Raw genomic sequence first — 57,103 nt, 5'->3', positions numbered from 1 at the left:
CGTCACGCCGGACGGCTGGCTGGTCACCAGCGACCTGGGCAGGCTCGACGACGAGGGCAACCTGGCGATCGTGGGCCGGGCGGACGATGCCTACATCCGGGGTGGGTACAACGTGTACCCGTCCGAGGTGGAGGCCGTGCTCGCCGCTCATCCGCGGGTGGTCAGGACGGCGGTCGTCGGCGCTCCGGCACCGGTGATCGGTGAGATCGGGGTGGCCTTCGTGGTGACCGACGGCAGGGCCGGCGACGCGGACGGCGCCGTCACCGCGGCGGAGCTGCGGGCGTGGTGCCGGGCGCGGATCGCCGACTACAAGGTGCCGGACACGGTGGTGTTCGTGGCCGACCTGCCGGTCAACGCCACGTTCAAGATCGACGTCGCGGAGCTGCGCCGGACGGCGGCGGCGCTGCCGACCCGGTCATGAATCGGCCATCGCGGTCGCCAGCCGCAACGCGTGCTCGTCGGCGGCGCCGAAGCACGTCTCCAGCAGCCAGGCGCGCTTGAGGTAGAGGTGGGCGAGGACCTCCCAGGTGAAGCCCATCCCGCCGTGCACCTGGACACAGCAGCGGCCGCCCTGGGTGGCCGCGTCGTCGGCCAGCACCTTGGCGGCGCAGAGGTGCTCGTCGGCGTCCTTCGCGCCTGGATCGTCGGCCAGCAGCGCCGCGACCAGCACCGCCGCCCGCGCCAGGTCGACCCTGACCAGTGCGTCGGCGAGGAGGTGCTTGACCGCCTGGAACGACCCGACCACGCGGTCGAACTGGACGCGCTCGGTGGCGTACCGGACGGCCAGGTCGAGCCCGCCCTGCGCGACCCCGACCTGCAGCGCGGCGGTGAGCAGCGCACCGTGCGCCCGCCAGCGCGCCGCGTCGGCCGCCGACCCGATCCGCTCGCCGTCGCCGGCACGCACGGTCACCTGCGAGACAGGCGTCAGCGGGTCCAGCGGAGTCCTGATCGGACTGGTCACGAAGTCCCGCACCAGGAACAGCCCGTCGTCGTCGATGACGACGAGATGGGTCGCGGACTCGACGTGCTCGGCGAGCAGCACCGGTGCCCCGGTGTCGACCATGGTGACCACCGCGTCGGCGGGCACCAGGCCGGCGGCCAGGAACGTGGCCGTCAGCGGTCCGGGGACCAGCGCCCTGCCGAGTTCCTCGAACAGGATCACCGCGTCCGCCAAGCCGAGTCCCATGTCCGGCGACGTCAACGTGAAGACGCCCAGCTCGGCCAGCGCGGCCCAGCGAGTGCGGTCGATGGCGGGTGCGTCGGCGGCCGCTCGCAGGCGGTCGGGTGTCCACACGTCCCGCAGGTGGTCACGCAGGGCGGCCCGCAGGTCCCGTTGGTCGGCGTTCAGCGTGAGGTCCACCTGGGCTCCTTCGGCAGTCCCAGCACGCGTTCGGCCAGGATGTTCTTCTGGATCTGCGAGGTTCCCGCGGCGATCGTGAACGACAACGTGTTCACCCGGTCGGTCACGATCCGGCTGCCGGCCACGTCGCTCATGGCGATGGACGCGCGGCCGAGAACGTGTGCGGCGAGGTCCGCGATGCGCTGCCGGCTCTCGGTGAACCGAAGCTTGAACACCGACGCGCCACGGGTCGGGACCAGTCCCGCGGCGGCCTCCGACACGTTCATCCTGATCAACGACCACAGGCCGCTCGTCTCGGCGACGAGCCGGCCGACGTCGCGGCGCAGTGCGGTGTCCTGCCAGAGGCCGCCCGCCTCCGCGATGGCCACGATCTCGGCGAGCAGGGTGCGCGACTCGATGACGTCGCGGATGAACGCGGTCCCCCGCTCGAAGGAGAAGGTCACCATGGCCACCCGCCAGCCGTCGTTCTCGGCACCGACCCGGTTGCCGACCGGTATCCGGACGTCGTCCAGGACCAGCTCGCTGAACTCGTCGCTGCCGACAACGGTCCGCAACGGCCGCACCTGGACGCCGGGCGTGTCCATCGGCAGGATCAGCCAGCTGATCCCCTTGTGCCGCGGGGCGTCCGGGTCGGTGCGCACGAGCAGCTCGCAGTAGTCGGCCACGGTGGCGTAGGACGTCCACAACTTCCGGCCGTTGACCACGTAGTGGTCGCCGTCGCGCACCGCCGTGGTGCGCAGCGCGGCGAGGTCCGAGCCGGCGTCGGGCTCCGAGAAGCCCTGGCACCAGACCTCGTCCCCGCGCAGGATCCGGGGCAGGTGCTCGGCGCGCTGCTCCTCGGAACCCTCGACGATCAGCGTGGGACCCGCGTGCAGCAGTCCGACGAAGTTGACGCCGACCGGCGGCGCACCGGCCAGCGCCGTCTCCTCGAGAAAGATCAACTGCTCGGTCGGCGACGCACCGAGCCCGCCGTACTCGGCCGGCCAGTCGACACCGGCGTAGCCGGCGTCGAACAGCGACCGCTGCCAGTCGGCGTCGTAGGCCCGCCTGGCCGGCCAGTCGTCCCGGTCCGGCTCGGCGGGCATCGACGGGAGGGCTTCGGCCAGCCAGTCCCGCAGCCGGCTCCGGAAGGCCAGCTCCCGCTCGGTGAGGCTCAGGTCCATGACGACTCCCTGGTGGCGGACGGCTGCGGTAGAGGATCACCTACCACGGAACACCGGCGGGCGCCGCTCGGCGAAGGCCCGCAGACCCTCCTGGCCGTCGGCGCTGGTCATGTTGAGCTCCGCGGCCATCGCCTCCTCCGCGAACGAGGTGGCCCGGTCGCCGTCGAGCGCGCGGTTGACCAGGCGCTTGCCCAGGCTCAGCGCGACGGTCGGGCCGGCGGCCAGCCGGGCGGCCCAGTCCGCCGCGGTCTCCGCCACCTTCCCGTCCGCGACGACCCGGTTGACGAGCCCGAGACGCAGTGCGTCCGCGGCCGGCAGGTCGTCGCCGAAGAAGATCAGCTCCTTGGCCCGCTGCGGGCCGACGAGCCTGGTGAGCAGGTACGCCCCAGCACCGTCGACCACCAGCCCCCGGCGAACGAACACCTCGACGAACTTCGCCGACTCCGCGGCGAGCACCAGGTCGCAGGCGAAGGCGAGATGGCAGCCGATGCCGGCCGCCGTCCCGTTGACCGCCGCGATGACCGGCTTCTCGCAGTCGAGCACGGCCGAGATCAACCGTTGGGAGCCGTTGGCGACGGCCCTGGCGACCGAACCAGGTGGTGCTCCGGCGGAACCGCCGGGTGATCCGCTCAGGTCGGCGCCGGTGCAGAAGTGCCGCTGCCCGGCCGCGGTCAGCACGACCACCCGGATGTCCTGGTCCGCGCTCGCCTCGCCGAGCAGCGCGATCAGCGTCTCCCGCTGGTCGCCGGTGATGGCGTTGCCGGCCGCGGGCCGGTTCAGCGTCAGCCACGCCACGCCGTCGGCACCGACCTCCCACCCCAGCTCGGTCGCGATCTGATCAGGCAACGGCCACACCATCCCTCGTCCGTCCTTCGTATAATTTATACATAATACGAACCGTGGGACCAGAGAGGTCGACGTGAACGACAAGGTCTACATCCACGAGCTCATCTCCATCACCAAGCAGAACCGGGCGCGCTACATGCACCACATGGCGGCCAACTGGAGCCCGATCGGCCAGGAGCAGCGCCACCAGCTCTGCTACGGCGTGTGGGGTGTCGTCGGCTCGACCGGCCGGTGGCCGCAGGTCGTGAACATCTGGGAGGAGGACGGGTTCGACGGCCTGGCCACGTCCTTCCGGCTCGAGTTCGGCAACGCCAACCTCCAGGACCCCGCGCTGGCGAAGTGGTGGTCGGCCGCGGCCGACCTGCGCTCCGGCGGCTTCGACCGGCTGCTGGTGCCTCATCCGGACACCCTGCCCATCGAGGCGCTGTGCGCGGCCGGGACCTCGGGCGAGGTGTACGCGCACGAGCTCGTCACGGTCGAGCCCGGCGCGGCGCGGCGGTTCCTGGACGACGCGCTGACCGAGGCGCCGAAGACCGGCGACCGGTACGGCTGGCAGCTGACCGGGGCCTGGTGGACCGCCATGCACAACCAGGACGAGTGCGTTCTGCTGTGGACCATTCCCAGCTGGGAGTCGTGGGCGGCCGTCGAGCGGGACCACTCGCGGGAACGTGACGTGCTGCTGCCCGAGAGCGGCGCCGCCATCCGTGGTCGCGAGCGGATACTGCTCGTCGACGCGCCGCTGTCGCCGTTGCGGACCGGTCGGCAACCTTCCAGGGACGACCGGACCGACTGGGCGGACTGAGCCGGGGGCCGGTCGGCTCACGGCGTGCCGAGAATGGAGACGAAGCTGACCATCTCTCCCGGGTAGCCGCCGAGATTCTGGGTCAGGGCGAGCGAACGTGACCCGAGGGTGGCGATCCGGCGATCGGGCGGCGCGTCGCCACGGAGCTGCAGCCACGCCTCGAACATCATCCGCAGACCGGTCGCCCCGACCGGGTGACCGAAGGACTTCAGGCCACCGTCGGGGTTGACCGGAAGGTCGCCGTCGAGGTCGAAGGCGCCCTCCAGGATGCGCTTCCACGCCGACCCCCGATCCGCCAGCCCGAGATCCTCCATCAGCACCAGCTCGGTCGGGGTGAAGCAGTCGTGGACCTCGGCCATCGCCAGCTCGTCCCGAGGCGAGACGACACCCGCCTGGGCGTAGGCCTGCGCCGCGGAGGCGGCCACCTCCGGGAACGTGGTGTAGTCGTATCCCGGATCCATCAGCCCCGAGCCGTCACCGGAGACCAGCGCCAGCGCCTTGATCAATACCGGACGGTCGGTGTAGCGGTGCGCCTCCTCGGCGGGGACCACGATGGCTGCGGCCGCGCCGTCGGCGACGCCCGCGCAGTCGAACACCGACAACCCACCGGCGACCGCGGGCATCGCGCACAGCTTCTCGACGGACATCTCCCGGCGGAACTGAGCCCTCGGGTTGCGGGCCCCGTTGGCGTGGTTCTTCGCGGCGACCCGTGCCAGCACCGTGCGCATGTCGGCGTCGCTCACCCCGTACGCACGCGCGTAGGCGGGCGCGACCATGGAGAACATGGCGGCGGCGGTGAGCGTGCGCTGGGTCCCGTCGCCGGGTACCGGAAAGGCGTTGAGCCCTTGGTAGCCGCCGTCCTTGACCTTCTCCACGCCGACCGCCATGGCCACGTCGCAGGCACCGGCGGCCACCGCGTACGCGGCCTGGCGCAGCGCCTCGGACCCCGTCGCGCAGTAGTTCTCCACCCGGGTGACCGGCTTGTCCTTCAGCCGGAGCGGGCGGGACAGCGTCATGCCGCTCATCCCGGACTGTGCCGTGCCGAGCCAGTAGGCGTCGACGTCGTCCTTGGCCACACCGGCGGACTGGAACGCCTCATCGGTCGCGGCGAGCAGCAGCTCGTCCACGCCCAGGTCCCAGTGCTCGCCGAACCGCGTGCAGCCCATGCCGACGATGGCGACCCGATCCCTGATCCCGTGTGCGGCCACGTCAGCGTTCCCCCGTCTCGGCCCGGAGCGGCCGTGCCTTCCAGAAGTAGTTGTGCACGCCGTCGGCGGTGAACAGCCTGCGGAAGGTCATCTCGACCCGGCCGCCGATCCGGAGCTCGTGCTCGTCGACGTCGGTGAGCTCCACCGGCAGCCGGCCGCCGCCGTCGAAGTCCACGACCGCGAACACCACCGGTGGGCTCGGCGAGTAGGCCAGCCGGTCCACGGTGAACGTCACGATGGTGCCCGCCGCCGCGGCCATGGGGCTGCGCGCCTGGTCGAGAGAGGACGGCGGCAGCCGGATCATGCCGTCCTCCCCCGCCGAGCCGACGAAGCCGAACTTCCAGTCGCGGTTGCGCCAGGCCGCCGGGGCCGACGGTCGCGCCGGCTCGGGGCGGCGGGGAGGTTCCACCGGAAGCATCCCGCGCCAGGCGAGGTAGGTGCCGTAGCCGACCGGCGCGCCCGCGGCGAGCTGCCCGGCCACCGGCCGAACCGGTTGGTACCGCGGCAAAGCCGAGGTCGTCCGCAGTACCGCGACGTCGACGCCGTCGGAGAGCGTCACCAGCAGGATGATCTGGTCGGGCCGCGCGCTCTCCAGCTCGGCGGCCAACAACAGTGCCGGCTGCGCGGCGCCGACGTTGCCGACTCGATCCGCCAACCGGTCGCGAACCTGTCCGGCGGCGACTCCCGACGCGCCCGCGACCGCCTTGGCCGCGCGGTCGGGCAGGCCGGCCACGATGAGGGCGGACACCTGGCCGGGTCCGAGCGCGGCGTCCTGGAGCGCCAGCTTGACCGCCTCGGTGCCCAGCTCGGCGTAGCGGGTCGCACCGAATCGCTCCTCCCACAGCTTGGCGGCCGGATCCCCCGGGGTACGCCAGCGGTCGAGGAACTCCTCGGTCACCGAGGTCCACGCGACCAGTTCGGCGAGCACCGGCCCGTCCGCGTCGGAACCGACGAGCAGAGCCGCCGCGCCGTCGCCGCCGGCGGCCTCGTCCGGACCGCCGGGCAGACCGGTGCGAAGGTCGGCGGCGACCACGACGGAGGGACCGTCGCCGTCGAGGGCGGCCCGCAGCGCACCCATCGCGGACCGCACCGATCCGACCGTGTCGTACGCCGCGGCGGTGCGGTCCAGCCCGAGCGCCGCGTGCACGGCCGTGGCGTTGGTCTTGTCCAGATAGGCGGGTTCGGTGGTGGTGAACCACAGCGTCCGGGGCGCCACGTCGGACCGGCGCAGTGCGAGCCGCGCCGCCTCGACGCCCATCGTCGTGCTGTTCTCGTCGTATCCGGCGACCGTTCGGGTGCCGGTGCCACCGCCGCTTCCGGCCACCGGTGGGATGGTCGCCCGATCCAGCCGCCGGTAGGGCAGGTAGGCGCCCCAGCCCAGGATTCCACGCATGACGCGATCCTACCGCCGACTTTTATAATGTATCTAATTTACAACCTGTAGGCTCGCTCACGTGACCACGAGCAAACCCCTGGACGGCGTGCGAATCCTTGCCCTGGAACAGATGCAGGCGCTTCCGTACGCGACGCAACTGCTCGCCCGGCTCGGCGCCGACATCGTCAAGGTCGAGCCGCCGGGCGGCGACTCCGGTCGTGGCTCGCTGCCGGCGATGACCGATCCGGCTGGACGGCCGGTCGGTGCCACGTTCCTGCGCAACAACTTCGGCAAACGCAGCGTCTGTGTCGACCTGAAGGATCCGCGGGGCCGTGACCTGATCCTGCGGCTGGCGCCCCGGTTCGACGTGATCGCCGAGAACTCCAAGCCGGGCGCCATGGATCGCCTCGGGGTCGGCTACCGCGACATCGCGTCGGCACATCCGGCCGGCATCTACGTGTCGGTGTCCGGCTTCGGCAACACCGTTGCCACGCCCTACCGTGACTGGCCGGCCTTCGCCCCCGTCGTCGAGGCGATGTCCGGGATCTACGAGATGAAACGCGCCGACGGCCAACCACCGCTCGTCGCCCCGGTCGGCGCGCTCGGCGACATCGGCGCGGCACTGTTCGCGACCGTCGGCATCCTCGCGGCGCTGCGGCACCGCGAGGCGACGGGCAGTGGGCAGTACGTGGACATCGCGATGTTCGACGCGGTGCTCGCCATGACCGACATCGTCACGAACTTCTGGTCGATGGGCCTGCGCGGCGGCGACCTCGGCCCCGTCATCATGCACGGGTTCCGCGCCCGCGACGGCTGGTTCGTGCTCCAGGTCGGGCGCGAGGCGCACTTCGCCAAGCTGGTCGCGCTCGTCGGTCACCCGGAGTGGACGACCGACCCGATGTTCGCCACGCGCCAAGGCTGGCTCGACCACCTGGAGGACGTCCTGCGGCCCGCGGTGGAGAGCTGGGCCTCGGACCTGACCAAGGTGGAGGCATGCCAGGCCCTCGGCGCGGCCGGACTCGCAGCCGGACCGTGCCTCACCGACGAGGAGGTCGTCGCCGACGAACACGTCGCCGCGCGGAACATGCTGGCGGCGCTACCGCGCACCGACGGCGTACGGCAGCCGGTCCTCGTGCCGGGCAACCCCGTCCGGCTGAGCGCGGTCACCGCCGAACCGGAGCGCCGGCCCCCGTGGCTCGGCGAGCACACCGACGCGGTCCTCGGCGAGGAGCTCGGCCTCACCCCCGCCGAGCTGCGGCTCCTGCGCGCGGAAGGTGTGATCGCATAAGTTAGAAAATATACTTAATACTTCATCTTGTGTGCTCGTCGAGTCTGCTGTTCACTCGTTACGAAGGAGTTGTGAGGAGCATCATGAACGCCGAAGACATGATCATGATCAGCGTCGATGACCACGTCGTGGAACCGCCCGACATGTTCGACGGCCACATCCCGGACAAGTACCGGGACCAAGCGCCCAAGGTCATCAAGCTGGACGACGGTTCCGACGTGTGGACGTTCAACGACGCGATCATCCCCAACATCGGTCTGAACGCGGTCGCCGGCCGTCCCAAGGAGGAGTACGGCATCGAGCCGACCGCCTTCGACGAGATCCGCCCCGGCACCTACGACATCCACGAACGCATCAAGGACATGAACGCGGGCGGCATCCTCGCGTCGATGAACTTCCCCTCGTTCCCGGGCTTCAGCGGCCGCCAGTTCGCCTCCGCGAAGGACAAGGACCTCGCGCTCGCCGTGCTGCGTGCCTACAACGACTGGCACATCGACGACTGGGCCGGCACCTACCCCGGCCGGATGATCCCGATGGCACTGCCGATCCTGTGGGACGCCGACCTCTGCGCCGACGAGGTCCGCAGGGTGGCGAAGAAGGGCTGCCACTCGCTCACGTTCACCGAGAACCCCGCGACACTCGGGTACCCGAGCTTCCACGACGAATACTGGGATCCTCTGTGGACAGCGGTGTGCGACGAGCAGGTCGTGGTGTCCATCCACCTCGGGTCGTCCGGTCAGCTCACCATGACCGCGCCGAACGCACCCATCGACGTGATGATCACCCTGCAGCCCATGAACATCTGCCAGGCCGCCGCCGACCTGCTCTGGTCCCGAGTGATCAAGAAGTTCCCGGGCATCAAGTTCGCGCTGTCCGAGGGCGGTACCGGCTGGATACCGTACTTCCTGGACCGGGTCGACCGGACCTATGACATGCACCATCTGTGGACCGGTCAGGACTTCGGCGGCAAGCTGCCCAGCGAGGTGTTCCGCGAACACTTCCTCACCTGCTTCATCTCCGATCCGGTCGGCGTCAGCCTCCGAAACCTGATCGGCATCGACAACATCGCCTGGGAATGCGACTACCCGCACTCCGACTCGTCCTGGCCGACTGCGCCGGAGGAGCTCGCCGCGGTCGCCGACGGCGTGCCGGACAGCGACCTGAACAAGATCACCTACGAGAACGCCATGCGGTGGTACTCGTTCGACCCGTTCGCGCACCGGGCCCGGGAACAGTGCACGGTCGGCGCGCTGCGCGCGGAGGCGGGCGACCACGACGTCAGCATCAGGTCCAGGGACAAGGGCCGGTTCGAGCGGTCGAACAGCGTCGAGATCGGCAAGCTGGCCGGCAGCGCCACGGCCTGACCGCCACGGTTCGTGATCTCGTCACCCCTCCCGCTCCCACCGGCGAGATCACGAACCGGCCTCGGCCACGTCCTCGAACATGCCTCGCTGGCGGAACAGCGCCACGACGACGTCCCCCTGGCGCCGCAGCATGGTCGCGTACTCGCGTTCCGCCGCTTCGGCGTCGCCCTTCCGGATCGCCGAGAATATCGCCGTCACGCCCCTGCGACCGATGGTGTCGGCATCGGGCACCAACTCGAAGAAGTTGCCCGGCACGATGTCGGTCATCTGCCGTAGCACGTTGCGCAGCCGTGGCGAGCGCGACGCGTCCACAATGGTGCGGTGGAAGTCGAGGATCAGCTCGTGCAGGCGAGCGGCGTCACCGGCTTTGGCGACCTTGACGATCTCACGCTGGATCGGGGCCAGCTGCGCCACCAGCACGTCCCCCTCGCGCTCGACCGCACGGCGCACGGCAAATCCGTAGAACAGACCGTACAGCTCGTAATGGTCGCGGACCGACAGCTCGTCGAGCGCGTTCACGAACACCCCGCGGTGCGGGACGATCGTCATCCAACCTTCGCGCTCGAGCGCGATCAGGGCCTCACGAACCGGGATGCGCGAGACGCCGAGACGCTCGGCGATCGCGTCCTGCGGTACTCGTTGCCCCTGGCGGAGAACCCCGTCGAAGACGAGCCGGCGAACGTACAACCGCGCCTGCTCACCGCTGCTCATCCGGGCCAGGTAGCGACTGGGACTGGGTAGCTGGTCATCGGCCGCTCCGTCGGATTCGGAGACAGCCGGTCGACGGCGCGGGATCGTGCTCACCTGCCCGGTTCGGTGGGCGACCCTCCGTCGCCCGGTTTCCCAAGAAGATACCAGCCGGATCGGCGGAGATCCCGCAGGCGACCGCCGACACGGGATGATCGACCGCCGCGCCGCCACGCGTCGGCGATCATTCGGCGTTCGTCGGGTCCGGCAGCTCGAGACCGAGCAGCCGAATGGCGTTGCCCCTGGCGATCTGGTTGATCGCGGCCTGGTCGAGATGTCCGAACTGCATGGCGGCCGCCTCCCGCGAGTGCGGCCAGGTGCCGTCCTGGTGCGGGTAGTCGGTCTCGAACAGCACGTTGTCCAGCCCGACCTTGTCGAGCAGCTCGACCCCCACCTGATCCTTGAAGAAGCAGCTCATGATCTGCCGGCGGTAGTAGGTGGACGGCGGCTCCGGGCAGTTCTCCTGTCCCTTCGCCCAGCCCCGATGCGTCTCCCACACGTCGTCGATCCGCTCGAGCAGGTAGGGGATCCACCCGATCTGCGCTTCGGCGTACAGCAGCTTCAAGCTCGGGAACCGGTGCAGCACTCCGGAGAACAGGAAGTCGGTCATGCTGGCGACGCTGTTGCCGAAGATGATGGTGGCACCGACTGCGCCGGGGGCGTCCGCGGACGTCTGTGGCGTCTTGGTGCCCGATCCGATGTGCATGCACACGACCGTGCCGGTGTCCATGCAGGCCGCGAAGAACGGGTCCCAGTAGCCCGAGTGCAGGCTGGGCAGCCCGAGGTAGGCCGGCAGCTCGCTGAACGCCACCGCACGGACGCCGCGCGCCGCGTTGCGCCGGACCTCGGCGACCGCCAGCTCGACGTCCCACAGCGGCACCAGGCACAGCGGGATGAGCCGGCCGCCGCTGTCGCCGCACCACTCCTCGACCATCCAGTCGTTGTACGCCTCGACGCACAGCTTCGCCAGCGCGCGATCCTTACCCCACAAGAAGATCTGGCCACAGAACCGGGCGTAGTTCGGGAAGCACATCTGCGCCTGGACCCCGCCCAGGTCCATGTCGGCCATCCGCTCGGCCGGGATCCAGCACCCGGGCCGCATGTCCGCGTAGGAGACGCCCTCGTTGGTCACCTCGTCAGCGGGGTAGCCCGCGGCGGCGATGTACCGCTTGATCTGGTTGCGGGTGTCCTCGTAGACCCACCAGGCCACGTCCGGCCCCTCGGTGCCCGGGGCCTCCACGTACTTGCCGTCGACCAGCTGGACCTCGCCGGCCGGCGCGTGCACGATCCGCGGGCCGGCGTCCCGCAGCCGTGCGGGGAGCCGGCTGCTCCACAGCTCGGCCGGCTCGACGACGTGCGCGTCCACGTCGACCAGCGGGGGGATCCTCGAGAGCCGTTCGTCTAGCACGTCCTGGCGAACAAGTCCTTCGGTCATGATCCACTCCCGATGTGTATAAACAATCTTATATAAATGCTATCCGACGGAGAGTGCCCTGGCGAGCCCGTGCGCACCATCGACCGCATACTTGAGATTTGAGACAATATGAAGGTGACTCGTACGAGGAGCCCTGTGACCACACTGTCGAGCGACCTCCCGCTCCCGCCGCCCGGAGACACGCTGCACCGGCGGACGAGCGGGGAGCAGACCGTGCAGTACATCCGCCGGCTCGTCTTCGACGGCCGCCTGCGGCAGGGCGACCGGGTACCGCAGGACGAGATCGCCCGGGCGCTCGGGGTGAGCCGCATCCCGGTGCGCGAGGCGCTGCTGTCGCTGGAACGCGAGGGCTGGGTGACCATCAAGCCGCACCGGGGCGCGTACATCGGCGCGCTCGACGAAGCCGTGGTACGCGACCACAACGCGCTCTACGGCCTGGTCTACGGGTTCGCCGCGCGCCGGGCCACCGAGCGCAGCACCCCGGAGATGGTGGCCAGGCTGCGGGACATCAGTGCCGAGCTCGGCAAGCGGGACGATCCCGCCGACGTGGCCAGGCTGAACCACGAGTTCGACCGGCTGATCATGGACGCGGCGAGCTCCCCGCGCCTGCGTGCCGTCGCCCGCGCCATGGTCGGCATCGTGCCGGGCAACTTCTTCGCGCTCGTGCCGGGCGCGATCAAGGTGGAGCGGGCCGGCAGCCGCGCGATCCTGGCCGCGGTGCGCGCCAAGGACCCCGAGCGCGCGGCCGAGGCGTACGCGCGGAAGCTCGACCAGCAGGGTGCGCTGGTGGCCGAGCTGTTCACGGCACGCGGGCTCTTCTCGGCCACCGGGGCCGAGAACGGCCGGCCGACGAACGGCGCCGGGCCGGCCGGCACCGCGACACCCACCGCGACACCCACCCCGCCGCTCACCGCGGGCCGAACCGCTGGCCGCCGTCCAACCGGATCGTCTGACCGTTGAGCATCGGGTTCCGGACGATCGCCTCGACCAGCCAGGCGTACTCCACCGGCCGGCCCGCCCGCTTGGGAAAGGCGGCGTCGTTGGTCAGGGCGGCGACGAGGTCTTCGGACGCCCCCTCGAGCAGGCCGGTGGCGAACAGGCTCGGCGCGATGGCAAGCACCCGGATGCCGAGGCTGCCGAGATCGCGGGCCATGGTCAGGCTCATGCCCGCGATACCGGCCTTGGCCGCCGAGTAGGAGACCTGGCCGATCTGCCCCTCGAACGCGGCGATCGAGGAGGTGTTGACGATCACGCCGCGTTCGCCGTCGCCGTCCGGCTCGTTCTTGCTCATGTGCCACGCCTGCAACCGGTTCAGGTTGAAGGTGGCCACCAGGTTGAGCTCGACGATACGGCGGAACTCGCTCAGCGGGAGCGGCCCGTGCCGGCTGATGATCCGCTTGCTCGTCCCGCCGCCGGCGGTGTTCACCGCGATGTGCACGGCTCCGTGGGCCTGGACCGCCGCGTCCAGCGCCGCCTCGGTCCCGGTCTCGTCGGTGACGTCACACGGGTGGAAGCTGGCGCCGATCGCCGCCGCCGCCTCCGCGCCCTTGCCGTTCGGCAGGTCCAGGACGGCGACCGTCGCGCCGCGCTCGGCCAACAGCTCGGCGCTCGCCCTGCCCATGCCCGAACCGCCGCCGACCACCACGGCGACCTTCCTCGCTGCGTCCACGCCCGCGCCTCCGGCTCGATCAACCCGATCTGGTCTGATATTTTATCTTAGATATATATACAGGATAGGGGTGCCATGCGAGTTCTCAACGGCGTCGACGAGGTGCGGGCCGCGGCCGGCCAGCATCTCGGCTACAGCGACTACCACGCCGTGACCCAGCAGGACATCGACACCTTTGCCGCGCTCACCGGCGACGACCAGTGGATCCACGTGGACACCGAGCGGGCCAAGGACGGGCCGTTCGGCGGGACGATCGCGCACGGGCTGCTGACGCTCTCGCTCGGGCCGAGACTGGTCCGGTCGATCTACCGCATCGACGGTATGCAGATGAGCGTCAACTACGGGTACGACCGCATCCGCTTCCCCGCGCCGGTGCCGGCCGGCGCGAAGATCAGGGTCGGCGCCGCGCTGGAGGGGGTCGACGACGTGTCGAGCGGCGTGCAGGTCAGAGTCGGCTTCACCTGGGAGATCGAGGGAGCGCCCAAGCCCGCGTGCGTCGCCACCATGCTGCTGCGGTACACCGTCTGAAGTGGACAAGGCGGGGGCCGGCCGGTCAGCCGAACGCGCCGTCCTCCGCCAGCCGGGTGATGCGTTCGGTGTCGAAGCCGAGCACGTCCCGCAGGATCTCCTCGCGGTGCTGGCCGGCCGACGGAGCGGGCGAGGACGCGGCGGGCGGAGCCGCCCCGGCCACCCGGGCCGGGAAGGGAAGCTGGTCGGCGACCAGCCGGCCGGCGGGCTGCCACGGCATCCGGTCGACGAACTGCGGGTCGTCGGCGAGGGTGGCCGGGGTGTTCACCGGGCCGATCGGGACGTCGTGGGCCAGGCCGAGCCCGACCCACTCCGCCGTGGTGCGGGTGGCGAAGATCGACGCGAGCTCGTGCCGCAGGGCCAGGTTGCCGCGGGCGTGGTCGGCGAGCCGCTCCCCCGGGTACGTGTCGAACAGGTCCGCGCGCCCGACGGCCGAGCAGAAGTTCTGCCAGAACTTCTGCTCGGAGGCCATGAACAGCACGTGCCCGTCGCTGGAGCGGTAGAACTGGTAGCGCACGCCGTCCGCCATGCCGCCGGTGCCCGGCGGTCGCCGCTCGTAGCCGTCCGACGGGTTGCCGGTCACCTCCTCCGGCGGCCGGGTGTAGGCGCGATGGGTCTCGCTGCGCAGCCAGTCGAACGCGGCGGCCGCATCGGACTGCGCCACCTCCAGATGGCAGCCGGTGCCTGTCTCCCTGGCGCGCAGCACCGCGGCGAGCAGGGCCACCGTGCCGAACAGCGGCCCCGCGGTGATGCCGACCGACGTGTGGTCGGGAATGGACGGCAGACCATCCGGCCCGGGCTCCGGGGCGACGGTGCCCGCCCAGGCGTCGTAGGCGATGCCGTGGCTCGGCAGGTCACGGTAGGGACCGGTCATGCCGTAGCCGGACACGGTGCACAGCACGACCTTCGGGTTGGCCGCACGCAGCGTCGGGTAGCCGAGCCCCCGCCGGTCGAGACTTCCCGGCCGCATCGCCTCGACCACCACGTCCGCCCGCGCCACCAGGGCCAGGAAGGTCTCCCGGCCGGCCGGCGAGCGCAGGTCCAGCACGATGCTGCGCTTGCCCCGGCTGATGTGCAGGTGCAGCAGGGAGTCGCCGCGCACGATCGGCCAGCTCATGGACCGGATGTAGTCACCGCCCGGCGGTTCCACCTTGATCACGTCGGCGCCGAGGTCGGCCAGCGGCGTGGACACCGCGCCGGGCCCGAGCATCGAGCACTCCACCACCCGCAACCCGGACAACAACGCGGTTTCCGCTGACACCGACACACCTCCGGGATCGACCAGCCCAGCAGTCCGATTTGATATCATATCAATGATATGACCACACCTCGGGTAGGTCAGGGAGGAGGGGACGTGCTGCGGTACCGGACGTTGTCCTATGAGGAGGTGGGCGCGGTCGCCTGGGTCACCTTGAACCGGCCCGAGGTGCACAACGCCTTCGACTCCGTGATGATCCGCGAGCTGCACGAGTGCTGGCGCGCGTTGCGGGACAACGACGACGTCCGGGTGGTCGTGCTGACAGGCGCCGGTGACAAGGCGTTCTGCACCGGGCTGGACCGCACCGCGGCGGCGGTGGGCGAGGCCGACCGGCCGCGGGACATCGGCCAGCGCGGCGCGACGCCGCTGCACCTGGACGATCCGGGCGACCTGCTCCCGCCCAAGACCGCCGGCCAGCTGTGGAAACCGGTGATCGCCGCCGTCAACGGGATGGCCTGCGGCGGCGCGTTCTACCTGCTGGGTGAGGTCGAGTTCATCATCGCCGCCGAGCACGCCACGTTCTTCGACCCGCACACCACCTACGGCATGGCGGCGGTGTTCGAGCCGATGCTGATGCTGCAGCGCATGCCGCTCGGGGAGGTCATGCGCATGACGCTGATGGGTTCGCACGAGCGGATGAGCGCGCGGCGCGCCTACGAGGTCGGCCTGGTCCAGGAGGTCGTGCCCGCGGCCGAGCTGCACGAGGCGGCGCGGCGCGCGGCCGAGGCCATCGCGTCCCAGCCGCCGCTCGCGGTCCAGGCGAGCGTCCGTGCGGTGTGGTACGCCCAGGAGCTGGGCCTGCGGCAGGCCCTCGACGTCGGCAAGACACTGGTCCAGCTCGGCACGGACCAGGACTCGCTCGCCGAGGGCCAGCGCGCCTTCGCCTCCGGCCGCCGGGTGGACTGGCGGCTGCGCTAGCGACCGGCTCAGGCGCCGAGCACGTCGACCACCACGGCGCTCGCCTGGCCGCCGCCGGCGCACATCGCCGCCACCCCGGTTCCGCCACCGCGCCGCCGCAGCTCGTGCACGAGGGTGGTGAGCATCCGGGCGCCGGTGGCCGCGATCGGATGTCCCAGTCCGCAGCCGCTGCCGCCGGTGTTGACCAGCTCCGGGTCGATGTCGAGCAGCCGGACGCCCGCCACGGTCACCGCCGCGAACGCCTCGTTGATCTCCCACAGCGCGACCTCGGCCGCGCCGACCCCGGCCCGCCGCAGCGCCTTGCGCACGGCGCCCACCGCGGCGAGGCCGGTGCTCGCCGGCTCGACGCCGACCGAGGCCCACCCCCTGACCACGGCGAGCGGTGTCAAGCCCGCGCGGTCGGCCAGCGAACCGCTGGCCAGAGCCAGGGCGGCGGCCGCGTCGTTGATGCCGCTGGCGTTGCCCGCGGTGATGGAGAAGCCGTCGATCTCCGGGTGCAGCGGCTTGAGCGCGGCCAGCCTCTCCAGGGACGTGTCCCGCCTCGGCTGCTCGTCGAGGACGAACTCGACCCGGCTCCCGTCGACGCCGCGGGCCAGCACCGGGACGATCTCCTCGTGGAACCGGCCCTCGTCGATGGCGGCGAGCGCCCGCTGGTGTGACCGCAGCGCCCACGCGTCCATGTCCTCCCGGCTCACGCCGGCCAGCCGCGCCGCGCTCCAGCCCACCGTGATCGACATGTCGTCGTTGGGCGCGTCCGGCGTCGGCGGGTGGGTCGGGCTCAACCACGGGTCGACCCACTCGTCGCCGGTACCGGGTACCCGCCACCGGCTCTGCGGCATGGTGGACGTCGACTGCACGCCGCCGGCGACGATCGCGTCGTCCATGCCCGCCCGGATCGAGGCCGCCCCGGCGGCCACAGAGGACAGTCCCGACGCGCAGTGCCGGTTGACCGCGAGACCGGGCACATCGACCATGCCGGTCGTGATCGCGGCATAGCGGGCGAGATCGCCGCCACCGTAGAGCGACTCGCCGAGGATCACGTCGTCGAAGCGCTCGGCCGGCAGGCCGCTGCGGCGCACCGCCTCACCTACGACGGCGTCCGCGAGTTCCATCGCGCTCGTTCGCGCGAGCATTCCCTTGCCAGACCTGCCGATCGCGGTCCGGCAGGCTCCGACGACCACCGCTTCATTCATGAATCAAATATATATGATTGGTCATAGTGACTGCTATGCTCCTGAGCGTGACATCGCCGTCGACCGTCATCGCCCGACAGCGCATGGTGAACATCGGGACCACGTCGCCGGGGCACCGGGTAGCCGCGGACCTGTTCCTCCCCGCCGCGGGGCACGCACGGCCGATCGCGTTCTGCTGCCTGTCCGGCGGCGGCATGTCCCGGCGTTACTGGGACCTCACCCCCGACACGTACAGCTTCGCCCGGTGGGCGGCCGAAAGGGGCTTCCCGGTCATCAGCGCCGACCACCTCGGCACCGGCGGGTCCACCCTGCCGCCCCGAGCCGCCGCGCCGCTGCTGGGCGAGGTGGTCGCCGCGAACGACGCCGCGTTCCGGATCCTGCTCGACGAGCTCCGGCTCGACCTCCCCGGCCTGCGCAGCGTTGGCGTCGGGCATTCCATGGGCGCCACGCTGACCGTGCGCCAGCAGGCCGCCCACGGCACCCACGACGCCGTCGCCCTGCTCGGCTTCGACACCAGGGGCCTGCCCGAACACCTGCCTCCGGAGGTCCTGGCCGCCGGCACCCCCGACGACGACCGCATCGCGGAGCTGACCCTGCGGATGTTCGGCTCCGCCTACCCGGTGCTCCCCCGCGGCGGCACCGTCGGCGGTGACGTTCACCGCGAAAGCATCGCGACACCGGTTCGGCAGGCGTTGGACGCGGCCGCGACGGAGCTGTTCGGTGCCGGTGGGCTGCTGTCCATCCTGCCCGGCAATGTCGCCGCCGAGGCCGCGCGACTGCGGGTGCCGGTCCTCGTGGCGAACGGAGCGCGCGACCCCCTCCTGACCGGGCCGCGGGCAAGCGCCGAGCAGTACCCCGCCGCCGCGGGTGTCGCCACCGTCGTGCTGCCGGACACGGGCCACAACCACAACGTCGCGCCGACCCGCCACCTGCTGTGGCGGGAGCTCGCGCGCTGGGCGGAGTCGGCACTTTCGCCCTGATCGGCACTACCACACCGAAGATCGACAGCGAGGAGGCAACGATGCCCGGATTGAGTCGACGACGGTTCCTCGGCGCCACTGCGGGAGCCACCGTGGGTGCGGCCGCGGCGGCGGGGATCTCGAGAACGGTGGCCGCCGCGTCACCGGCCACGTCCGCACCACGCACCGACCTGCGACGCCGCGTCGTGGTGATCGGCTCCGGGTTCGGTGGCGCGGTGACCGCGCTGCGGCTGACCCAGGCCGGCATCCCGGTGCTGCTGCTGGAGCGCGGCATCCGGTGGCCAACCGGTCCCAACGCGGAAACCTTCACCCGCATGTTCTCGCCGGACCAGCGCAGCGCCTGGCTGCGGACCTCGCCGGTACTGACCGGCGCGCCGCCCGCGGTGTTCGCGCCCTTCACCGGCATCCTCGACCGCATCGACGGCGACGGGGTGGACATCCTCTGCGGGGCCGGTTACGGCGGCAGCTCCCTGGTCTACCACGGGATGACGCTGGAGCCGACCGAGGCCGTCTTCGCCCAGGTGCTTCCCCAGCTGAGCTGGGGCGAGCTCCACCGGACCTACTACCCGCGCGTGGCCAGGATGTTGCGCCTCGCCACCATCCCCGACGACGTGCTCGGCAACAGTCGATACCTGTCCAACCAGGTCTTCGTCGACAAGATCAGGGCCGCCGGCCTGTCGCCCTCCCGGATCCCCATGCCGATCGACTGGAACTACGCGCGCGCCGAGCTCACCGGCGCGGTGAAGCCGTCCTACACCACGGGCGACGTCATCTACGGGGTCAACAACGGCGGCAAGCAGTCCCTCGACGTCACCTACCTCGCCGCCGCGGAGGCCACCGGGCTGCTCGAGGTGGCGACCCAGCACGTGGTCAACGGCGTCGCGCTGAACGCGCAGGGCAAGTGGGTGGTGTCGGCCGACCGGATCAACACCGGCGGCACCACTCTCGAGCAGAAGGTCATCACCGCCGACGCGCTGTTCATGGGAGCCGGGGTGGCCGGCACCAACCGGCTGCTGATGCGGGCCAAGGCGCACGGCACCATCCCGAACCTGCCCGACGGGCTCGGCACCCAGGTCGGCACCAACGGCGACCGCATCTACTCGTGGTCGGACCCGTCGGTGAACACCGGCGCGTTCCAGGGTGGCCCGGCCTGCGTCGGCGTGAAGGACTGGGCCAACCCCAGCACGGCGCTGACCATCGTGCACGGACCCATTCCCATTCCGGTCGAGGCGCATCTCATGTCGGTGATCGGCTACGGCGTGACCCCGGTGCGGGGCGCCTTCCACTACGACACGGCGAAGGACGACGCCGTGCTGAACTACCCGCACAACGCCGAGACCGAGCTGAACCTGGCCATCAAGAACAAGATCAGCCAGATCTTCCCGTCGGGGACGCTGACCGACACGACCGACGTGGACGCGACCACGTTCCATCCCCTCGGCGGTGCGCCGCTGGGGTCGGTGTGCGACCAGTACGGACGGGTGCGGGGCCACCGGGGGCTCTACGTCATGGACGGCGCGCTCATCCCCGGCAACACCGCCGCGTGCAACCCGTCGATGACCATCGCCGCGCTGGCCGAGCGCAACCTCGACACGATCGTGCGCACCGACGTGGGCACCGTCTTCTAGCGGTTCGTCCTGGCGCCCGCCGAGTTCGGGCGCCAGGACGTCGGTCCGATGTGGACGGTCAGCGGCGTTCGAACGTCACGCCGCTGCTCTCGAGGCGCCACGTGGCCGGCGTGACGCCCTCCTCGCGCAGCTGCCGCTTGAGGATCTTGCCGAGATCCGTGCGCGGCAGGTCGGCGCGGAACTCGATGTAGCTGGGCAGGGCGAAGTACGGCACCCGGTCGAGGCACCAGCGGAACAGCGCCTCCTCGGTGAGGCCCGCACCCTCCCGCACGACCAGGGTCACCTTGATGTCGTCCTCGCCGAGCGGGCTCGGCACCGCGTGCACCGCGAGGTCGACCACCGCCTCGTGCTTGGCGAACACCGCCTCCAGCTCGGCGCTGGACACGTTCTCGCCGCGGCGGCGCAGGTAGTCCGCCTTGCGGTCCAGGAAGTACAGGTAGCCGTCCTCGTCGACGCGACCGAGGTCCCCGGAGTGGTGCCAGAGGTCGCGGAAGGTGTCGAGGGTGGCCTGCGGCCGGCCCCAGTAGCCGTCGTAGAGCAGGTCGGCCTTTCGCGGCCGGGCGACGATCTCGCCGCGCTCGCCGACCGGCACCTCGTTGTCGTGCTCGTCGAACACCCGCACGTCCCAGTACGCGGAGTTGATCACTCCCGCCGCGCCGGGCTTGTTCTTCGTTCCCGGCGGCAGCAACGAGAGCAGGCTCGCCTCGGTCGTGCCGTACCCGCCGTCGAAGGGCCGGATGCCGAACCGCTCGCGCCACCGCTGGGCGACCCCTTCCGACACCGGGGCGCCGGAGATGAACCGCAGCGTGGTGTTCGCCGTGGCGTGCCCGGACCGCGGCATCTCCGGCCGGTCGTCGTCACCGGCGAGCAACGGCAGCATGCTGCCCAGCGTGCTGGCCATCGTGGCCTCGACGCGGTTGATCTCCGGCCAGAACCTCGACACCGAGAACTTGCGGTGGATCGCCGCGCGGCCGCCGGCGACGAGGGTGCCGACGAGGGCGATGGCGTAGGCGTTGAAGTGGAACAGCGGCAGCGGCGTCCACACCACGTCCGCCGCGGTCCGCTGCCACTGGTAGGCGATCTGGCGGGCCACGGTGACGGTGTAGTTCTGGTTGAGCATGCAGCCCTTGGACGGCCCGGTGGTGCCACCGGTGTAGATGAGGATGTTCAGGTCCGTGGAGCGCACGTCGGGCGCGCCGGTGGCGGGGTCGGCCGACATCGCCTCGTCCCAACCGTGCCAGGCCACCGACCCGGAGCTCTCCTGGCCCGCGCCGGCCACGATCACGTGCTTCAGCGTGTCGACGTGGCCGGCGACGGCCCGCACCCGGTCGGCCAGGTCCTCGTCGACGACGACCACGCCCGCCCCGGAGTCGGCGAGCTGGTGGTGCAGGTAGTCGCCCTTGAACGCGGTGTTGACCGGCACGGCCACCGCACCCGCCTGCATCGCCCCGAACAGGGTGAGGACCGCGGCGGAGGAGTTCACCGTCAGGGTCGCCACCCGGTCTCCCTTGGCGACCCCGTATCCGGCGAGGGTGGCGGCCATCCGGCGCGCCGCCCGGTCGAGCTGGGCCGCCGTCCACCTCTCGCCGTCGACATCGAGTAGCTCACTGTCCGGATCGCCCTCCAGCCGGGCCCGCAGCAGGTCGGGCACCGTCCACTCGTCCCTGTCCGTCCACACTGGAAGGTTGTGCTGGTCACCCATCGTCGCGTGCCAATCCCTCGTCCTGGTTGGTTGACTCGTCCCGCGCGGTCACGCCGGGTCGAAGCGGAGCCCGGCTCCGCGCGTGCCGAACACGTCGATGCTCATCCGGTCGCCGAGCTCGGCCGCCTCCCAGCGGCGCCCGCCCGCGCTGACGGCCGTGCGCTCGCGCCAGCCCTGCATCCAGATGACGCGGTCCTCGATCGACCGGAACACCTGCCCGGTCACGTACTGCGCCTGGTCGCTGGCGAGCCACGCCACCAGTGGCGAGCTGTTGGCCGGGTCCATCGGATGCCACTCGTCGTCGGCGAGGTCGTCCGGCTCGATGACCTCACCGGCACCGGGCATGGTCGCGGTGATCCTGGTCAGCCCGGACGGCCCGACGGCGTTCACGGTGACGCCGCTGCGGTGCAGCTCCAGGGCGAGGGTCAGGGTGAGTCCCACGACGGCGGCCTTGGCCGACGCGTAACCGGTCTGGCCGAAGTTCCCGCCGAGCCCGGCGCCCGAGGTCGTGTTGACGATCCGGCCGGTGCTGCCCGGCGTGGTCTTGGCCCGCTGCCGCCAGTACCGCGCCGCGTGGTGGCACGGCGACCACGTGCCCGCGACGTGTACCCGGAGCACCGCGTCGAAGTCCTCTCTGGACAGGTTCCACACGGCGGCGTCCCGGACGATGCCGGCGTTGTTGACCAGGATGTCCAGGCCGCCGAAGGTGTCGATCGCGGTGCGCACCAGGTCGCCTGCCAGCTCGTGGTCGGCGACGTCGCCGTGGTGGGCCACCGCGGTACCGCCGCGCTTCTCGATCAGCCCGACCGTGGTGTCCGCGGCCCCGTCGGTGCCCGCCGCCTCTCCCCGGACGCTCCCACCGAGGTCGTTGACGACGACCTTGGCACCCTGCTTGGCCAGCTCGAGTGCGTGGGCCCGACCGATGCCGTGCCCGGCTCCGGTGACCACGGCGACCTTTCCGTCCAACAGACCCATGTCCACCCCGTTCGGTTCGAGTGCGATCCTGTGTTCCTATAGATTGATACTTTATATAAGATGGCACCCGAAGGAACAGTCATCGCGGTCCCAAAGGAGCGACCATGGTCGAGTTCGATCCGTACGACTGGGCGACCTGCGTCGACCCCTACCCGGTCTATCGCGAGCTGCGTGACTCGGCGCCGGTGTACCGCAACGAGAAGCTGCACTTCTGGGCGCTGTCGCGATACGACGACGTCGTGGCGGCTCACCTGGACCCGGAGACGTACCGCAGCAGCGGCGGGGTCACCATCGAAGGGCGGGAGGCCGCGGCCCCGATGCTCATCGTCAAGGACCCGCCCGAGCACACCTGGCACCGCAAGCTGGTGAACAAGGTGTTCACACCCCGGCGGATCGCGACGCTGGAGCCGTTCATCCGCGCGCGCACCGCGGAGCTGCTCGACCGGGTCCAGAACAAGGACGAGTTCGACGTGGTGACGGAGTTCTCCGTGCTCCTGCCGCTCGACGTGATCAGCGAGCTCATCGGCATCCCGGTCGAGCTCCGGCCGGAGGTCCACGACCTCAGCAACCGCCTGTCCCTGCGCGGCGACGCCGACGATCCGACCAATGCCAAGGAGTACGCGGAGGCCGGTCTGGGTCTGCTCCAGCTCTATCTCGGGCTGGTGCAGGAACGTCACCGCACCCCGCGCGACGACGTGATCACCCAGCTGATGGAGGCCGAGGTCGTCGACGAGTCGGACGGCACGGTCCGCAAGCTCGGCGACGAAGAGGTCGCGATGCGGTTCATGGAGCTGGGATTCGCCGGCCACGAGACGGTCGCCCTGCTCATCCCGAGCGCGCTGATCGGCCTGCACCGGTACCCCGACCAGCGGCGCGAGCTCGTCGCGGACCCGAGCCTGCTGCCGAACGCCGTCGAGGAGTTCCTGCGCTGGGACCCGCCGTCGCACCTGCAGGGGCGCACCACCTCTCGCGACGTGGAGCTGCACGGGGTGACCGTCCCGGCCGGCGAGAAGGTCATGCTGCTCACCGCGGCCGCCTCGCGCGACGAGCGGGCCTACGACGACCCCGACCGGGTCGACGTCCACCGGGCGACCAAGAAGCAGCTGGGCTTCGGGGTCGGCCCGCACGTGTGCCTCGGCGCGGCGCTCGCCCGGCTGGAGACGCGCATCGCCATCGAGGAGTTCCTGGCCCGCTTCCCCGACTACGGCATCGACGAGAGCCGTGCCGTGCGCCGGGTCCAGACCAACGTCCGCGGGCTGAGCGAGCTTCCGCTGCTCCCCCGGAGCGCATGACAGTCCCGCACGTCCCCTTCTGATCGGAGTTCGGTCATGGCTGAGCTGAGCCTCGCCGGTCGCAATCTCTTCGTTCTCGGCGCCTCCTCCGGCATCGGTCGCGGTGTCGCGCTGGCCGCGGCGGCCGCCGGGGCCAACATCGCCGTCGTCGGGCGGCGTGGCAACCTGCTCGACAAGGTGGTCGCCACGGCCGGACGCGGCACCGCGGTGGTCGCGGACCTGAGCGACCCCGGCGAGTGCGACCGGGCCGCGGCGGAAGGTGTGCGGGCTCTCGGCGGGCGGGTGGACGCCGTTCTGCACGCCACCGGAACGTCCCCGCTGATGCCGATCGCGCGCGCCGGGGCCGAGATGTGGCAGACCGTCATGGCCACGAACGTCATCGCGCCCTCGCTCGTCACCAAGGCAGTGCTGCCCGCGCTGGCCGACCACGGGATCGTGACGTTCATGTCCTCGCGGGCGGTCGGCCACCCCTACCAGGGCATGGGCGCCTACGCCGCCAGTAAGGCCGCCCTGGACCACACCCTGCTGAGCTGGCGGCTGGAGAACCCGGAGCACCGCTTCCTCCGCATCGAGGTCGGCGACACCAGCAACACCGACTTCGCCCGCGACTTCGACCTCGAGGTGATCGCCGAGCTGTTCCCGCAATGGGTCTCGCACGCGGTGATGACCGAGCACCGGATGGACGCCGAGGACCTCGGGGCGCTCATCGCCAAGGTGATCGGCCACTGCCTCGACCACCCGGAGATCGCCATGCACAACGTGGTGCTGCACCCCGTGGGCGGCCCGCGGATCGGCGGCCAGGAGGAACTGGTCGCCGGGATGCAGGCGGCCGTCGCGGCGAAACGCGCCGCCGCGGCCGCCGCAGCCGCCGAGTAGCACCAGACCGATCAACGCGTTCATCCCGAAGGGACAGTCATGGAGGACATCCTCGGCTACGCCGACCGGCACGTCGTGGTCACCGGTGCCGCGTCCGGAATGGGCGCCGCCACCGCCCGGATCCTGGTCGACCTCGGCGCGCGGGTGACCGCGCTGGATCTCAAGCCGACCACCGCTCCCGTCGACCGCACGCTGGAGGTGGACCTCCGCGACCGGGCCGCGATCGAGCAGGCGGCGGCGACGATCGAGGAGCCGGTGCACGCGTTCTTCGGCTGCGCCGGTCTCCCCGGTCCGCCGTTCTCCGGAGTCGACGTCATGTTGGTCAACTTCGTCGGTGCCCGCCACCTCGTCGAGCTGCTCGTGCCCGGGATTCCGTCCGGCGGCGCCGTCGCGGTCGTCGCCTCCAACGCCGGAATGGGCTGGCAGCAACAGCTTCCGCAGCTCATGGAGCTGGTGACGGCGGACGGTTTCGACGCCGGGCACGAGTGGTGCGAGCAGCACAAGGAACTGCTGGAGACCCAGGCGTACGCGCTGTCCAAGAAGGTGATCAATGCCTGGGTGGCGTTCCGGGCGGCGACGCTCATCGCCTCCGGGGTGCGGCTCAACTGCATCAACCCGGGCCCGACCGAGACGGCGATGATGCCGTACTTCGAGAACTACGCGGGCAAGGAGGTACTCGACGCCTACCTCGGGCCGATCGCCCGCCGCTCCACGCCCGACGAGCAGGCCTGGCCGCTGGCGTTCCTGAACAGCCCGCGGTCCAGCTTCGTCAACGGCGAGTCGGTGACCACCGACGGCGGCTTCCTCGGGGCGGTGCTCACCGGGCAGGTCAAGCTCGGCGCGCCCGCGAGCAGCGCGGAGCGGTAGCCCGGCCACGGAACCCGAGGCCGGCCGGATCACGCGAGGTGGTCCGGCCGGCCTCGTCTCACGCGCCGTACGCCACCACCTTCGTCTCCAGGTACTCCTCGAAGCCGGGGACGCCCATCTCCCGGCCGATGCCGCTCTGCTTGTACCCGCCGAAGGGCATGTCCGGGCTGTAGTACTGGCCGCCGTTGACGTTGACCGAGCCGGCCCGGATCCGCCGCGCGACCCGCCGGGCCCGGTCCTCGTCGCCGCTGTTGACCTCGCCGGCGAGGCCGTAGACCGAGTCGTTGGCGATGGCCACCGCCTCCTCCTCGTCGCCGAAGGGGATCACGGTGAGCACTGGTCCGAAGATCTCCTCCTGGGCGATGGTCGCGCCGGGGTCGACGTCGGCGAACACCGTCGGCTCGACGAACCATCCGGTGGGCAGCTGTTCCGGCCGCCTTCCGCCGGTGACCAGCCGTGCGCCTTCGGCCACGCCACGCTCGATGTAGCCGAGCACCCGGTCCTGCTGGGTCCGGCTGATCAGCGGTCCCATCACGGTCTTCTGGTCGGTGGGGTCGCCGTACGGGATCGCGGCGAGCGCCCCGGTCAGTGCCGCCAGCACGCCGTCGTAGCAGCCCCGCTGCACCACCAGCCGGGTGTTGATCGCGCAGCCCTGCCCGGCGTGCCAGACCACGCCCAGGCCGGCCCGGGCGGCCCGGGCCATGTCCGCGTCGTCGAAGATCACGCTCGCCGACTTGCCGCCGAGCTCGAGGAAGACCTTCTTCACGGTGCCGGCGGCCGCGGCCATCAGCCTGCGCCCGGTCGCCGTCGAGCCGGTGAAGGAGACCATGTCCACCCGGGGGTCCTCGGCGAGCAGCTGCGCCACCACGTTGTCCGACGTCGGGACGACGTTGAACACGCCGGCCGGGATGTCGGTCTCCTCCGCGACGATGCGCCCGACCGCGGTGGCGGTCCACGGCGTGTCCGGCGCCGGCTTGAGGATCACCGTGTTCCCGGCGGCCAGCGCGGGGACGACCTTCGCGAGGTTGATCTGCATCGGCGCGTTCCACGGCGTGATCGCGGCGACCACCCCTACCGGCTCCCGGCGCACGATCCGGTGCGACCTGCCCATCGGGCTCTCGGTCACCCCGTGGTCACGCTCCCACTCGTACCGCTCGGTCAGCTCGATCACCCAGGGGGCCAAGGCGATCGCGGCGTCCAGGTGCGGTCCCTTCGTGAGCGACACGGGCACGCCGGCCTCGGCCACGGTGAGCGCGCGGAGCTCCTCGCGGTGCCGCTCCAGCCCTTCCTGCAGCTGGCGCAGGCAGTGCACGCGGAACGTCACGTCGGTGGACCATTCGGTGGTGTCGAAGGCGTCCCGGGCCGCCGTGATAGCGGCCGCCATCTCACCGCGGCCCGCGTCGGCGGTCACGCCGAGCACCTTCTCGGTGGCCGGGTCGACGTTGTCGAACGTCCGGCCGTCCGCCGCCTCGATCAGGTCACCGCCCACCAGCATGCGGGCCTCGCTCCACAGCCTGTCGTTACTCGCCATGACGCTCTCCACTCACCGATCTGTTGACATGTAAGGCCGATAAACCCGCGCTGGCGCCGGGAATCCGGTGGGCGCGCGACGCGACGTCGGGCATGAGCGTGTGGCACGAGCCGTCCACGATCGCGATGTCTCCCGCGACCGAGACCCGGTCCAGATCCACCGCGTCGCCCCCGGCGATGTGACACGCCCGCCGCAACACGATCGCGGCTTCCGCGACGTCTGCCGGGAAGTCCGCGCGCAGCAGGGAGCCGAAGCCAGGTGCCGCGATGTCCACACCGGACCAGGGTGGCGGGCCGGTGATGGCCGTCCCGTCGAGTCGCCACTCCAGCAACGGGGTCCCGTCCCGCCGGAGCCAGGCCACCCGGCGCCGGCCCGCCGGCGGGCTGACGCCGACCTCGTACTCCAGCGGCGCCGGATCGAGGGCGTGCCGCACCGCGAGCAGCGCCAGGTCGAGCAGGTGGGTGCAGTGGCCGGAGCGATCCGCTGCCCACCGCCTCAGGTCGCCGGCCTCCTCGAGCGAGAGGCCGGCCAGCCGTGCCACGCCGCGCACGCCCACGACGCACGTCGTCCACGGCAGACGGTGCCCCTTCGGCAGTGCCGCGAGGACCGCCGTCCCGTCGTGCACGAGGTCGAGGGCAAGATGATGATGGGTGTCCGCCATCTCGGCGTGCACCACGCCGGCACGAACGGTCGCCGCACCGGTCCACCGCCGGTAGGTCGCCTGGTCGCCGGGCATCGCGCCTCCCCATCGAAGCAATCAAGAATAATATATATATGATTTGATCGTGAACCAAGCGTGCATACCAGGAGAAGGGAGCCGGGCATGGTCGCGCTTCCGCTGGTGACCGAGTTCAACCGGTTCTACTGGACGGCCGGTGCCGACGGCGTGCTGCGGCTGACCCGGTGCACCGCCTGCGGCGCGCTGCTGCACCCGCCCGCACCGGTCTGCGGCTACTGCCGCGCCCAGGACACCCGGGTCACCGAGGTCGAGCCGACGGGCGTGGTGGTCGGCTACACCGTCAACCACCAGCAGTGGCAACCGGACCTGCGCACGCCGTACGTCATCGCGTCGGTCGCCCTCGACGCCGACCCGAGGGTCCGGCTCACCACCAACATCGTGGGCTGCCCGCCGGACGACGTCCGGATCGGCATGCGCGTCACCGCCCGGTTCGCCCGGCACGAGGACGTGTGGCTGGTCCTGTTCACGCCGACCGGCGAACCCGACCAGGACGAGCTGCCCGTCGACGACGTCGACCCGGAGCAGGTCCGCCGCCTGATCCGCCCGATGGCCGGTGTCGAGCGCTACGAGGACAAGGTGGCGATCACCGGCATCGGCATGACCCCGCCCGGTCGCCGGCTGATGACCGACCCGCTGGCGCTGGCGACGAGGGCGTGCCTCGCGGCGGTCGAGGACGCCGGGCTGACCCTGGACGACGTCGACGGCCTGTCCACCTATCCCGGCCGGTCGCCGGTGGGCGGCTTCTCCGAGGGCGGCGTCACCGCGCTCGCCGACGCCCTGGGGCTGCGCCCGACCTGGTTCAACGGCGCCGAGGAGACGCCCGGCCCCGGCGGCTCGCTGGTGACGGCGATGCTCGCGGTGGCCTCCGGACTGTGCCGGCATGTGCTGTGCGTCCGGACCGTGTGGCAGTCCACCTACACGGAGCTGCTGCGCACCGGCCGGGCCGAGGAGCCCGGCGGGCGGGTCGGCCCGCCGATGGACCTGACGGCACCGTACGGTGCGCTGTCCGCGGCGAACGTGCTCGGCGTCAACGCCTCGCACTACCTGCGCCGCTACGGCGCCTCGCGCGAGACGCTCGGCTGGATCGCGCTGACGGCGCGCGCCAACGCGGGCCGCAACCCGGACGCCCTCTACCGCACCCCGATCACCATGGCCGACTACCTGTCCGCGCGGACCGTCAGCACGCCCTTCGGCCTGCTCGACTGCGATGTGCCGTGCGACGCCTCGGTCGCCGTCGTCGTCTCCGCCGCGGAGACCGCGGGTGACCTGCGGCAGCGGCCGGTGCTGGTCGAGGCGGTCGGCACGCAGATCACCGAGCGGCTCGCCTGGGACCAGAGCACGCTCACCCACGAGCCACAGGTCCTCGGCCCGGCCGCGCACCTGTGGAGCCGCACGCAGCTGCGCCCGGGGGACGTGGACGTGGCGCTGCTCTACGACGGGTTCACCTACAACGCCCTGTGCTGGCTGGAAAGCCTCGGGTTCTGCGGCATCGGCGAGGCAAAGGACTTCCTCGACGGCGGCCGGCGAATCGCGCTCGACGGCGAGCTGCCGCTCAACCCGCACGGCGGGCAGCTGTCGCACGGGCGCACCCACGGCTACGGGTTCGTGCACGAGGCGGTCACCCAGCTGCGCGGCGCGGCCGGCGCACGCCAGGTGGCCGGCGCGCGGGTCGCGGTCGTCTCCTCGGGCGGGTTGACCCCGGCGAGCTGCCTGCTGCTCACGTCGGGCTGAGGTCGGCCAGCAGCGCCGAGATGTCGCCGTCGGGCGAGAGCAGGCGCACACCGGGAAAGTCGCTGATGACCACGGGAAGCATCTCGAGCTTTCCCTCGACGACCAGGACCACGTCCACGCGGCCGAGGTACCGCGGCGAGCGGAGCGTGGTCAGCAGGGCCGCCGTCGTCCAGCCGACCGGGCTCGCCCGGACCATGGCGACGTCGGGCACCCGGCCGCCCTCGAAAAGCTCCCGCAGCAAGGAAAGGACGGTGCGCCCCTCCTGCGCGTCGACGACCGTGACGACCAGGTCACCCGCGGCGCGCAGCGCGATGGCCATCAACTCGATGCGAGTCGGGTCCTCCTCTATCACCAGCATCAGCCGGTTCGTCTCGACCATCGCCGCTCTCTCCGTAGTTGTGGCCGGGGATCAGCCGTCCTCGGCGGTAGCCACCACCGGGACCGGCCGCCACGACGCGGCCAGCAGTGCCGCCGCACCGAGCAGACCTACCGCCGCGACGAGCCCGCCGACCACGCCGGCGAGCCGCAGGCCGAGCGCGGCGTCCACGGACAGCCGGCCGGGCCCCGCGATCGCCACGGCCACCGCGGACACCGCGATGAACAGGACGTACTCGTAGCCGTCCCGGAAGACGAAGAACCCGTTGGACCGGTGGGCGACCACACCCGCGACGGCCATGACGCCGACGACGCCGGCGGCGGCCAGCGGGGTGAGCGCACCGAGCAGGATGGCCACGCCGGCGGCGATCTCCACGAGCGTGCTCGCCCACGCGTGCACCCGGGCCGGCCGCAGGCCGATGCCGGCGAACCAGCGCGTGGTGCCGTCGATCCCGCCGGGTCCCCAACCGTGGTTCCATCCGTGCACGATCATGGTCCCGCCCAGCACCACCCGCACGAGCAACAATGCGATGTCCACCGATGTCATGGCAGTTCCGCCTCCCCGGCGTCAAATGTCGTGGTTACGTTGGGGGAAGGAAGGTTCCGTTCGGTCACGTACCTGTAGCCGGCTTGCGCCACGTTCCCCTGAGGTGCGGTTGCGAAGCCCGCGGCCTGATTTGACCTTGAGGTTGACACACGGGGTTTCATGAGACCTCCAGCTGGTTGTCCGCCCGTTCGAGGAGGTCCGCGAGCACCTGCCGGCGCAGCAGCTTTCCGGTCGGGGTCTGCGGTAGCTCGTTCCGGAAGATCACCCGGGCCGGCGACTTGGAGGTGCGCAGCCGCCCCATGGCCCAGTCGCGGAGCTCGGTCTCGCTCACCGTGGCGCCGGCCCGCGGCACGACCACGGCCACGATGTCCTGTCCCCACTCCTCGTCGGGCACGCCGACCACCGCGGCCTCCGCGACGCCGTCGTGCCGCAGCAGCACGTCCTCGATCTCCTCGGGGGCGATGTTCTCGCCGCCCCTGATGATCGTGTCGTCGGCGCGGCCCTCCACGAACAGGTAACCGTCCTCGTCGATCCGGCCGCGATCGCGGGTCGCGAACCAGCGGTCGGCGTCGAGCGTGTTGCCCAGCTCGCCATACTCACCTGAGACCTGCTCTCCCCGGACGAACACGAGCCCAGTGGTACCGGCCGGCAACACCGTGCCGTCCGCCGATCTGACCTGGACCTCGACCCCGGGCAGCAGCCGGCCGACGGAGCCGAGCCGCCGGTTGGCGACCGGATCGCCGGCCAGCGCGGCGCGGTGGTCCTCGGGGCCGAGCACCGCGATGGTGGAGCTGGTCTCGGTGAGGCCGTAGGCGTTCACGAAGCCGGTGCCGGGAAACATCCGCATCCCGTGTTCCAGCACCGGTCGCGGCATGACCGCTCCTCCGTAGGCGAGTGAGCGCAAGGTCGGCACGTCCGCCACGGCACCGACATCGTCGAGATGCTCGACGACGCGGGCGAGCATGGTCGGCACCACGAGCGCGTGCGTCACCCGTTGCGACCGAACGGTGGCCAACCACGCCTGCGGCGTGAACGCCTCGAGGTAGACGATCCGGCGGCCCGCGTAGATGTTGCTGAGCAGGTTCGACACACCGGCGACGTGGTACGGCGGCACGCTCACCAGGACCGCCTCGTCCGCGCCGGCCGCGGCGAACTCGACGCTGCCGAGCAGGTACGACAGCAGGTGTCGATGGCGCAGCAGCGCCGCCTTGGGCCTGGCGCTGGTGCCGCTCGTGTAGAGCACCACCGCGGGGGTGGCCGGCTCGGGGTCCCACCGCCATGCCTCGCCTGCGGCGTCTCCCGCGGTGCGCGTGATCCACTCGTCGGTGCCCCAGGTTCGTGCCACGGCGGCACAGCCACGGTCGGCGAGGACGGCCGCGCCCGGATGCCGGTCGAGCAGGCCGGTCAGCTGGTCGGTGCCCAACCGGTAGTTCAGCGGCACGAACGGGATGCCGGCCCACGCGGCGGCGAACAGTGCCGCCGGAAACGCGGAGCCACCGCCGAGATAGACGAGCTCCCGCGCCCCCGCACCACGGAGGAGGTCCGCCCCGACCCTGGCGCGGTGGAACAACTCCCGCCGCGTCCAGCCACCGACCGCGATCCGCTCGCCGTCGTCGGTCGTGGCCATCTCCAGCAGCATCATGATGTTCACGCGTGCTCCCGGTCAGTCGGTGGCCGGCAGGGGCTTGGCCACCTTGATCTCCATGAGCCGGCCGCTCACGGCGAGGGCACCCTTGCCCGCCTTGGTGCACAGCAGCTCGACACCCGTGTCCGGGTCGGTGTACCGCTTGCCGATCTGGGTACCGCCGTCCGCGCCGGCGGCCGGACCCGCACCGGCCGGCCGTGGGCCGTCCAGGTCGAGCATCGGCACGCCCCCGCAGCAGAGCTCGACGCCGTCCCCGTCGGCGTCCTCGCCCGTGCGGACCACGACCACCTCGGTGTCGCAGACCGCGCTGCGGAACCGCGCGCCGATCCTGATCCCCATAACCGCCCTCTCCGGTGCAACCGCTCGGAAACCTGACTAACTATAGCAACAACTATGTAATACGGCGGCCATCTCCCCGGGAAAGAATTCGGCGGGTCCGCGCGGCGCGGTAGCCACGTCGCGGGACGGCTATAGTGAGCACGATGCGACCAGAGCGACGCCGGCCGGTGGCCCGGCCGAGGAGACCGTAGTGGCGACGTTGAACACGACCAACGCACACGAGTCGACCCGCCGGCGGGTGCTCTCCGCGGCCGTGGAAACCATTCTGGAGGAAGGGTTCTACCGCGCCAGCTCCAATCGCATCGCGGACCGGGCCGGCGTGAGTTGGGGCGTCATCCAATACCATTTCGGCTCGCGGGAGCAGTTGCTCCTCGCGGTCGCCGAGGCGGGCAGCAGCCGCCTGCTGGAGGCGGTACGCACCGCCGAGATCCACGGGAACACCGTCGGTGAGCGGCTCGACTCGCTGGCCGACGTCATCTGGGAGCACTACCGCCGGCCGGAGTTCCTCGCGCACCTGCAGGTGATGCTCAACCTCGCCAAGGACCCCAACACCTCGGCCGGCACGGTCAGGGCGCTCGCCGAGACCGAGCGGACGATCGGCGGCCTGTGGCAGCGCCTGCTCGACCAGGTCGTCCCCACCGAGCACCAGAACCCCGAGCTGGGCGGCGTCATCTTCCAGCTGATCCGGGGCCTGGCCATCGGCGAGAACCTCATCGAGGCGCTGCCCCACACGATCAGCCCCCGGGTAGGGGACGAACCGCGCGAGATGCTCGTGCGCGCGCTCACCCTTCTGGTCGACAGCTTGTGACCGCATCGCCACCCCTCTCCCCGACCTCGATGGTCACGGCCGGTCGAGCACGAGGCCGCTGCGACCGGCGCTGACCAGTACCCGCTGCGCGCCGGCCACCTGGTTGGGGGCCGTGCCCCGCAGCTGACGCACCCCTTCGACGATGTTGTTCATCCCGTGGACGTAGCCCTCGCCGAGCAGGCCGCCGTTGGTGTTCACCGGAATCTGCCCGCCCGGGCCGATACCGCCACCGGCGATGAGGTCGCGGGCCTCGCCGGGACCGCAGAACCCGAGCGCTTCCAGCTGCATGAACACGACCGGGCTGAAGTTCTCGTAGATCATGGCCACGTCCATGTCCGAAGGCCCGTAACCGCTCTGCGCCCACAGGTCGTCGGCGAGCGCCGCCGCCTCGACGAACGTGCTCAGGTCGGCGTGGTGGTAGTTGAACAGGTGGTGCCCGCCACGCAGGTACGCCGAGCTCGCCGCGGCCACGCGCGCGGCGGGCCGGGGCAGGTCCGGCGCCCGGTCGGCGGTGGTGACGACCAGCGCCACCCCGCCGTCGCTCTCCTGGCAGCAGTCGAGCAGCCGGAGCAGCGGTTCGACGATCCACCGGGACGCCTGGTGATCCTCGATCGTGATCGGCCGCTGGTAGAACCACGCGTTCGGGTTCGTCGCCGCATACTGCCGCGCCACGACGGTGTACTCGCCGAAGTCGGCGTTCGTCAGGCCGTACCGGTGCATGTAGCGCTGGAAGGTCAGGCCGTAGATCTTCGCCGGGGTGTCGAGCCCGAACGGCAGGTGGAAGCTCCATGCCGGGTCCAGCGCGCCTTGGGTCGGCTGGCCGAACCTGCTCTCCGACCGCTCGTTGAACGCCCGCCACACCAGTACCGCGGAAGCCTGACCCGACACCACGGCCGCCGCCGCGTGCTGGATGGTGGCACAGGACCCACCGCCGCCGCCCGGCGTGCGCGAGGTGAACCGCAGCCGCGGTATGCCCAGGTTGGTGAGCACCGCCGACTCGTCGTTCTCGTCGTGGGTGAAGGAGACCGAACCGTCGATGTCCGCGGGTGTCAGTCCCGCGTCGGAGATCGCCGCCTTGGCCGCCTCGACGGCCAGCTGGAGACGACTTCGTCCGGAGTTCTTCGAGAACTCGGTCTGCCCGATGCCGGCGATGATCGCGTCCATCACACGTCCCTCCGCCGGAACACCGGCAGCCACACCCCGTCGATCTCGGTGAAGAACACCTCGACCGGCATGTCGTTGGCCACGTCGGCGACCGGGACCTGCCAGAGGTTGGCCACCATCCGCACACCGTCCTCGAGGTCGACCAGGACGACGATCCGCGGCTGCGCATCCGGCTCGGTCGGGTGGTGGGACAACACCCAGGAATAGACGGTGCCGCGCCCGGCGGACTCCTCGGCTTTCCATTCCAGGCCACCACATCGCGGGCACGCCGGCCCCGGCGGATGGCGCAGCTCGCCGCAGTCGGTGCAGCGCTGCAACAACAGCCGGCCCGCACGCACGCCGTCCCAGAAGAACTGGCTGTCCCGGTCGATCGACGGGGGAATGACCGGCATCGGGATCACCTCACCGTCGCTTCGGCGACCGTGCCGGCGGCCGCCAGCTCATCGATCCGCCCGTCGGCGTAGCCGAGCTCGCGCAGGATCTCCCTGGTGTGCTCGCCGGACATGCACGGCCCGCGCTGGATCACGCCCGGCGTGGCCGAGAAGTTGACGAGCATGCCGGGGTCTTCGAACCGGCCGACGTTGCCGGCGGTGGTGGTGGCCACCCAGCCGAGCTCGCGCGCCTCGGGGTCGTCGAAGATCTCCCGGCAGAACGCCTCGTTGACGACCTCGACCGGGACGCCGGCGTCGTCGAGCGCCTTGAACGCGTCGATGGCCGGGCGCCGGGCCAGCTCGTCGGCCAGACGCGCCACGTCGCCGGGGCCGCCGGAGTCGCCGGGGTCGTTCAGGGGCACCCCGAGCACGTCGTGCAGCTTGGCGCGCTGCTCCTCGGTGACCGCGGCGACGCAGACCCACCCGTCGGACACCTCGTACAGGCGGTAGTACGGGGACAGGCCGTACTGGTCCGCGTCGACCTTGGCCCACTCCCCCGGCGTGCCGTCGGCGTGGATCCAGGAGTAGGAGTTGGCGAGCAGGCACGCGTTCACGATCGACGTGCTGACCTCCTGCCCCCGCCCGGTGCGGTCCCGGTGGTACAGCGCCTGGGTGATGGCGATGGCGGTCAGCAGCCCGTTCCCCGTGTCACCGAGCCCGCTTCGGCTCCACACCGGCGAGTTGCCGGTGTCGGCCGCACCGTCCTCCCATTCCGTGCCGGCCAGTGCGTACGCGGTCTGCTCGGTGCCCGGCAGGGCCGATCGCGGCCCCTTCTCGTACCCCCTGCTGTTGCAGAACACCAGGCGGGGGTGGCGTTCGCGCAGCGACTCGTAGTCGATGCCGAGGCGGGCGGCCGCGCCGGGACGCCAGTTGGTGGTCACCACGTCCGCGCCGCCGATGAGGGCGTGCAGCACCTCCATCCCACGCGGATCCTTGAGGTTCAGCGCGATGCTGCGTTTGCCCCGGTTGGTGCCCAGACCCATGTGGGTACCGTTCCAGTAGACGTCGTGCAGCGCGTTCACCTTGATCACGTCCGCGCCGAGGTCGGCCAGCATCCTCGGCCCGAACGGTCCGGCGACGCCGAGGCCGAGGTCAAGCACCCGCACCCCCTCCAGCGGGGCGCCCAGCGAGCCGACGCCGACCAGAGGTGGTCTCGACGCGGGCCGCCGCGGGGGCCGGGTGCGCACCCCGCCCGGCGTGTCGGAGAACTCGAGCACGTTGCCGAGATGGCGAATGCGGCCGTGCTCCGGGTGCTCGACCTCGACGACACAGCCGTCGGCCAGGTATGCCGGGTCGGCCAACGCCTCGGCCGGTGTCCGAACGAGACTGACGCCCATCCCCGACTGCTGGCCCACCCGGACCCACTCGTCGGACGGGAAGCGGCGGAACGCCTCCGCCAGGTCCGGGTACAGGAACCCGCCGACCAGGAGGTCCGCCGGCTCCATGCCGATGCGGTCCGGATCGTCGCGGTACTTTCCGTCGCTGTCCGGGACCCGCAGCGACACCCCGTCCGCGGCCGCCTTGACCCAGCTCGGCCGCACCATCCAGTGATGTACCCATCGCCCGTCCGCGCACTGGAACAGGCCGTCGATCGCGCGTGCGTCGACCGGCCACATCCAGTAGAGCGGCGCGTCGGGGTTCTCGACCCGCTGCCAGGTCATCGACACCGCCGCCAACGCGCCCTGCAACAACGAGGTCTCGACCCACTGGCCCGCGCCGGTCACCGCGCGGGCACGCAGCGCGGCACTGATGCCCAAGGAGGCCAGGTAGGCAGCACCCAGGCTCGGCCAGGTCGACCTCGGCATCACCGGGCCGGGCCGGCTCGCGCCGCGGACCATCCCCTCCGGGGCACCGAAGGTGGGGTGGGGTCCCGGCCGGCCGTTGATGTACTCCATCACCGTGCCGGGCCGGCCGCGATGGTCGTGCAGCAGGCCGGTACGGGCGGCGACCAGCGCGTCGTAGCCGGGGCGCTCGCTGTGCCGGTTGCGGCGGCCGTAGCCGGTGATCGAGCAGTAGATCAGGCCCGGGTTGACCTCGGCCAGCGTGGCGTAGTCGATGCCGAGACGGTCGGTTGTCCCTGGCGCGAAGGACTCGACCAGCACGTCCGCGCCGGACACCAGCTCGATGAGCTCGTCGTGGCCCGCGGGGTCGGTGACATCGATCCTCGCCCGCGCCTTGCCGCGCTGCCAGACCACATAACCGGACTGCCCGGCGAACGGATCCCCCCGCGGTGGCTCGATCTTCGTCACCCGGGCGCCGTTGTCCGCGAGCATCATCGTCGTGATGGGCCCGGCAATTCCCCACGAGAGGTCGAGGACCTCTACGCCGTCGAGTACGCCAGGAGCGGCATCCGTTGGTCCCATGAACGCAACGTAGCACGCGCATTCCAATATTAATAGTACGTACTATGTTGCGATTCCGATGTTTCCGCGGACGCACCGATACGCGCGGCCGGCAACAATGACGACCACGTCAAACAATGACTGCCGAAAAGGCGGCGGGGCTGACCACCGCCGCCTTTTCGGCAAACCCACGCGCCGTTACGAGAGATTCCAGACGCGGGCGGCGTTCCCGTACAACACCAGCTCGGCCTCCTTCTCGGGGACGGAGGCGACGATCTCCTCGGCGATGCTCCGTGAGTTCGGCCAGCTCGACACCGGGTGCGGGTAGTCGGAGGACCACATCACGTTCTCGATGCCCAGCCGGTCGTGCGCGTGCCGGATCACGTCGGGCTCGTCGATGAACGTCACGTAGACGTTCTGCCGGAAGTAGTGGCTCGGCAGCTTCGAGATCGCCGGGAACTCGTAGCCCTGCCGCGTCACCATGTCGTCGACGGTGTAGAGCCACCAGGAGACCCAGCCGACACCCGGCTCGACCACGACGACCTTGAGCTCGGGGAAGCGCTCGAACACCCCGCCCATGATCCACATGCCGAACGCCTCGGCGGCCGCCAGCGCGACCATCGGGACGAAGATGCCCTTCTGCGGCGTGGGATCCCGCTGCGCGAGGCCGTCCAGCTGCGTGTTGAGGCCGATGTGCAGGCAGATCGGCAGCCCACTGTCCTGAATGGCCGTCCACAGTGGGTCGTACCGGCTGTCCCAGTAGTCCGCCAGCCCCAGCTCGGTGGGGAACACGGGGAGCTGAAGGGACTTGCATCCCTCCTCGGCCGCCTTGCGAACCTCGGCCACCGCGCCCTCGATGTCGTGAATCGGGATCTGGTAGGAGACGATCAGCCGGTCCGGAGCCGGCGACGCCCATTCGGCAAGCGTGGTGTTGAACGCCCTGGTCGCCTCCCGCCAGCCGTCCTTGAGGGTGTACAGGTAGCGGAAAGCGCTGACCTCACAGTAGGTCGACGACGCCTGCACCCCGTCGGTGTCCATGTCCTCCAGGCGTGCCAGCGCGTCGGTGTGCCCCTGCCGGCCGCTCGCCGGGTGATGCCGGTCCTGCATGGCGGAGAGCAGACTCCGCCCCTGCTCCGCCGGCAGCCCCTGCTGTTCGCGCCACAACTGGTTGGCTTCCGCGGAGACCATGCTCTTCATCCCGGACCGGAACCGCGTGACGGCGTCGTCGTACTCGCCGTGGTGCTTCGACGCAAGATGGGACTTGATCTTGTCGTGACTGAGGTCGACGTGGTCGTCCGCCGAGATCAGCCGCTTGCCCGTGACGGTCGTTGTCATGAACCTCTCCCGCGGTCGCCTGAAGTTGGACAAAGCGAGACTATAGCAACTACTATGGAGCGACAAGGGCAACCGCCCCCAGGTATCACCGACCGAATCGACAGAGGCGCCCAAAAGACATCGCTCCGAAATTGAGCCGGAGCGATGTACGTCGTACTGGATTAAGGCCTGCCTCGTAGATCATCGCGCGAAGTCATATGCACCGACCACCGCAACCTCAGGGGACCGTGACGACACCCAGCCACCACCCACCCCGACACCCGCACCATCCGCCGGAACGCAACCCCCACTTTAAATCCCGGGGAGGCGGACCAGGTGAAGTCCTGCGCCGACTGCGCCGACCACGCCGACTACCGGAACCTCAGGGGACCGTGACGGCACCCAGCCACCACCCACCCCGATACCCGCACTATTCCCTGGGACGCAACCCACACTTCAAATCCCGGGGAGGCGGACTAGCTCACGCCATCCCTCGGACGACCCGGCTCGGCTGCCGCCGCCCCATGATGGTCGAGACCATGTCCAGTACCTCCCGGGTCTCGGTGACCTCGTGCACGCGATACACCGTGGCGCCGAGCCACGCGCAGATCGCGGTCGAGGCCAACGTGCCCATGAGCCTCTCCCTGACCGGCCGGTCGAGCGACTCGCCGACGAAGTCCTTGTTGGACAAGGACACGAGGACCGGCCAGCCGGTCGCGGTGAGCTCGCCGAGCCGGCGGGTGATCTCCAACGAGTGCCAGGTGTTCTTGCCGAAGTCGTGTGCCGGGTCGATCAGGATGCTGGCCCGGTCGACCCCGAGACTCGCCGCCCGCTCGGCGAGCGCCGTCGTCCGCTCGACGGCATCCGCGACGACGTCGTCGTAGCGGGCCCGGAACGGCCGGGTACGCGGCGTCAGGCCGCCGGTGTGCGTGCACACCAACGCCACGTCGAACTCCGCGGCCACCTCGGCGAGCGCTGGGTCGTAGCCACCCCACGAGTCGTTGAGCAGGTCGGCGCCCGCCTGGCAGACCTCCCTGGCCACCTCGGCGCGCCAGGTGTCCACGCTGATCACGACATCGGGGTACGCCGACCGCACGTTCGCCACGAAGTCGGCCACCCGCCGGATCTCCTCGGCCACGGAGACGTCGGCACCCGGCGCGGCCTTCACCCCACCGATGTCGACGATGTCGGCGCCGTCGGCGACCACCCGCCGCACCCGCTCGTAGGCGGCCTGCTCACGCCAGGTCGCACCGCGGTCGTAGAAGGAGTCCGGCGTGCGGTTGACGATGGCCATCGTCAACCGCGCATCCTCCAGGAACTCGCGGTGGCCCAGACGTAGCACCGGGCAAACGTAGCACAAACTATTGTAGTTACTATGCAATTGTCGCGTCGACAAAGACCACGGCCGCCCTCGGGTGCGACCTCGCGAGCTACTGGTGACTCGCCCGGCTGCGGCCGATCGCCCCCATCTCCCGCGAGATTGGTGCTCGACTTCGTCGCCGAACAACTCGCTCCGCCTGCCCCGGTCGTACCGAGGCCCGCTTCGCAGTGGGCGGAATGAGCCGTGGTAGTTGAGCGTTGAACCGACCGCGTCCGACACCGGAGAGGAGCTCTCATGATCGACAACACCAACGACTACCGGCCGACCAGCGAGGTCGCGGCCGACCGGTGGGCGCAGGCCCTGCACCTGTTCGACAACGGTGCCGCACCGCACGAGGAGACCACCGCCGAGCGCTGGGAGCGGGCACAGCTTCTCTTCCAGGCCAAGGACTACGTCCCCGCGGCGAAGCTGCTCACCGAGGTCGTCGACGAGAACCCGAACCAGACCGGCCCCCGGCTGCTACTGGCCCGCGCCTACTACCACTCGGCGCAGCTTCGCCGCGCCGAGGAACAGTTGCGCGACATCGTCGAGCGCAGTCCGGTCGAGCACTACGCCCACCTCATGCTGGGCCGCACCCTGCAACGCCAGGGCCGCCACGACGAGGCCGCTCCCTGGCTGCGCATCGCCGCCGCCTTCGCCGGCGAGCCCGCGGCCGGCTGAGGCTCGTGACGCCCGACGCCGATTGACCCGGCCGACAGGCCGATCAGCCGCTGGTTCTCGGCGGCCCGGCGTCGGGCGTCACGCCTGCTGGCGGCGACGGATCCCCGTCCTCGCGTCGATGCGGCACGATGTCGTAGGCGCCCCGCGCGGGGAGCAAGACAACGGGCAGGTGAGCAGCTGATGGTGAACGGCTCACAGCGTGACCGGGTGATTGTCCAATGCCAGGCCGAGCCAGGATCGGCGGAGGACTACCCATTCGGAGACGAGGTGGCTGTATTCAAGGTGGCCGGCCGGATGTTCGCGCTGGTGTCCGTGGGTCCTCCGCCGGGAAACGTCAGCCTCAAGTGTGATCCCCACCTGGCCGCCGCTCTGCGCGCCCGCTATACCGCGATCACCCCGGGCTACCACCTGAACAAGCAGCACTGGAACACCGTGGCGCTGGATGGTTCGGTGCCTGACGAGGAACTGCGGGAGCTGATCGATCACTCCTACGAGCTGGTGATCGCGCGACTGACCAGAGCTCAACGAAACGAACTGATGACCTGACAGGGAGCCTCCTCGCCCGCCGCGGAAGTCGAACTACCTGTCGGAAGTACACGTAGGACACTACGAGTCGGCTACGGCTCACTCCCGAGAACGAAAGTCGGTCTCCGCGAGGGCGGCCACCAGCCGCCCCCAGCGGTCCGCGCCGTCTCGCACGGTTCGGCTGATCTCGACGTGGACGAAGGTGGCGTCCTCCTTGGCGGCGGTGATCCCCTGCCGGTTGCGCCGACCCTCGAGCTGTCCGCACCGGGCTCGCCACGCCGCGCACACCTGAAGCCCGGACGCCTCGAGCCGGTCCACGATCTCCGTGTGTTCCTTTCCGTGGCGGCCGGCGCCCGCGGAAACGATCACGTCCGCGTCGGGCAGGCTCGTGTCGTCGAAGCCGTGGAGCTGGATCTGGGGCATCCCTCGGCGGGACTGCTCCTCGGCCAGGGCGTGAAACATCGAGTCCTTCCGGTGGGCGACATCCCCGGCGCCGTTCGCCACGCGGCGGTGCGTGCCCGCGACCATGAGCACGGCGCCCGGAAGCCGCCGGAACAGGGCGACCCCGACGCTCTCGGTGTGCAGGTCGGCGCGCGGGTGCGGCACTTGGACGGAGATGCTCGGCGCCGTGGACAGGTCGACCAGGTACAGGCCCCAGCCGCGTTCGTCGTTGGGCACGCTGGCCAGGATCGCGAACGGCCGGCCGGTGCTCGGGTCCACCCCGGTGGCCGTGCGAAAGCCCGGTGGACCGGGTTCGGCGGCAGCCGTGGACGCTGCCGAGCCCTGCCGGCCGAGCCGGGTGACGGCGTCGACCAGTGCCCGGCTCTCGTCGGGCTCGGGTGGCCGGTAGGCCGCGTCGGGGCGCAGGGCCGCCGCGAAGTCCTCGACCGTGGCCAACGGATCGGTCACCGAGAAGGCGCCGCCGTGGTCCGGCGGCGAGCCGGGCAGGCGCACGATCACCACGACCGCGGCGGCGATCACCAGACCCACGGCCAACCACGAGACATGTCGCTTGGTCAGGTTCCTCATGGTTGCGTTTCGCGTCGTCCGTCACACATAGACCGCGTCTCACCCGTCTCAGTGAATCGGTGCCCCGGTCGTGTAGCACAATGACGCGGCATTGTATCCAGAGCGTGATTGACCCATCGCCGACGAGGCGACTTCGGAGGACGTGTGTCCCGAGCGAGCAACGAGGCTGGCGACGCCGGCCCGAGACGGTTGCAAGCGCAACTGCCGGAGAGTGGCTACCCCGGCGGTGTGGCCGCCGCCTCGTGGTCCTTGCTCGTGGTGTTACTCCTGGTCTCCGTCATGACCGCGACCATGCTGGACGGTCGCACCGACGGCCAGGCGTCGCAGGCCTATCTCGACGTTCAGCGGGACCTCGTCGCCGACGCGGCCAAGTCCGTTGGCGCGGCGGCCAACCAGAACCTCGCTGACCTGCGCATGGCTGTCGCCGGCACGGCGAACGACTCGCCCGAGGCGGTACTCGACCGGCTCGCCGACGGCGGGGACTGGCGCGGTACCGCGGTCGTCTCCGCCGCGGACCGCTCGCTGCTCGCCACCCGCGGCGAGGTCGTGCCGACCGAGCGGTTGCCGGCCGTCGACGGCTCGGCGTTGGCGGTCACGACCTCGCCTACCGGTCAGGCGCTGATGCTCTCGGTCGTCACGCTGCAGGGCGGCGATCTCCTCGCGGCGACCTCGGCGATCCGGCTACCCACCGCCGGTACCGAGACCGGCCGGGCGTTGCTGCTGGTGACGGGCACCGGCAAGATCATCTCGACCAGCCAGAACAACCCGACGGCCTACGACACCACGCTGGCGAAGCTGGTGGCCGCGGCGGGGCGGAAGGCGCTCACCGCCGAACCGGGCAACCTGCTCGGCCCGGCCGCCGACGGCGTGCAGCCGGCCGTCGCGTACGCCGCGGCCGTCCCCGACGACCATGACGAGCTCGGGCTGGCCGTCATCTCCGCGACCAACGCCCCGACGACCGACCCGATTCCGGGTGGCGCGGGCATACCGCCCGCGGCAGCTCTCGCGATCGCTGCCGTCGCCGGCTTCCTGCTGGTGCGTTTCACCCACGTCCGCCCGGTCCGGAGGTTGCGCGCCGACGCGCTGGCCGTGGCCTCGGGTGCGCTGCACACCGAGGTACGGACCCGCGGACCGGCGGAGGTCAACCGCATCGCGACCGCGCTGCGCGCCTGCCAGCGCACCTTTCTCCGCACCAGGTCCGAAGACCGACGACCCCGGCGGTCGCTACCCGTGGCGACCGGCCTGACCGTCGCCACGGTGGCCGTGCTCGGGTGGTCCGGTGCCGTCGCGTTGGTGTTCACGAGCCAGGACGTCCCGGTGCCACCCGAAGTGGTGGCCACGATGCGCGACCAGGCCGCCGGCGCGAGCGACGCGCTGCGACGCAGTCTGAACGAGGGCGTCGCGGACCTGAGGGCGGTGGCCGAGGCCGATCGCACCACGTTGCCGACGACCATGCGCGAGCTCGCCGAGACCCGGCCTCGCTACCGCAGCGTGTACGTCGTCGACGCCGCGGGACGCCCGGGCGAGACCGCCGGCCGGGAACCGCTGCGTACCGCGGAACCCGTGCCGACCGGGGCCGGCCTTCATCAGCAGGGCGGCACCGGCAGAGTGCCGGTGATCTTCGCGCACGTGCCGCTGGCCGACGGTCGCGCGCTCGTCGGCGAGTTCGCCCTCAGCCACCTCGAGGCGCTGCTCTCCCGCGCCCCCGGCCATGCCCGCATCGTCGACGGGGAGTTCCGAACGATCAGCGCCACGTTCGGCTACGTGGCGTTCGAGACGGTGGCCGACGGCGATCTGCGGCGCGCGGTCGACAAGGCCCGCGGCGGTGCCGCCGTGGCGGAGGTCGCGCGTCCCGACGGCACCCAGGCGGTCGTCTCCGGCGCGCTGCTGACGGGCGGGGCGGCAACGGAGCTCGGCTGGACACTCGTGGCCCAGCGTCCCGTCGCGGACCTGGCGTTGCCGACCAACCTCCAAGCGCGCGACGCGCAGTTGGTCGCCATGGTGGCCGGGCTGCTGGCGTTCTTCGCGTTCGGGTGGCAGCTGGTCACGGTGGTCCGGCCGCTGCGCAGGCTCGCCAAGGTCGCGGACCGTCTCGTGGCCGGTGACCGGACCGAGCACATCGTCGCCCAGCGCCACGACGAGATCGGCACCGTCGCCGGCTGTCTGGAGCTCTGCCGGCAGGCTCTGAACGACGGTCCCGCCAGGCTCGGTTCGGTACGCAGACCGCAGGGCACGGCCACGGAGCAGACCATGCTGATCGCCGCGGCGACCCAGCTGTTCGCACCCGTGCGCCGGCCGGCGCGGACACCGGACAAGCGTCGGCGCCAACGCGCCGAACCGGTGACGAGGCACCGGTCCAGATGACGTTTCTCTACGTCGTGCTCCTCGTGGCGACCTCCACGTTGCTCGCCGCCGGCGTGTCCGAGCAGCGACGCCATGTGCGGCGCCTGCGCGAAGTTCCGCACCGCGTGCTGGTGAACGGGATCCGCGGCAAGAGCTCCATCACCCGCCTGTGTGCCGGTGCCTTGCGCGGCGGCGGGCTGGTCACCGTCGCGAAGACCACCGGCACCGCCGCGCGGTTCATCTATCCCGACGGCAGCGAGGAGCCCGTGTACCGCAAGTTCGGCATCGCGAACGTCGTGGAACAGATCGGGATCGTGCGGCGGGCCGTCGCGTTCCGGCCGGACGCGCTCGTCATCGAGTGCATGGCCGTGCAGCCCGAACTGCAGGAGATCAACCAGACCAAGCTGATCCAGTCGACCATCGGGGTCCTGTGCAACGTGCGCGAGGACCACCTCGCCGAGATGGGGCCCACCCTGGACGACGTCGCCCGGGCGCTGTGCCGCTCGATGCCCGTCGATGGTGTCTGCGTCACCGCGGAGCGGGAGCGGTTGCCCATCCTGCGGGAGGAGGCCGCCAAGCGGAACTGCACGCTGGTCGCCATCGACCCGGAAGCGGTCTCCGACACGGAGATGGCGAGGTTCGGCTGGGTGACGTTCAAGGAGAACGTCGCGATCGCGCTCCTCGTCGCCGAGCTGCTGAAGGTCAACCGGACGGCCGCGCTGGAAGGGATGTGGGCCGCGCAACCCGACCCGGGGGTCCTGACGGTGCAGACCCGCGTCGCCGGCACGAAGATCCTCAAGGTGGCGAACGTGTTCGCCGCGAACGACCCCGAGTCGACGCTGATGAACATCGAGCGGCTGCTGGAGCAGCGGGCGATCTCCCGGCCACTGCATCTGGTGATCAACTGCAGACCGGACCGGGTGGAGCGCAACCAGCAGATGGGTGCTCTGGTCGCCGAAATCGCCCCGGACCGCGTCGTGCTCATCGGCGCACCGACCCGCAGCGCCCACCAGGCCGTGCCGCCGCGGTGGCGGGACCGCGTGGTCGACCTGGGCGGTGCCCGGTCCGGCGACGACCTGCTGCGCGGCATCGTCGGCGGCGTGACGGGCTCCGCGTCCCTCGTCGCCATCGGCAACATCCACGGTCAGGGCGAGGTGCTGCTCGAGGCACTCCAAGCGCTGCCGGCACAACCGGCGGACCGCAACGAGGAGCCGGCCCGGCCCGGTGTCTCCGCGAACACCCGCGGAACACCGGGTCCGGGCGAACCGGCGCCGAGGCGGGCACCCGTCTCGCGAGTGCGAGGCACCGCCCGCGACACCCGGACCCGCCCGTCTCCCGCGCATCCCTCGCGGGACCGCCCGTGAACGCCACGACCTTGCCACCGGAGGTGGCGACCCTCGGACTGGCCATCGGACTGGTCTTCTCGCTCGGGTGCTACCTGCTCACGAACCTCTCACCCGGCGGGATGATCACGCCCGGCTGGCTGGCGTTGACGATGGTCGAGGACACCCGCCGGGTACTGCTCGTTGTCGTGGTCACCGCGTTGACCTATGGTGCCGTCCGAGTTCTCCAGCGGTTCGTGATCCTCTACGGGAAGCGTCTGTTCGCCGCGGTGGTGCTCACCGGTGTGCTGTTCCAGTCCACGCTCTTCCTGCTGATCCAGAGCGACTACCCGCTGTTGTTCGCCCATCAGACCCTGGGCTTCGTCGTTCCGGGCCTGATCGCCTACCAGCTGGTCCGGCAGCCGCCGGTGGCCACCCTGGTCGCGACCGGCACTGTCAGCGCGGCCGGTTTCGGTGTTCTGGCCAGCGGGGTTCTCGCCGGCCTGGTTCCTACAGTTTGACGAGGAGAGGAGGGCCCGTGCGGCTCAGAGAGGTGTCGCGCGTCCTCGTGGTCTCGGCGGCGGTCGCCACCGTGGGGATCGGCGCTGTGCTGACCGGGTGCTCGAGCTCGACGGTCGGTCGGGGCGGTGCCGCCAACCCGCCGGACGTACGGCAGGACCAACTGGAGCTCCGGTTCGAGCGCGTCACGTCGCCGGCGCGCACCGTGGTGGTGGACCGCAAGGGCGCGGTCGCCGCCGTGTTCACCGATGGCGCACGCACGGTGAACCTCACCGGCCCCACCCGGACGATTCGCGAGCCGAAGGCGACCGAGGCGACCGTGACGACCACCTCCTGGGTGCGGTTGGCACCGCAGCCGTGGTCCGCGGGCGCGGAGCGGGCGGCCTGGTTCGAGCCGTGGTTCACCAAAGCCCGCGCCGACACCAGCCCGGATGTCCTTGCCGTCGCGACGGAGTACGTCATCGACGCCGCCGACGCACGCGACGCCGACGGAGTGCGCTTTCGGGGTGACGCGTCCTTCGGCCCGGTGGCCGGCACCGGCGCGGGCCGCCTCGAGCGATCCGACTTCTACGACTACCTCGGGCTGCCGTGGGACTTCCCCGACAGCGGACAGGAGGCGGCCGACCCGGAGCGGTACGGCGCCGTGGACTGTTCGGGGTTCGTCCGGCTCGTGTACGGGTACCGGCTGGGGCTGCCGCTGCGAGGCAGCAACGACCCCGGACCGGGACTCCCCCGCCGCGCCTATGCCATCGCGGAGCACGGCCCAGGGGTCCTGCTGGTGCCGAACGAGGGTGGGCGGGCCACGTCCTACGACTCGTTGCAGCCCGGGGACCTGGTGTTCTTCGAGGTGGAGGACGGTCCCGACCAGCTCGACCACGTCGGCATCTACCTCGGCGTGGACAACTCGAACCACCACCGGTTCATCTCCAGCCGGGAACGCATCGACGGCCCGACCATGGGAGATGTCGGGGGCACCTCCCTACTCGACGACGGCGGGCACTACTCCACCGCATGGCGCGCCGCCCGCCGCCTGTGACAACGCCCCGGCTCGACTCAGCCAGCAGCCGCGCCGATTTCCGGAGTCCCGACCTGCGTGGGGCATGCCCGAGCCGCCTCGACTTGGCCGGGCCGGCCCTGGTTTCCGGCCGGTCGTGACGGCTGGGTCTTCGAGTCGATGCCCGCCGCGGGCGTAGCCGCCAGTGGTCGGCCGGCGGGTTGCCGGGGTTCGCGGGCGGTACTCAGTTCCAGATCGCGGTCGCCCACTCCGGGTGGTCGACGAACGGGTTGCGGTTGTGCTGGAACTGGTCGTAGATCACCTGGTTGCGACGCTGCTCGAAGGAGTCCGGCGGGTCCTGGGCGTTCCACGCCAGCAGCACGGAGCTCCGGCCGAGGTAGGGCGCGGTGCCGTTGCTGACCGAGTTGTTCATCTCCAGGTTGGCGAAGCCGTCGTCGCCCTCGTAGCGCACCGCCATGTAGAAGATCATCCGCGCGACGTCGCCCTTGACCGCGTTGCGGGGTTCCCACGAGTCGGCGTCGGTGCGATTGCCGGGTGCCTCGCCGACCACCGAGCCGCCGTTGTCGAAGTCCTTGTTACCGCGGGCGCCGTTGACCGTCACGTCCTCCGGCCGCAGGTGGTGGATGTCGGTGCCCGGACCTGTCGCGGTGCCGAAGTCGCCGTGGGACTTGGCCCAGACGTGCTCCCGGTTCCAGTCGTCGGGGTTGCCGCCGTTGGTGCTCTTGGCCTGCGAGCGGCCGGAGTACAGCAGGATCACGTTGTTCGCGTTGGCCGGGTCCTGGTCGGTGACCTTGAGCGCTTCCCACACCTGGTCGTAGGTCAGCTTGCTGTTGGTGCGGATGATCCGGTGCAGCTCGGACTTCAGTGCGGGGCCGGTGAGGCCGATAGCGGTGCGGTAGTAGGTCTGGTCGTAGTCGCCGCCGCCGGGTGGCGGGTCGGTGGGTGGCGGGGTGCCCGTCACCGGCGCCATGGCGGTCGGCGACGTGAGGCCCGGGTGGGAGAAGTACGCCCCGAGCGGCCCGGTGACGTCGAGCTGGTCGCCCATCAGGTTCGGGTTGGACCGCAGGCCGTACTGGGCCCGGAACGCCGAGGTGACCTGCACGTAGATCATCCGCGCGGTGCCGGTCTCCCCCGGTGTGTCCGCGAGCGCGATGGCGTAGTCGGACGGGAACGCCGACGTGACAACGGTGTTGGTGGCGGTCGGCTGGCCGACGACGTAGCCGCGGACGGTCGCGGACGTGCCCTGCTGGCCGATGGCCTGGGCGACGGTGAGCGGTGCGGCGGCGGAGGCGCTGAACGGAACCGGTAAGGCGATGGTGACCAGCGCGGCACCGACGAGCGGTGCGAGCAGCGACCATCGCCTCATGCGGGCGATATGCACGAGTACGTCCTTCCCCGACTGTCTGGGAGAAGAGTCGCACGAAAATTTCCACCAAGAAGCGCCCGAATGGAGCAGTTTTCAACGCGCTTCGTGCGCTGGAATCGTTGCTGGGACTAGCGGACTGATGCAGGAAGGCTGGGGCGACCATGCACGGCTCCCGTCACCGGATCGTCGTCGCGGCCGCGGTGCTCGCCGCGGCCGCCGCCATGCTGTCCGGCACCAGCGCCGCCCGGCCCGGGCCCGGCACGGTGGCCGCACCGGCGGGCATCGACCAGCGCTCGCTCGGCGGCCGCTACACCGGTTCCAACGTCACGTTCCGGGTGTTCTCGGCCGCCGCCACCCGGATGCGGGTCGACGTGTACGCGACGCCCACCGGTGCCGCCGCGGCGACCTACCCGCTGACCAAGGGCAGTGACCAGGTCTGGTCGGTCACCGTGAGCGTCGCCCAGCTGCAGACCGCCGGCGTCACCGGCGCCGTCTACTACGGATACCGCGCCTGGGGCCCGAACTGGCCGTACACCGCGTCGTGGACGCCCGGCTCGCCGGCCGGGTTCGTGGCCGACGTCGACTCGGCCGGCAACCGGTTCAACCCCAACAAGCTGCTGCTCGACCCGTACGCCAGGGAGACCAGCCACGACCCGCTCACCCCGGCCAACCCCGGCGGCGCGCGCTACGGCACCGGCCCGGCCAACCGCGCCGTCGACACCGGATCCATCGCACCGAAGGGCATCGTGCTCGCCGCCGACGGGACCGGCACGGGCACCAAGCCGACCCGCCCGCTGCGCGACGACGTGCTCTACGAGGTCAACCTGCGCGGCCTGACCCGCAACGACGCGTCGGTGCCCAGCGCGTACCGCGGCACCTACCGGGGCGCCGGGCTCAAGGCGCAGCAGCTGCGCGCGCTCGGCGTCACCGCGGTGGAGTTCCTTCCCGTGCAGGAGACCCAGAACGACACGAACGACGTCGACCCCACCGGCACGGCGGGCGACAACTACTGGGGCTACCAGACCCTGAACTACTTCGCCCCGGACCGCCGCTACGCGGCCGACACCGCACCCGGCGGGCCGACCAAGGAGTTCAAGGCCATGGTCGCGGCCTTCCACGCCGCCGGGATCAAGGTCATGGTCGACGTCGTCTACAACCACACCGCCGAGGGCGGCCCGTGGAGCGCCGGCGACGTCAACACGTACTCGGTGTTCTCCTGGCGTGGCCTGGACAACCCGACCTACTACTCGCTCACCGCCGACCGGCAGCGGCCGTGGGACAACACCGGCGTCGGCGGGAACTACAACACCGCGAACCCGGCCGCCCAGGACCTGATCGTCGACTCGGTCGCCTACTGGAAGGACACCCTCGGGGTCGACGGGTTCCGGTTCGACCTCGCCTCGGTGCTCGGCAACACCTGCCAGCACGGCTGCTTCTCCTACAGCAGAACGGATCCCGGCACGGCGCTGAACCGGTTGACCGCCGAGCTGGCGGCCCGCCCGGCGGCCGGCGGGTCCGGAGTGGACTGGATCGCCGAGCCGTGGGCGATCGGCGCCGGCACCTACCAGGTCGGCAACTTCCCCGCCGGGTGGGCGGAGTGGAACGGTATCTCCCGGGACACGCTGCGCCGCGACCAGAACAAGCTCGGCGTCTCGGCGATCACGCCGGGCGAGCTGGCCAGCCGCCTCGCCGGCTCGTCCGACCTGTACGGCGACGACGGCCGAAAGCCGTACCACTCGGTGAACTTCATGGTCGCCCACGACGGGTTCACCCTCGCCGACCTGTACGCCTGCAACACGAAGAACAACAACCAGCCGTGGCCCTACGGCCCGTCCGACGGCGGCAGCGACAGCAACGACTCCTGGGACCAGGGTGGCAATGCCGCGGCGCAGCGCAAGGCCGCCCGCAACGGGTTCGCGTTCCTGGCCCTGTCGGCCGGCACTCCCATGATGACCGGCGGCGACGAGTACCTGCGCCGGATCAACTGCAACAACAACCCGTACAACCTGGACTCGTCGGCCAACTGGCTGAGCTACACACCGACCGCCGAGCAGAGCACCTTCCATACCTACGCCCAACGCATGCTCGCCTTCCGCGCGGCGCACCCCGCACTGCGGCCGGCGAACTACTACACGTCGGCCGACACCAACGGCAACGGGATCGGCCAGCTGCAGTGGCTCACCCCGGCCGCCGGCGTGCCGGACGCGACCTACTGGAACGACGCCAACAACCACGCGATCGCCTGGCGCCTCGACGGCACCGAGTTCGGCGACCCGGCCGCATCGGTGTACGTGGCCTACAACGGCTGGTCGGGCGACGTGACCTTCGCGCTCCCCGCGCCACCGGCCGGCACCCGGTGGCACCGGGTCACCGACACGTCGACCTGGGCGGAGGGCACCGACCAGGTGCGCCCGCCCGGCGCGGAGGACCCGCTCGGCGACACCGCGTACGTGCTCCACGAGCGCGCCGTCCTCGTCCTGATCGCCAAGTGACGTCACGCAATACCGGAACGGGAGGCGCCATGCCGGTCGCGGCGAAGCTGTCCACGGTCCTGCTCACCGCGGTGCTCGCGGTGGGCTGGTCACCAGTTCCCGCGCGGGCCGAGAGAGCGCCGGACCCGGTGGCGGCGAGTCAGTTCCTCGGGGCGGTCACGCTGGTCACCGGAGATCACGTGACGGTGCGGCGGGTCGGTGCGCAACTCGTGCCGCAGGTGCAACCGGCGGCGGGCCGTGCGCACGTGCACTTCGCCACCACCTCGGTGGGCGACTCGCTGCTGGTCGTGCCGGACGACGCGTGGACAGCGGTGCGCACCGGGCAGCTCGACCAGCGGCTGTTCGACGTGGCGGCGCTGCTGCGGGACGGCTTCGGTGACGCCGGGCGCGCCGACCTCCCGTTGATCGTCCAAGGTGGACCTGCCGACGTCACGAGCACGGGTGCCACCGTCATCCAGACACTGTCTACTGTGGACGCGGTGGCGGTGCGCCAGCCCAAGGACAGCGCGGCCGAGTTCTGGACCGCGCGCCGCGGCGCCGGCCACCTCTGGCTGGACGGTGTACGCCGGCCCAGCCTGGACGTGAGCGTCCCGCAGATCGGCGCCCCGGCCGCCTGGCGGGCCGGCTACACCGGCGCGGGCGTCCCGGTCGCCGTGCTGGACACCGGGATCGACGACACGCACCCCGACCTGCGCCGGCAGGTGGCCGCCACGAAGAACTTCACGACCGACCCCGGAGTCCGCGACACGAACGGGCACGGCACGCACGTGGCGTCCACCATCGCCGGCACCGGCAAGGCCTCCGGTGGCCGCTACACCGGGGTCGCGCCGGGGGCGAAGCTGCTGGTCGGCAAGGTGTGCGGGGACGCGGGCTGCCCGGAGTCGGCCATCCTGGCCGGGATGGAGTGGGCCGCGGCGGCCGGGGCGAAGGTCGTCAACCTCAGCCTGGGCGGCCCGGACACCGCCGGCGTCGACCCCCTCGAGCTCGCGGTCGACCGGCTGAGCGCCGAGCACGGCACCCTGTTCGTGGTCGCGGCCGGCAACGACGGCGGGTACGGCGCCGAGACGGTCTCCTCGCCGGCCAGCGCCGATGCCGCGCTCGCCGTGGGTGCGGTGGACGACCACGACATGCTCGCCGGCTTCTCCGCCCGCGGGCCTCGGGTGCACGACGCCGCACTGAAGCCGGAGATCGTGGCGCCGGGTGTGGACATCGTCGCGGCGCGGTCCCGGTTCTCCGGCCTTGGCAAGCGCGGCGACCGGTACGTCGCGCTGAGCGGCACCTCCATGGCGACCCCGCACGTGGCCGGGGCCGCCGCCATCCTGGCCCAGCAGCACCCCGACTGGACCGGCGCGCGGCTGAAGGCGGCGCTGGTCGGCGCGGCGAAGCCGCTGGCCGGCGCCGGTGTCTTCGCGCAGGGCGCCGGCCGGGTGGACGTGGCGCGGGCCGTCGGCCAGAGCGTGTCCGCCGAGCCGGCGACCGTCTCGATAGGACGGATGAGCTGGCCGCACGAGGACGACCAGAGCGTGACCAGGACGGTCACCTACCACAACGCCGGCGCCGGGCCGCGGCATCTGCGGCTCACCCTGCCGGTCGGCGGACCCGGCGGCGAACCGGTGCCGGAGGGCATGTTCCGGCTCTCCACGAACGACCTCACCGTCCCGGCGCACGGCCGCGCCGACGTGGAGATCACCGTGAACACGGCGCTGCCGGCGGCCGACGGTGCGTTCGGCGCGCACATCCTGGCCGCCGACGACGCCGGCGTCCGGGTCGCCACCCCGGTCGCGGTGGATCGGGAGCCGGAGAGCTACGACCTGACCCTGCGCACGGTCGACGCCACCGGCGCGCCGACCGACAGCCACTTCTCCTTCGTGTTCGGGCTCGATCGGCAGCGGTTCCGCCCGGTGCCGGGGATCGGGGGCGTCGGGACGCTTCGGGTGCGCGCCGGGCGCTACCACGTGGATGCCGCGATCAGCACGCCGCGGCCGGGCGGCACCGAGTTCGACTCCGCCAAGGTGGTCCACCCCACGGTCGACGTGCGGGCCGACACCACGGTGGTGCTCGACGCCCGGTCGGCCCGGCCGGTGTCGGTGACGTTCGACCGGCCGAACGTGGTGCCCAAGGCGGTCGCCGTGGCGTACAGCCGGTTCACCCCGCACAGCGTCCTGTCCACCGGCGTGCTCGGCGACACGTTCGACCGGATCGGCATCGGGCAGGTCGGGGACCCGGTGCCGGACGAGGAGCTGGTCGCGAGCCTCGGCGGGGTCTGGGCCGTGCCGGACGCGCACGGCGACGTGCTGCGGAGCACCGTGTCCTACAACCTGGCCTGGTTCGGCTACGGCGGCGTGCCCACCGGGTTCACCCGGCACGTCGTGGACCGCGACCTGGCCGAGGTGCACGCCACCTACCGCGCGCAGGCGGATCGCAAGCGGGGCACCAAGGTATGGATCGCCGGGGAGCCGAGGTTCGACGTGAGCAACGGCTTCGGGTTCGGCTTCCGGTTGCCGCTCGAGCGCACCGAGTTCCACAACGTGGACGGCCTGCGGTGGTCGGCGGAGCTGCAACAGTGGTCACTGGTGAAGAACCAGGTGCACACCGAGACCGTGCTGACCGGCGGCCCGGTGGACGACGAGGCCGGCCGGGTCACGACGGAGGAGTGGAACTCCGCGGTGTTCGGGCCCGGGTTCACCAGCGACGGCGACTTCGCCACCCGGTCCGGCGACCTGCTCGCGCTCAACCTCCCGCTGTTCGCCGACGCCGGCCTGGACCGCTCCGGTCTGTCCGAAGTGGACTCCGGGACCACGGTGCTGTACCGGGACGGCGTCAAGGTCGGCGAGACCGCACAGCCGGGTGTCGGCCAGTTCGAGGTGCCGGCCCAGCCGGCCGGCTACCGGCTGGAGGTCCAGGCCCGGCGCTCCGGCGTGTCCGAGCTCTCGACGCTGGTCTCGTGCGCGTGGACGTTCACCTCGGCGCGCCCGCCCGACCCCGCCCCGAAGAAGGGCAAGGGCGGCGTCGGCCTGCCACTGCTGGCCGTCCGCTTCGCCCCACCGGACCTCGACCCGCACAACGCGGTGACCGCGGACTCGATCCGGATCCCGATCACCGTCCAGCGGCCGTACAACGCCCCGGAAACCACCCTCACCGGACTGTCCGTCGAGGCCTCGTTCGACGACGGCCGCACCTGGCAACCCCTCGAGGTCACCCCGGACCAGCCCGCCGGCGGCTCGGCGACGATCACCCACCCGCGCGGCGCCCGCTACGTCTCGCTGCGCGCCCACGCCACCGACTCGGCCGGCAACACCGTCACCCAGACTGTCATCCGCGCCTACCGGAGCAGGTGACCGCCCCTATCAGGACACGTCGGTGGCCTCGGCCGGGGGGCCGCCGTCGTGGTGGTGGCCTTCTTCCCGGTGCTCGTACCGGTAGACCGCCCCGTTCACCAGGCGAGTCGTCGTCTCCTCGCCGGTGCGGGACGACGAGCCGGTCGCTCGTCTCGCGATATCGGCGCGTGCCTCCCTGGCCGCGCGATATCCCTGTGGGTCGGGCATCGTGCTCACCTCCGCCCGCCGGACGGACATTCATCACACCACCACGGCGTCGCGGGCACAACGCCCGACGCCCCAGGCGTTCCCGGCGTAACGGACAGACACGGCAGCACCGTCGACGTTGCGGACCTGCACGCGCAACCCGCGACGCGCCGACCGGGATCCTCGGTGCGGTCACCCAGCTGCGATCGTGTTCGGCAGCTCAGTGAACGCCAGCCGCGGCGCGTTGGTCGGGCGGCCGGACAGGGTCGGCGTCGGAGAGGGTCGGCGTCTGCCAGTCCCTCCACTCAGCCAGGTTGCCGGCCTTGCTGTAGGAGATCCTGAAGGCGCCCGGAGCGCTGCCCGTCCTCAGCAGGAACTTCTGAATGTTCTGCTGCAAGGGCGTCCGCCATTCGGGCCTGGAGGCGCAGTGGTCACCGTCCTGGATGTCGGACGAGTAGGTGATGTTGTCGGCCGCGCCGAGCGCCTTGTAGACCTCGGCTCCGGCCAACGCCGCCACGCTCCCGGACCTGGCGCCCAGCCAGTCGATGTGGGGGTTCTCCATGATGAACAGTCCGCGCGGCGCGACCATGGCCACCATTTCGTGCGTGTCCACCGGCAGCTCGGTCGGGTCGCTCGTGAAGGAGCCGAACGCGTCACCCAGCCACGGTTGCTCTTCGTAGGCACTGCTCAGCGGCTGGACGCCGCTTTCCCCAGGAGCCTGGCGGAAGACGGGAACACCGGCGCTACCCGACTCGATGGGCATGGTCAAAGCGATGCGCTGGTCGAACGCACCGACCGCGAAGGCGCCCTTTCCGTACCGCGAGCATCCCGTGACGCCCATCGCGTCCGCTTTGAGAATGCTGCCGCCCGACTGCTCGATGACGTCGATGATCCGACTCACGCCCCAGGCCCAGGCGGCCAGCACCCCTGAGCTGCTCGAGGAGCCGTAGAGGCTGTAGAACGCGCCTTGCTTGGCATTTCGTGGCGTACCCTCGCGCCCGACCTCGAGGGGGTCGAAGTCGATGACGGCAGCACCGGTGGCTCTGATGGTGGCCGTATCCGCTCCCGATCCGCCCAGGACGACGACGGCCGGGAAAGGTCCGGAACCGCTGGGCAGTTGGACACTCGCCGAGAAGCCGGAGCTCCTGCCGTTCTGCGTCACGTTCACGGTGATGCCGGTGTTCGAGACCGTCCCCGTGACGCTCGCGGGCTTTCCGGGCTTCTCCCCGTAGACGTACGTCTCCGCCAGCTTCTTGATCTCCGCCCGCCGGCACCGCCAGTCGGACTTGGCGGAGACGCGCGCACCATCCAGCTTCGTGAAGGGATCGGGAAGCTTGGAGTTGGCGGTCAACGAGCCGGGCAGCGCCACCGGGCAGTCGGCACCGTCGTCCTCGACAGGCGCGCCGAACGCGAAGCTGGTGGCGGCGACCTCGGCGGTGGTGGCTCTCGCTACCACCGTCACCGCCCCAGCGATCACGAGCGCCGCCACGGCCAGCATGACAACCGTCGAACGTAGACGCATGTCGACAACCTAAGGTTTCGAGCAGGACGGCGGAACCTGTCCGTGCACGTCCGCCCCGCGAGTCGGTGGCGTGCCCTGCCGCAGGACGGGTGGCGGCTGCCAGCTCAGCCGTGCCTGTGTCAGGAGCGCGCGCGGCCGGGCTCGGCCTTCGCCGCCTTGATGAGCCCCGCTTCCTTCCTGACCTCGGCCTGGATGGCGCGTTCCCGCTGCAGCCAGTCCGGACTGTTCGCCTTCAACTCGTCGACCTGCTCTGTCGTGAGGGCGTCGGTGACCCCGGCGCGGGCGAGACCGCTGATGGAGATGCGCAGCTTCGCCGCGATGACGGACCGGGGATGCGGGCCGTTGCGGCGTAGTTCGCGCAGCCACTCGGGCGGATCGGCCTGCAGGGCGTTGAGCTCGTCGCGCGAGACGACGCCCTGCTGGAACTCCGTGGGGGTGGCCTCGAGGTACACGCCCAGCTTCTTCGCCGCGGTCGCGGGCTTCATCGTCTGGGGCGTCTTGTGCGCCGTCATGGTGTCAAGGGTATCGGGCACGTGCCCCGACGTCGTTCACACCCGGTAATCTCGCCTCGTGACAGGCCCGGTCGTGACTCCATCGTTCAGGCTCGCGTACGTGCCGGGGGTTACGCCCGCCAAGTGGGTCCGGACCTGGAACGAGCGGTTGCCCGAGGTCCCGCTGACCCTCGTCCAGGTGCCCGCCGCCGACGCCGCCGACACGGTACGGGACCGCCACGCCGACGCGGTTCTCCTGCGGTTGCCGATCGACCGGACAGGCCTGCACGCGATACCCCTCTACACCGAGACGACCGTCATCGTGGTCCCGAAGGACCACGTCGTGGCCGCGGCCGACGAGGTACTCGCCGCGGATCTGGCCGATGGCGTCGTGCTGCACCCCCTCGACGACACCCTCGACTGGGAGCGGCCGCCCGGACGGCAGGCGATCCAGCGCCCCGCCACGACCCGGGA

Annotated in this window: 51 protein-coding genes (1 of these 51 cut by a window edge); 23 read left to right on the top strand and 28 right to left on the bottom strand. The window is 71.1% G+C overall.

Features of this window, described 5'->3' with window-relative positions:
- On the top strand, window positions 1-421 hold the final stretch of the coding sequence (locus VGD70_RS28840) for a class I adenylate-forming enzyme family protein (RefSeq protein WP_331086832.1). Its footprint begins 1,094 nt before the window's first position; the window shows 421 of its 1,515 coding nt (coding positions 1,095-1,515); the start codon falls outside the window, past its left edge; its stop codon occupies window positions 419-421.
- On the opposite strand, the gene VGD70_RS28835 is transcribed toward VGD70_RS28840, so the two are convergent.
- The 3 genes from VGD70_RS28835 to VGD70_RS28825 are packed head-to-tail and all read right to left on the bottom strand — an operon-like array spanning window position 416 to window position 3,369.
- Complete coding sequence (locus VGD70_RS28835) at window positions 416-1,360, bottom strand: acyl-CoA dehydrogenase family protein (RefSeq protein ID WP_331086830.1); 945 nt, start codon at window positions 1,358-1,360, stop codon at window positions 416-418. The genes VGD70_RS28840 and VGD70_RS28835 overlap by 6 nt on opposite strands.
- Window positions 1,345-2,523, bottom strand: coding sequence for an acyl-CoA dehydrogenase family protein (locus tag VGD70_RS28830; RefSeq protein ID WP_331086828.1), 1,179 nt, complete (start codon window positions 2,521-2,523; stop codon window positions 1,345-1,347). Before VGD70_RS28830 ends, VGD70_RS28835 begins: the two co-directional genes overlap by 16 nt.
- A 36-nt stretch (window positions 2,524-2,559) precedes the next feature.
- On the bottom strand, window positions 2,560-3,369 hold the full coding sequence (locus tag VGD70_RS28825) for an enoyl-CoA hydratase/isomerase family protein (RefSeq protein WP_331086826.1): 810 nt from the start codon (window positions 3,367-3,369) through the stop codon (window positions 2,560-2,562).
- 73 nt (window positions 3,370-3,442) lie between these two features.
- Between VGD70_RS28825 and VGD70_RS28820 the strand changes: the two genes are divergently transcribed.
- Window positions 3,443-4,171 carry a hypothetical protein gene (locus VGD70_RS28820; RefSeq protein WP_331086824.1) on the top strand — a complete coding sequence of 243 codons (729 nt, stop codon included), beginning with the start codon at window positions 3,443-3,445 and terminating at the stop codon, window positions 4,169-4,171.
- Between the two features lie 17 nt (window positions 4,172-4,188).
- Here VGD70_RS28820 and VGD70_RS28815 read toward each other — a convergent pair whose 3' ends face one another.
- Together VGD70_RS28815 and VGD70_RS28810 are read right to left on the bottom strand one after the other, a co-directional pair.
- A complete protein-coding gene (locus VGD70_RS28815; protein ID WP_331086822.1) occupies window positions 4,189-5,379 on the bottom strand; it encodes an acetyl-CoA acetyltransferase in 1,191 nt (396 codons plus the stop codon).
- A gap of 1 nt (window position 5,380) precedes the next feature.
- The gene (locus VGD70_RS28810) at window positions 5,381-6,772 is read right to left on the bottom strand and encodes an OB-fold domain-containing protein (RefSeq protein ID WP_331086820.1); all 1,392 of its coding nucleotides are present in this window, start codon (window positions 6,770-6,772) and stop codon (window positions 5,381-5,383) included.
- Window positions 6,773-6,833: 61 nt separating this feature from the next.
- Between VGD70_RS28810 and VGD70_RS28805 the strand changes: the two genes are divergently transcribed.
- Together VGD70_RS28805 and VGD70_RS28800 are read left to right on the top strand one after the other, a co-directional pair.
- The gene (locus tag VGD70_RS28805) at window positions 6,834-8,042 is read left to right on the top strand and encodes a CoA transferase (protein WP_331086818.1); all 1,209 of its coding nucleotides are present in this window, start codon (window positions 6,834-6,836) and stop codon (window positions 8,040-8,042) included.
- Window positions 8,043-8,125: 83 nt separating this feature from the next.
- Window positions 8,126-9,406: an amidohydrolase family protein gene (locus tag VGD70_RS28800; protein ID WP_331086816.1), complete on the top strand. Its 1,281-nt coding sequence runs from the start codon at window positions 8,126-8,128 to the stop codon at window positions 9,404-9,406.
- 48 nt (window positions 9,407-9,454) lie between these two features.
- Here VGD70_RS28800 and VGD70_RS28795 read toward each other — a convergent pair whose 3' ends face one another.
- Window positions 9,455-10,117 carry a GntR family transcriptional regulator gene (locus tag VGD70_RS28795; RefSeq protein WP_331086814.1) on the bottom strand — a complete coding sequence of 221 codons (663 nt, stop codon included), beginning with the start codon at window positions 10,115-10,117 and terminating at the stop codon, window positions 9,455-9,457.
- 220 nt (window positions 10,118-10,337) lie between these two features.
- Entirely contained in the window at window positions 10,338-11,588 is a 1,251-nt protein-coding gene (locus VGD70_RS28790; protein WP_331086812.1) for an amidohydrolase family protein, read from the bottom strand.
- Between the two features lie 135 nt (window positions 11,589-11,723).
- On the opposite strand from VGD70_RS28790, the gene VGD70_RS28785 reads away from it, so the two are divergent.
- Window positions 11,724-12,548: a GntR family transcriptional regulator gene (locus VGD70_RS28785; RefSeq protein WP_331086810.1), complete on the top strand. Its 825-nt coding sequence runs from the start codon at window positions 11,724-11,726 to the stop codon at window positions 12,546-12,548.
- Here the strand turns inward: VGD70_RS28785 and VGD70_RS28780 are convergent.
- The gene (locus VGD70_RS28780; protein WP_331086808.1) at window positions 12,496-13,257 is read right to left on the bottom strand and encodes an SDR family NAD(P)-dependent oxidoreductase; all 762 of its coding nucleotides are present in this window, start codon (window positions 13,255-13,257) and stop codon (window positions 12,496-12,498) included. The genes VGD70_RS28785 and VGD70_RS28780 overlap by 53 nt on opposite strands.
- Window positions 13,258-13,332: 75 nt before the next feature.
- Between VGD70_RS28780 and VGD70_RS28775 the strand changes: the two genes are divergently transcribed.
- Window positions 13,333-13,785, top strand: coding sequence for a MaoC family dehydratase (locus tag VGD70_RS28775; RefSeq protein WP_331086806.1), 453 nt, complete (start codon window positions 13,333-13,335; stop codon window positions 13,783-13,785).
- Window positions 13,786-13,810: 25 nt separating this feature from the next.
- Here the strand turns inward: VGD70_RS28775 and VGD70_RS28770 are convergent, their stop codons facing one another.
- Window positions 13,811-15,046 carry a CoA transferase gene (locus VGD70_RS28770; protein WP_331086805.1) on the bottom strand — a complete coding sequence of 412 codons (1,236 nt, stop codon included), beginning with the start codon at window positions 15,044-15,046 and terminating at the stop codon, window positions 13,811-13,813.
- 93 nt (window positions 15,047-15,139) lie between these two features.
- On the opposite strand from VGD70_RS28770, the gene VGD70_RS28765 reads away from it, so the two are divergent.
- Window positions 15,140-15,961 carry an enoyl-CoA hydratase/isomerase family protein gene (locus tag VGD70_RS28765; protein ID WP_331086803.1) on the top strand — a complete coding sequence of 274 codons (822 nt, stop codon included), beginning with the start codon at window positions 15,140-15,142 and terminating at the stop codon, window positions 15,959-15,961.
- 8 nt (window positions 15,962-15,969) lie between these two features.
- On the opposite strand, the gene VGD70_RS28760 is transcribed toward VGD70_RS28765, so the two are convergent.
- Window positions 15,970-17,154 (bottom strand): thiolase family protein, encoded by a 1,185-nt coding sequence (locus VGD70_RS28760; RefSeq protein ID WP_331086801.1) that lies wholly within the window; start codon window positions 17,152-17,154, stop codon window positions 15,970-15,972.
- Between the two features lie 47 nt (window positions 17,155-17,201).
- On the opposite strand from VGD70_RS28760, the gene VGD70_RS28755 reads away from it, so the two are divergent.
- Window positions 17,202-18,134 (top strand): hypothetical protein, encoded by a 933-nt coding sequence (locus tag VGD70_RS28755; RefSeq protein WP_331086799.1) that lies wholly within the window; start codon window positions 17,202-17,204, stop codon window positions 18,132-18,134.
- 41 nt (window positions 18,135-18,175) lie between these two features.
- Complete coding sequence (locus tag VGD70_RS28750) at window positions 18,176-19,762, top strand: GMC oxidoreductase (protein WP_331086798.1); 1,587 nt, start codon at window positions 18,176-18,178, stop codon at window positions 19,760-19,762.
- 58 nt (window positions 19,763-19,820) lie between these two features.
- Here VGD70_RS28750 and VGD70_RS28745 read toward each other — a convergent pair whose 3' ends face one another.
- The gene (locus VGD70_RS28745; protein ID WP_331086796.1) at window positions 19,821-21,440 is read right to left on the bottom strand and encodes an AMP-binding protein; all 1,620 of its coding nucleotides are present in this window, start codon (window positions 21,438-21,440) and stop codon (window positions 19,821-19,823) included.
- Window positions 21,441-21,512: 72 nt separating this feature from the next.
- Entirely contained in the window at window positions 21,513-22,439 is a 927-nt protein-coding gene (locus VGD70_RS28740; protein WP_331086794.1) for an SDR family NAD(P)-dependent oxidoreductase, read from the bottom strand.
- 104 nt (window positions 22,440-22,543) lie between these two features.
- Between VGD70_RS28740 and VGD70_RS28735 the strand changes: the two genes are divergently transcribed.
- Genes VGD70_RS28735 through VGD70_RS28725 form a run of 3 tightly spaced genes read left to right on the top strand, consistent with a single transcriptional unit; the run spans window position 22,544 to window position 25,474 of the window.
- Window positions 22,544-23,731, top strand: a complete 1,188-nt coding sequence (locus VGD70_RS28735) for a cytochrome P450 (protein WP_331086792.1) — start codon at window positions 22,544-22,546, stop codon at window positions 23,729-23,731.
- A 36-nt stretch (window positions 23,732-23,767) separates the two neighbouring features.
- Window positions 23,768-24,607, top strand: a complete 840-nt coding sequence (locus VGD70_RS28730; protein WP_331086790.1) for an SDR family oxidoreductase — start codon at window positions 23,768-23,770, stop codon at window positions 24,605-24,607.
- A gap of 39 nt (window positions 24,608-24,646) precedes the next feature.
- On the top strand, window positions 24,647-25,474 hold the full coding sequence (locus VGD70_RS28725; RefSeq protein ID WP_331086788.1) for an SDR family oxidoreductase: 828 nt from the start codon (window positions 24,647-24,649) through the stop codon (window positions 25,472-25,474).
- A 58-nt stretch (window positions 25,475-25,532) separates the two neighbouring features.
- Here VGD70_RS28725 and VGD70_RS28720 read toward each other — a convergent pair whose 3' ends face one another.
- Both VGD70_RS28720 and VGD70_RS28715 read right to left on the bottom strand, forming a co-directional pair.
- On the bottom strand, window positions 25,533-27,005 hold the full coding sequence (locus VGD70_RS28720) for an aldehyde dehydrogenase family protein (RefSeq protein WP_331086785.1): 1,473 nt from the start codon (window positions 27,003-27,005) through the stop codon (window positions 25,533-25,535).
- Window positions 26,995-27,741 carry a hypothetical protein gene (locus VGD70_RS28715; RefSeq protein WP_331086783.1) on the bottom strand — a complete coding sequence of 249 codons (747 nt, stop codon included), beginning with the start codon at window positions 27,739-27,741 and terminating at the stop codon, window positions 26,995-26,997. The genes VGD70_RS28720 and VGD70_RS28715 overlap by 11 nt, the downstream gene beginning before the upstream one ends.
- A gap of 87 nt (window positions 27,742-27,828) precedes the next feature.
- Between VGD70_RS28715 and VGD70_RS28710 the strand changes: the two genes are divergently transcribed.
- A complete protein-coding gene (locus VGD70_RS28710; RefSeq protein ID WP_331086781.1) occupies window positions 27,829-29,475 on the top strand; it encodes a thiolase C-terminal domain-containing protein in 1,647 nt (548 codons plus the stop codon).
- Here VGD70_RS28710 and VGD70_RS28705 read toward each other — a convergent pair.
- The 4 genes from VGD70_RS28705 to VGD70_RS28690 all read right to left on the bottom strand — a co-directional run bounded on the left by VGD70_RS28705 (window position 29,462) and on the right by VGD70_RS28690 (window position 32,381).
- The gene (locus VGD70_RS28705; protein ID WP_331086779.1) at window positions 29,462-29,854 is read right to left on the bottom strand and encodes a hypothetical protein; all 393 of its coding nucleotides are present in this window, start codon (window positions 29,852-29,854) and stop codon (window positions 29,462-29,464) included. The two genes, VGD70_RS28710 and VGD70_RS28705, sit on opposite strands and share 14 nt — an antisense overlap.
- Before the next feature lie 30 nt (window positions 29,855-29,884).
- The gene (locus tag VGD70_RS28700) at window positions 29,885-30,397 is read right to left on the bottom strand and encodes a DoxX family protein (RefSeq protein ID WP_331086777.1); all 513 of its coding nucleotides are present in this window, start codon (window positions 30,395-30,397) and stop codon (window positions 29,885-29,887) included.
- Between the two features lie 157 nt (window positions 30,398-30,554).
- The gene (locus tag VGD70_RS28695) at window positions 30,555-32,039 is read right to left on the bottom strand and encodes a fatty acid--CoA ligase family protein (RefSeq protein WP_331086838.1); all 1,485 of its coding nucleotides are present in this window, start codon (window positions 32,037-32,039) and stop codon (window positions 30,555-30,557) included.
- Window positions 32,040-32,060: 21 nt separating this feature from the next.
- The gene (locus tag VGD70_RS28690; protein ID WP_331086775.1) at window positions 32,061-32,381 is read right to left on the bottom strand and encodes a hypothetical protein; all 321 of its coding nucleotides are present in this window, start codon (window positions 32,379-32,381) and stop codon (window positions 32,061-32,063) included.
- Between the two features lie 190 nt (window positions 32,382-32,571).
- Between VGD70_RS28690 and VGD70_RS28685 the strand changes: the two genes are divergently transcribed.
- Window positions 32,572-33,189 (top strand): TetR/AcrR family transcriptional regulator, encoded by a 618-nt coding sequence (locus VGD70_RS28685; protein ID WP_331086773.1) that lies wholly within the window; start codon window positions 32,572-32,574, stop codon window positions 33,187-33,189.
- A 33-nt stretch (window positions 33,190-33,222) separates the two neighbouring features.
- On the opposite strand, the gene VGD70_RS28680 is transcribed toward VGD70_RS28685, so the two are convergent.
- From VGD70_RS28680 to folP, 5 genes are all read right to left on the bottom strand, one after another.
- Window positions 33,223-34,353, bottom strand: coding sequence for a thiolase C-terminal domain-containing protein (locus tag VGD70_RS28680; RefSeq protein WP_331086771.1), 1,131 nt, complete (start codon window positions 34,351-34,353; stop codon window positions 33,223-33,225).
- Entirely contained in the window at window positions 34,353-34,745 is a 393-nt protein-coding gene (locus VGD70_RS28675) for a Zn-ribbon domain-containing OB-fold protein (RefSeq protein ID WP_331086770.1), read from the bottom strand. Before VGD70_RS28675 ends, VGD70_RS28680 begins: the two co-directional genes overlap by 1 nt.
- A 5-nt stretch (window positions 34,746-34,750) precedes the next feature.
- Window positions 34,751-37,147, bottom strand: coding sequence for a CoA transferase (locus tag VGD70_RS28670; protein WP_331086768.1), 2,397 nt, complete (start codon window positions 37,145-37,147; stop codon window positions 34,751-34,753).
- 177 nt (window positions 37,148-37,324) lie between these two features.
- Window positions 37,325-38,461, bottom strand: coding sequence for an amidohydrolase family protein (locus tag VGD70_RS28665; RefSeq protein WP_331086766.1), 1,137 nt, complete (start codon window positions 38,459-38,461; stop codon window positions 37,325-37,327).
- Between the two features lie 460 nt (window positions 38,462-38,921).
- Window positions 38,922-39,734, bottom strand: a complete 813-nt coding sequence (gene folP, locus VGD70_RS28660) for a dihydropteroate synthase (RefSeq protein ID WP_331086836.1) — start codon at window positions 39,732-39,734, stop codon at window positions 38,922-38,924.
- Between the two features lie 321 nt (window positions 39,735-40,055).
- On the opposite strand from folP, the gene VGD70_RS28655 reads away from it, so the two are divergent.
- A complete protein-coding gene (locus VGD70_RS28655) occupies window positions 40,056-40,481 on the top strand; it encodes a tetratricopeptide repeat protein (protein WP_331086764.1) in 426 nt (141 codons plus the stop codon).
- Window positions 40,482-40,661: 180 nt separating this feature from the next.
- Window positions 40,662-41,027, top strand: coding sequence for an MmcQ/YjbR family DNA-binding protein (locus tag VGD70_RS28650; protein WP_331086762.1), 366 nt, complete (start codon window positions 40,662-40,664; stop codon window positions 41,025-41,027).
- Between the two features lie 78 nt (window positions 41,028-41,105).
- On the opposite strand, the gene VGD70_RS28645 is transcribed toward VGD70_RS28650, so the two are convergent.
- On the bottom strand, window positions 41,106-41,996 hold the full coding sequence (locus VGD70_RS28645) for a hypothetical protein (RefSeq protein WP_331086759.1): 891 nt from the start codon (window positions 41,994-41,996) through the stop codon (window positions 41,106-41,108).
- Between the two features lie 318 nt (window positions 41,997-42,314).
- Between VGD70_RS28645 and VGD70_RS28640 the strand changes: the two genes are divergently transcribed.
- From VGD70_RS28640 to VGD70_RS28625, 4 genes are read left to right on the top strand one after another with little or no spacing between them, the layout of a single operon-like run.
- Window positions 42,315-44,399 carry a HAMP domain-containing protein gene (locus VGD70_RS28640; protein WP_331086758.1) on the top strand — a complete coding sequence of 695 codons (2,085 nt, stop codon included), beginning with the start codon at window positions 42,315-42,317 and terminating at the stop codon, window positions 44,397-44,399.
- Entirely contained in the window at window positions 44,396-45,742 is a 1,347-nt protein-coding gene (pgsB, locus tag VGD70_RS28635) for a poly-gamma-glutamate synthase PgsB (protein WP_331086756.1), read from the top strand. Before VGD70_RS28640 ends, pgsB begins: the two co-directional genes overlap by 4 nt.
- Window positions 45,739-46,221, top strand: a complete 483-nt coding sequence (locus tag VGD70_RS28630; protein WP_331086754.1) for a poly-gamma-glutamate biosynthesis protein PgsC/CapC — start codon at window positions 45,739-45,741, stop codon at window positions 46,219-46,221. The genes pgsB and VGD70_RS28630 overlap by 4 nt, the downstream gene beginning before the upstream one ends.
- A 17-nt stretch (window positions 46,222-46,238) precedes the next feature.
- Window positions 46,239-47,255, top strand: a complete 1,017-nt coding sequence (locus VGD70_RS28625; protein WP_331086752.1) for an NlpC/P60 family protein — start codon at window positions 46,239-46,241, stop codon at window positions 47,253-47,255.
- A 202-nt stretch (window positions 47,256-47,457) separates the two neighbouring features.
- Here the strand turns inward: VGD70_RS28625 and VGD70_RS28620 are convergent, their stop codons facing one another.
- The gene (locus VGD70_RS28620; RefSeq protein WP_331086750.1) at window positions 47,458-48,600 is read right to left on the bottom strand and encodes an endonuclease; all 1,143 of its coding nucleotides are present in this window, start codon (window positions 48,598-48,600) and stop codon (window positions 47,458-47,460) included.
- A 161-nt stretch (window positions 48,601-48,761) separates the two neighbouring features.
- Here VGD70_RS28620 and VGD70_RS28615 point away from each other — a divergent pair, with 161 nt between their 5' ends.
- Both VGD70_RS28615 and VGD70_RS28610 read left to right on the top strand, forming a co-directional pair.
- Window positions 48,762-51,092 carry an isoamylase gene (locus VGD70_RS28615; protein WP_331086748.1) on the top strand — a complete coding sequence of 777 codons (2,331 nt, stop codon included), beginning with the start codon at window positions 48,762-48,764 and terminating at the stop codon, window positions 51,090-51,092.
- A 29-nt stretch (window positions 51,093-51,121) separates the two neighbouring features.
- Window positions 51,122-54,430, top strand: a complete 3,309-nt coding sequence (locus VGD70_RS28610) for a S8 family serine peptidase (RefSeq protein ID WP_331086746.1) — start codon at window positions 51,122-51,124, stop codon at window positions 54,428-54,430.
- 9 nt (window positions 54,431-54,439) lie between these two features.
- On the opposite strand, the gene VGD70_RS28605 is transcribed toward VGD70_RS28610, so the two are convergent.
- The 3 genes from VGD70_RS28605 to VGD70_RS28595 form a co-directional block, all read right to left on the bottom strand.
- Entirely contained in the window at window positions 54,440-54,637 is a 198-nt protein-coding gene (locus VGD70_RS28605; RefSeq protein WP_331086744.1) for a hypothetical protein, read from the bottom strand.
- A gap of 199 nt (window positions 54,638-54,836) precedes the next feature.
- Window positions 54,837-56,138: a cellulose-binding protein gene (locus tag VGD70_RS28600; RefSeq protein WP_331086742.1), complete on the bottom strand. Its 1,302-nt coding sequence runs from the start codon at window positions 56,136-56,138 to the stop codon at window positions 54,837-54,839.
- Window positions 56,139-56,257: 119 nt separating this feature from the next.
- Window positions 56,258-56,650 (bottom strand): DUF5997 family protein, encoded by a 393-nt coding sequence (locus VGD70_RS28595; protein ID WP_331086740.1) that lies wholly within the window; start codon window positions 56,648-56,650, stop codon window positions 56,258-56,260.
- A gap of 58 nt (window positions 56,651-56,708) precedes the next feature.
- Here VGD70_RS28595 and VGD70_RS28590 point away from each other — a divergent pair.
- On the top strand, window positions 56,709-57,103 hold a 395-nt coding region (locus VGD70_RS28590), incomplete at its 3' end, for a substrate-binding domain-containing protein (protein ID WP_331086738.1).

Origin of the sequence: Actinophytocola sp. (assembly GCF_036402745.1) — a bacterium.
GTDB lineage: Bacteria > Actinomycetota > Actinomycetes > Mycobacteriales > Pseudonocardiaceae > Actinophytocola.
This window is presented reverse-complemented; position numbering and strand designations above follow the sequence as displayed.

Excerpts from the sequence above, each read along its gene's own strand:
- VGD70_RS28705 (WP_331086779.1), bottom strand. The coding sequence starts at position 29,854 with ATGGTCGAGACGAACCGGCTGATGCTGGTGATAGAGGAGGACCCGACT.
- VGD70_RS28700 (WP_331086777.1), bottom strand. The coding sequence starts at position 30,397 with ATGACATCGGTGGACATCGCATTGTTGCTCGTGCGGGTGGTGCTGGGC.
- VGD70_RS28810 (WP_331086820.1), bottom strand. The coding sequence starts at position 6,772 with ATGCGTGGAATCCTGGGCTGGGGCGCCTACCTGCCCTACCGGCGGCTG.
- VGD70_RS28655 (WP_331086764.1), top strand. The coding sequence starts at position 40,056 with ATGATCGACAACACCAACGACTACCGGCCGACCAGCGAGGTCGCGGCC.
- pgsB (WP_331086756.1), top strand. The coding sequence starts at position 44,396 with ATGACGTTTCTCTACGTCGTGCTCCTCGTGGCGACCTCCACGTTGCTC.
- VGD70_RS28620 (WP_331086750.1), bottom strand. The coding sequence starts at position 48,600 with ATGAGGCGATGGTCGCTGCTCGCACCGCTCGTCGGTGCCGCGCTGGTC.
- VGD70_RS28695 (WP_331086838.1), bottom strand. The coding sequence starts at position 32,039 with ATGATGCTGCTGGAGATGGCCACGACCGACGACGGCGAGCGGATCGCG.
- VGD70_RS28605 (WP_331086744.1), bottom strand. The coding sequence starts at position 54,637 with ATGCCCGACCCACAGGGATATCGCGCGGCCAGGGAGGCACGCGCCGAT.
- VGD70_RS28735 (WP_331086792.1), top strand. The coding sequence starts at position 22,544 with ATGGTCGAGTTCGATCCGTACGACTGGGCGACCTGCGTCGACCCCTAC.
- VGD70_RS28680 (WP_331086771.1), bottom strand. The coding sequence starts at position 34,353 with ATGGACGCGATCATCGCCGGCATCGGGCAGACCGAGTTCTCGAAGAAC.
- VGD70_RS28690 (WP_331086775.1), bottom strand. The coding sequence starts at position 32,381 with ATGGGGATCAGGATCGGCGCGCGGTTCCGCAGCGCGGTCTGCGACACC.
- VGD70_RS28800 (WP_331086816.1), top strand. The coding sequence starts at position 8,126 with ATGAACGCCGAAGACATGATCATGATCAGCGTCGATGACCACGTCGTG.
- VGD70_RS28775 (WP_331086806.1), top strand. The coding sequence starts at position 13,333 with ATGCGAGTTCTCAACGGCGTCGACGAGGTGCGGGCCGCGGCCGGCCAG.
- VGD70_RS28750 (WP_331086798.1), top strand. The coding sequence starts at position 18,176 with ATGCCCGGATTGAGTCGACGACGGTTCCTCGGCGCCACTGCGGGAGCC.
- VGD70_RS28720 (WP_331086785.1), bottom strand. The coding sequence starts at position 27,005 with ATGGCGAGTAACGACAGGCTGTGGAGCGAGGCCCGCATGCTGGTGGGC.
- VGD70_RS28715 (WP_331086783.1), bottom strand. The coding sequence starts at position 27,741 with ATGCCCGGCGACCAGGCGACCTACCGGCGGTGGACCGGTGCGGCGACC.
- VGD70_RS28610 (WP_331086746.1), top strand. The coding sequence starts at position 51,122 with ATGCCGGTCGCGGCGAAGCTGTCCACGGTCCTGCTCACCGCGGTGCTC.
- VGD70_RS28830 (WP_331086828.1), bottom strand. The coding sequence starts at position 2,523 with ATGGACCTGAGCCTCACCGAGCGGGAGCTGGCCTTCCGGAGCCGGCTG.
- VGD70_RS28725 (WP_331086788.1), top strand. The coding sequence starts at position 24,647 with ATGGAGGACATCCTCGGCTACGCCGACCGGCACGTCGTGGTCACCGGT.
- VGD70_RS28740 (WP_331086794.1), bottom strand. The coding sequence starts at position 22,439 with ATGGGTCTGTTGGACGGAAAGGTCGCCGTGGTCACCGGAGCCGGGCAC.
- VGD70_RS28795 (WP_331086814.1), bottom strand. The coding sequence starts at position 10,117 with ATGAGCAGCGGTGAGCAGGCGCGGTTGTACGTTCGCCGGCTCGTCTTC.
- VGD70_RS28790 (WP_331086812.1), bottom strand. The coding sequence starts at position 11,588 with ATGACCGAAGGACTTGTTCGCCAGGACGTGCTAGACGAACGGCTCTCG.
- VGD70_RS28595 (WP_331086740.1), bottom strand. The coding sequence starts at position 56,650 with ATGACGGCGCACAAGACGCCCCAGACGATGAAGCCCGCGACCGCGGCG.
- VGD70_RS28650 (WP_331086762.1), top strand. The coding sequence starts at position 40,662 with ATGGTGAACGGCTCACAGCGTGACCGGGTGATTGTCCAATGCCAGGCC.
- VGD70_RS28640 (WP_331086758.1), top strand. The coding sequence starts at position 42,315 with ATGACCGCGACCATGCTGGACGGTCGCACCGACGGCCAGGCGTCGCAG.
- VGD70_RS28615 (WP_331086748.1), top strand. The coding sequence starts at position 48,762 with ATGCACGGCTCCCGTCACCGGATCGTCGTCGCGGCCGCGGTGCTCGCC.
- folP (WP_331086836.1), bottom strand. The coding sequence starts at position 39,734 with ATGGCCATCGTCAACCGCACGCCGGACTCCTTCTACGACCGCGGTGCG.
- VGD70_RS28730 (WP_331086790.1), top strand. The coding sequence starts at position 23,768 with ATGGCTGAGCTGAGCCTCGCCGGTCGCAATCTCTTCGTTCTCGGCGCC.
- VGD70_RS28760 (WP_331086801.1), bottom strand. The coding sequence starts at position 17,154 with ATGAATGAAGCGGTGGTCGTCGGAGCCTGCCGGACCGCGATCGGCAGG.
- VGD70_RS28675 (WP_331086770.1), bottom strand. The coding sequence starts at position 34,745 with ATGCCGGTCATTCCCCCGTCGATCGACCGGGACAGCCAGTTCTTCTGG.
- VGD70_RS28600 (WP_331086742.1), bottom strand. The coding sequence starts at position 56,138 with ATGCGTCTACGTTCGACGGTTGTCATGCTGGCCGTGGCGGCGCTCGTG.
- VGD70_RS28665 (WP_331086766.1), bottom strand. The coding sequence starts at position 38,461 with ATGACAACGACCGTCACGGGCAAGCGGCTGATCTCGGCGGACGACCAC.
- VGD70_RS28710 (WP_331086781.1), top strand. The coding sequence starts at position 27,829 with ATGGTCGCGCTTCCGCTGGTGACCGAGTTCAACCGGTTCTACTGGACG.
- VGD70_RS28670 (WP_331086768.1), bottom strand. The coding sequence starts at position 37,147 with ATGGGACCAACGGATGCCGCTCCTGGCGTACTCGACGGCGTAGAGGTC.